This is a genomic window from Pontibacter sp. LHS1 (assembly GCF_058932855.1).
This window is the reverse complement of sequence record NZ_JBZYWF010000004.1, coordinates 1-57462: the sequence shown is the minus strand read 5'-3', so window position 1 is coordinate 57462 and position 57462 is coordinate 1. Positions and strand designations below refer to the sequence as shown.

51 protein-coding genes (1 of these 51 only partly in view) are annotated in these 57462 nt (G+C 51.0%); 25 read left to right on the top strand and 26 right to left on the bottom strand.

Annotation, left to right across the window (positions count from 1 at the left end; translation table 11 throughout):
* The 8 genes from secDF to AC5FXQ_RS09435 all read right to left on the bottom strand — a co-directional run.
* Nucleotides 1-2861, bottom strand: partial view of a protein translocase subunit SecDF gene (gene secDF / locus AC5FXQ_RS09470; RefSeq protein WP_493602227.1) — the 5' portion only. Its footprint begins 160 nt before the window's first position; 2861 of the gene's 3021 nt are visible here — the first part of the coding sequence; its start codon is at nucleotides 2859-2861; its stop codon lies beyond the left edge, outside the window.
* Nucleotides 2862-3030: 169 nt separating this feature from the next.
* A complete protein-coding gene (locus AC5FXQ_RS09465; RefSeq protein WP_493602226.1) occupies nucleotides 3031-3402 on the bottom strand; it encodes an RNA methyltransferase in 372 nt (123 codons plus the stop codon).
* 43 nt (nucleotides 3403-3445) lie between these two features.
* Nucleotides 3446-4138 (bottom strand): potassium channel family protein, encoded by a 693-nt coding sequence (locus AC5FXQ_RS09460; RefSeq protein ID WP_007652125.1) that lies wholly within the window; start codon nucleotides 4136-4138, stop codon nucleotides 3446-3448.
* On the bottom strand, nucleotides 4138-4755 hold the full coding sequence (gene udk, locus AC5FXQ_RS09455; protein WP_493602225.1) for a uridine kinase: 618 nt from the start codon (nucleotides 4753-4755) through the stop codon (nucleotides 4138-4140). Before udk ends, AC5FXQ_RS09460 begins: the two co-directional genes overlap by 1 nt.
* Nucleotides 4756-4840: 85 nt before the next feature.
* Nucleotides 4841-5419, bottom strand: a complete 579-nt coding sequence (locus AC5FXQ_RS09450) for a non-canonical purine NTP diphosphatase (RefSeq protein ID WP_493602224.1) — start codon at nucleotides 5417-5419, stop codon at nucleotides 4841-4843.
* Nucleotides 5420-5528: 109 nt separating this feature from the next.
* A complete protein-coding gene (locus tag AC5FXQ_RS09445) occupies nucleotides 5529-5870 on the bottom strand; it encodes a hypothetical protein (protein ID WP_493602223.1) in 342 nt (113 codons plus the stop codon).
* A gap of 20 nt (nucleotides 5871-5890) precedes the next feature.
* Nucleotides 5891-6544 (bottom strand): DUF6624 domain-containing protein, encoded by a 654-nt coding sequence (locus AC5FXQ_RS09440; protein ID WP_493602222.1) that lies wholly within the window; start codon nucleotides 6542-6544, stop codon nucleotides 5891-5893.
* 11 nt (nucleotides 6545-6555) lie between these two features.
* Complete coding sequence (locus AC5FXQ_RS09435) at nucleotides 6556-7065, bottom strand: phosphoribosyltransferase family protein (protein ID WP_493602221.1); 510 nt, start codon at nucleotides 7063-7065, stop codon at nucleotides 6556-6558.
* Nucleotides 7066-7242: 177 nt separating this feature from the next.
* Here AC5FXQ_RS09435 and AC5FXQ_RS09430 point away from each other — a divergent pair, with 177 nt between their 5' ends.
* From AC5FXQ_RS09430 to hemC, 5 genes are all read left to right on the top strand, one after another.
* Nucleotides 7243-7488, top strand: coding sequence for a type B 50S ribosomal protein L31 (locus tag AC5FXQ_RS09430; RefSeq protein WP_007652115.1), 246 nt, complete (start codon nucleotides 7243-7245; stop codon nucleotides 7486-7488).
* A 146-nt stretch (nucleotides 7489-7634) separates the two neighbouring features.
* Nucleotides 7635-8075 carry a hypothetical protein gene (locus AC5FXQ_RS09425; RefSeq protein WP_493602220.1) on the top strand — a complete coding sequence of 147 codons (441 nt, stop codon included), beginning with the start codon at nucleotides 7635-7637 and terminating at the stop codon, nucleotides 8073-8075.
* 69 nt (nucleotides 8076-8144) lie between these two features.
* Nucleotides 8145-9350: a GlmU family protein gene (locus AC5FXQ_RS09420; RefSeq protein ID WP_493602219.1), complete on the top strand. Its 1206-nt coding sequence runs from the start codon at nucleotides 8145-8147 to the stop codon at nucleotides 9348-9350.
* A 136-nt stretch (nucleotides 9351-9486) separates the two neighbouring features.
* Nucleotides 9487-10614 carry a DNA polymerase III subunit gene (locus AC5FXQ_RS09415; protein WP_493602218.1) on the top strand — a complete coding sequence of 376 codons (1128 nt, stop codon included), beginning with the start codon at nucleotides 9487-9489 and terminating at the stop codon, nucleotides 10612-10614.
* A gap of 9 nt (nucleotides 10615-10623) precedes the next feature.
* The gene (gene hemC / locus AC5FXQ_RS09410) at nucleotides 10624-11577 is read left to right on the top strand and encodes a hydroxymethylbilane synthase (RefSeq protein WP_493602217.1); all 954 of its coding nucleotides are present in this window, start codon (nucleotides 10624-10626) and stop codon (nucleotides 11575-11577) included.
* Between the two features lie 102 nt (nucleotides 11578-11679).
* Here hemC and AC5FXQ_RS09405 read toward each other — a convergent pair whose 3' ends face one another.
* Nucleotides 11680-13245, bottom strand: a complete 1566-nt coding sequence (locus AC5FXQ_RS09405) for an alanine/glycine:cation symporter family protein (protein WP_493602216.1) — start codon at nucleotides 13243-13245, stop codon at nucleotides 11680-11682.
* Between the two features lie 293 nt (nucleotides 13246-13538).
* Between AC5FXQ_RS09405 and AC5FXQ_RS09400 the strand changes: the two genes are divergently transcribed.
* The 6 genes from AC5FXQ_RS09400 to AC5FXQ_RS09375 all read left to right on the top strand — a co-directional run bounded on the left by AC5FXQ_RS09400 (nucleotide 13539) and on the right by AC5FXQ_RS09375 (nucleotide 19211).
* Nucleotides 13539-14180: a peptidylprolyl isomerase gene (locus tag AC5FXQ_RS09400; RefSeq protein ID WP_493602215.1), complete on the top strand. Its 642-nt coding sequence runs from the start codon at nucleotides 13539-13541 to the stop codon at nucleotides 14178-14180.
* Nucleotides 14181-14390: 210 nt separating this feature from the next.
* The gene (locus AC5FXQ_RS09395; protein WP_493602214.1) at nucleotides 14391-15299 is read left to right on the top strand and encodes an SDR family oxidoreductase; all 909 of its coding nucleotides are present in this window, start codon (nucleotides 14391-14393) and stop codon (nucleotides 15297-15299) included.
* Between the two features lie 121 nt (nucleotides 15300-15420).
* Nucleotides 15421-17076, top strand: coding sequence for a sodium-dependent transporter (locus AC5FXQ_RS09390; RefSeq protein ID WP_493602213.1), 1656 nt, complete (start codon nucleotides 15421-15423; stop codon nucleotides 17074-17076).
* Nucleotides 17077-17082: 6 nt separating this feature from the next.
* A complete protein-coding gene (locus AC5FXQ_RS09385; RefSeq protein ID WP_493602212.1) occupies nucleotides 17083-17244 on the top strand; it encodes a hypothetical protein in 162 nt (53 codons plus the stop codon).
* Between the two features lie 7 nt (nucleotides 17245-17251).
* Entirely contained in the window at nucleotides 17252-18211 is a 960-nt protein-coding gene (locus tag AC5FXQ_RS09380; RefSeq protein ID WP_493602211.1) for a ComEA family DNA-binding protein, read from the top strand.
* Nucleotides 18212-18380: 169 nt separating this feature from the next.
* Nucleotides 18381-19211 carry a hypothetical protein gene (locus AC5FXQ_RS09375; RefSeq protein WP_493602210.1) on the top strand — a complete coding sequence of 277 codons (831 nt, stop codon included), beginning with the start codon at nucleotides 18381-18383 and terminating at the stop codon, nucleotides 19209-19211.
* A gap of 63 nt (nucleotides 19212-19274) precedes the next feature.
* Here the strand turns inward: AC5FXQ_RS09375 and AC5FXQ_RS09370 are convergent, their stop codons facing one another.
* The 4 genes from AC5FXQ_RS09370 to AC5FXQ_RS09355 form a co-directional block, all read right to left on the bottom strand.
* Nucleotides 19275-19757 (bottom strand): NUDIX hydrolase, encoded by a 483-nt coding sequence (locus AC5FXQ_RS09370; RefSeq protein WP_493602209.1) that lies wholly within the window; start codon nucleotides 19755-19757, stop codon nucleotides 19275-19277.
* 24 nt (nucleotides 19758-19781) lie between these two features.
* Entirely contained in the window at nucleotides 19782-20873 is a 1092-nt protein-coding gene (locus AC5FXQ_RS09365; protein WP_493602208.1) for an alpha/beta hydrolase family protein, read from the bottom strand.
* A 197-nt stretch (nucleotides 20874-21070) separates the two neighbouring features.
* On the bottom strand, nucleotides 21071-21238 hold the full coding sequence (locus AC5FXQ_RS09360; RefSeq protein WP_493602207.1) for a hypothetical protein: 168 nt from the start codon (nucleotides 21236-21238) through the stop codon (nucleotides 21071-21073).
* 84 nt (nucleotides 21239-21322) lie between these two features.
* Entirely contained in the window at nucleotides 21323-21817 is a 495-nt protein-coding gene (locus AC5FXQ_RS09355; RefSeq protein ID WP_493602206.1) for a hypothetical protein, read from the bottom strand.
* A gap of 218 nt (nucleotides 21818-22035) precedes the next feature.
* Between AC5FXQ_RS09355 and AC5FXQ_RS09350 the strand changes: the two genes are divergently transcribed.
* The 3 genes from AC5FXQ_RS09350 (at nucleotide 22036) to AC5FXQ_RS09340 (ending at nucleotide 27959) form a co-directional block, all read left to right on the top strand.
* Complete coding sequence (locus AC5FXQ_RS09350) at nucleotides 22036-25992, top strand: DEAD/DEAH box helicase (protein ID WP_493602205.1); 3957 nt, start codon at nucleotides 22036-22038, stop codon at nucleotides 25990-25992.
* Between the two features lie 125 nt (nucleotides 25993-26117).
* On the top strand, nucleotides 26118-26975 hold the full coding sequence (locus AC5FXQ_RS09345; protein WP_493602204.1) for a hypothetical protein: 858 nt from the start codon (nucleotides 26118-26120) through the stop codon (nucleotides 26973-26975).
* Between the two features lie 117 nt (nucleotides 26976-27092).
* On the top strand, nucleotides 27093-27959 hold the full coding sequence (locus AC5FXQ_RS09340) for an SDR family oxidoreductase (RefSeq protein ID WP_493602203.1): 867 nt from the start codon (nucleotides 27093-27095) through the stop codon (nucleotides 27957-27959).
* Between the two features lie 115 nt (nucleotides 27960-28074).
* Here the strand turns inward: AC5FXQ_RS09340 and AC5FXQ_RS09335 are convergent, their stop codons facing one another.
* Nucleotides 28075-30309, bottom strand: coding sequence for a hypothetical protein (locus tag AC5FXQ_RS09335; RefSeq protein WP_493602202.1), 2235 nt, complete (start codon nucleotides 30307-30309; stop codon nucleotides 28075-28077).
* Between the two features lie 385 nt (nucleotides 30310-30694).
* On the opposite strand from AC5FXQ_RS09335, the gene AC5FXQ_RS09330 reads away from it, so the two are divergent.
* Nucleotides 30695-30886, top strand: coding sequence for a cold-shock protein (locus AC5FXQ_RS09330; protein ID WP_007654403.1), 192 nt, complete (start codon nucleotides 30695-30697; stop codon nucleotides 30884-30886).
* Between the two features lie 72 nt (nucleotides 30887-30958).
* On the opposite strand, the gene AC5FXQ_RS09325 is transcribed toward AC5FXQ_RS09330, so the two are convergent.
* The 3 genes from AC5FXQ_RS09325 to AC5FXQ_RS09315 all read right to left on the bottom strand — a co-directional run bounded on the left by AC5FXQ_RS09325 (nucleotide 30959) and on the right by AC5FXQ_RS09315 (nucleotide 34238).
* Entirely contained in the window at nucleotides 30959-32059 is a 1101-nt protein-coding gene (locus AC5FXQ_RS09325) for an endonuclease/exonuclease/phosphatase family protein (RefSeq protein WP_493602201.1), read from the bottom strand.
* A gap of 198 nt (nucleotides 32060-32257) precedes the next feature.
* Entirely contained in the window at nucleotides 32258-32734 is a 477-nt protein-coding gene (locus tag AC5FXQ_RS09320; RefSeq protein WP_493602200.1) for a gliding motility lipoprotein GldH, read from the bottom strand.
* Nucleotides 32727-34238, bottom strand: coding sequence for a PSP1 domain-containing protein (locus AC5FXQ_RS09315; protein ID WP_493602199.1), 1512 nt, complete (start codon nucleotides 34236-34238; stop codon nucleotides 32727-32729). The genes AC5FXQ_RS09320 and AC5FXQ_RS09315 overlap by 8 nt, the downstream gene beginning before the upstream one ends.
* A 358-nt stretch (nucleotides 34239-34596) precedes the next feature.
* Here AC5FXQ_RS09315 and AC5FXQ_RS09310 point away from each other — a divergent pair, with 358 nt between their 5' ends.
* Nucleotides 34597-36012: a lipopolysaccharide biosynthesis protein gene (locus tag AC5FXQ_RS09310; RefSeq protein WP_493602198.1), complete on the top strand. Its 1416-nt coding sequence runs from the start codon at nucleotides 34597-34599 to the stop codon at nucleotides 36010-36012.
* Nucleotides 36013-36079: 67 nt separating this feature from the next.
* On the opposite strand, the gene AC5FXQ_RS09305 is transcribed toward AC5FXQ_RS09310, so the two are convergent.
* Nucleotides 36080-37243, bottom strand: coding sequence for a zinc-dependent alcohol dehydrogenase (locus AC5FXQ_RS09305; RefSeq protein ID WP_493602197.1), 1164 nt, complete (start codon nucleotides 37241-37243; stop codon nucleotides 36080-36082).
* Nucleotides 37244-37407: 164 nt separating this feature from the next.
* Between AC5FXQ_RS09305 and AC5FXQ_RS09300 the strand changes: the two genes are divergently transcribed.
* Nucleotides 37408-38286, top strand: coding sequence for a GNAT family N-acetyltransferase (locus AC5FXQ_RS09300; RefSeq protein ID WP_493602196.1), 879 nt, complete (start codon nucleotides 37408-37410; stop codon nucleotides 38284-38286).
* Nucleotides 38287-38369: 83 nt separating this feature from the next.
* A complete protein-coding gene (locus AC5FXQ_RS09295; RefSeq protein WP_493602195.1) occupies nucleotides 38370-38699 on the top strand; it encodes a DMT family transporter in 330 nt (109 codons plus the stop codon).
* On the opposite strand, the gene AC5FXQ_RS09290 is transcribed toward AC5FXQ_RS09295, so the two are convergent.
* From AC5FXQ_RS09290 to rsfS, 5 genes are all read right to left on the bottom strand, one after another.
* Complete coding sequence (locus AC5FXQ_RS09290; protein ID WP_493602194.1) at nucleotides 38696-39535, bottom strand: hypothetical protein; 840 nt, start codon at nucleotides 39533-39535, stop codon at nucleotides 38696-38698. The two genes, AC5FXQ_RS09295 and AC5FXQ_RS09290, sit on opposite strands and share 4 nt — an antisense overlap.
* Nucleotides 39525-40295 carry a UDP-2,3-diacylglucosamine diphosphatase gene (locus AC5FXQ_RS09285; protein ID WP_493602193.1) on the bottom strand — a complete coding sequence of 257 codons (771 nt, stop codon included), beginning with the start codon at nucleotides 40293-40295 and terminating at the stop codon, nucleotides 39525-39527. Before AC5FXQ_RS09285 ends, AC5FXQ_RS09290 begins: the two co-directional genes overlap by 11 nt.
* On the bottom strand, nucleotides 40279-40929 hold the full coding sequence (locus tag AC5FXQ_RS09280) for a LutC/YkgG family protein (protein WP_493602192.1): 651 nt from the start codon (nucleotides 40927-40929) through the stop codon (nucleotides 40279-40281). Before AC5FXQ_RS09280 ends, AC5FXQ_RS09285 begins: the two co-directional genes overlap by 17 nt.
* 11 nt (nucleotides 40930-40940) lie before the next feature.
* Complete coding sequence (gene ftsH / locus AC5FXQ_RS09275; RefSeq protein ID WP_493602191.1) at nucleotides 40941-43076, bottom strand: ATP-dependent zinc metalloprotease FtsH; 2136 nt, start codon at nucleotides 43074-43076, stop codon at nucleotides 40941-40943.
* A gap of 71 nt (nucleotides 43077-43147) precedes the next feature.
* The gene (rsfS, locus tag AC5FXQ_RS09270; protein WP_493602190.1) at nucleotides 43148-43522 is read right to left on the bottom strand and encodes a ribosome silencing factor; all 375 of its coding nucleotides are present in this window, start codon (nucleotides 43520-43522) and stop codon (nucleotides 43148-43150) included.
* 49 nt (nucleotides 43523-43571) lie between these two features.
* On the opposite strand from rsfS, the gene AC5FXQ_RS09265 reads away from it, so the two are divergent.
* Nucleotides 43572-44321: a biotin--[acetyl-CoA-carboxylase] ligase gene (locus tag AC5FXQ_RS09265; RefSeq protein WP_493602189.1), complete on the top strand. Its 750-nt coding sequence runs from the start codon at nucleotides 43572-43574 to the stop codon at nucleotides 44319-44321.
* Here AC5FXQ_RS09265 and AC5FXQ_RS09260 read toward each other — a convergent pair.
* Nucleotides 44314-44907 (bottom strand): YceI family protein, encoded by a 594-nt coding sequence (locus tag AC5FXQ_RS09260; protein ID WP_493602188.1) that lies wholly within the window; start codon nucleotides 44905-44907, stop codon nucleotides 44314-44316. The two genes, AC5FXQ_RS09265 and AC5FXQ_RS09260, sit on opposite strands and share 8 nt — an antisense overlap.
* A gap of 846 nt (nucleotides 44908-45753) precedes the next feature.
* Between AC5FXQ_RS09260 and AC5FXQ_RS09255 the strand changes: the two genes are divergently transcribed.
* From AC5FXQ_RS09255 to rlmB, 4 genes are all read left to right on the top strand, one after another.
* Nucleotides 45754-46281, top strand: a complete 528-nt coding sequence (locus tag AC5FXQ_RS09255) for a T9SS type A sorting domain-containing protein (RefSeq protein WP_493602187.1) — start codon at nucleotides 45754-45756, stop codon at nucleotides 46279-46281.
* A 129-nt stretch (nucleotides 46282-46410) separates the two neighbouring features.
* Nucleotides 46411-49368 (top strand): glycosyltransferase family 117 protein, encoded by a 2958-nt coding sequence (locus AC5FXQ_RS09250; protein WP_493602186.1) that lies wholly within the window; start codon nucleotides 46411-46413, stop codon nucleotides 49366-49368.
* Nucleotides 49369-49458: 90 nt separating this feature from the next.
* A complete protein-coding gene (locus AC5FXQ_RS09245) occupies nucleotides 49459-50721 on the top strand; it encodes a GWxTD domain-containing protein (RefSeq protein WP_493602185.1) in 1263 nt (420 codons plus the stop codon).
* Nucleotides 50694-51539 carry a 23S rRNA (guanosine(2251)-2'-O)-methyltransferase RlmB gene (gene rlmB / locus AC5FXQ_RS09240; RefSeq protein ID WP_493602184.1) on the top strand — a complete coding sequence of 282 codons (846 nt, stop codon included), beginning with the start codon at nucleotides 50694-50696 and terminating at the stop codon, nucleotides 51537-51539. Before AC5FXQ_RS09245 ends, rlmB begins: the two co-directional genes overlap by 28 nt.
* Before the next feature lie 101 nt (nucleotides 51540-51640).
* Here the strand turns inward: rlmB and AC5FXQ_RS09235 are convergent, their stop codons facing one another.
* Nucleotides 51641-52717: a mannose-1-phosphate guanylyltransferase gene (locus AC5FXQ_RS09235; protein ID WP_493602183.1), complete on the bottom strand. Its 1077-nt coding sequence runs from the start codon at nucleotides 52715-52717 to the stop codon at nucleotides 51641-51643.
* A gap of 2 nt (nucleotides 52718-52719) precedes the next feature.
* Nucleotides 52720-53691 (bottom strand): KpsF/GutQ family sugar-phosphate isomerase, encoded by a 972-nt coding sequence (locus tag AC5FXQ_RS09230; RefSeq protein WP_493602182.1) that lies wholly within the window; start codon nucleotides 53689-53691, stop codon nucleotides 52720-52722.
* A gap of 67 nt (nucleotides 53692-53758) precedes the next feature.
* On the opposite strand from AC5FXQ_RS09230, the gene recQ reads away from it, so the two are divergent.
* The gene (gene recQ, locus AC5FXQ_RS09225) at nucleotides 53759-55939 is read left to right on the top strand and encodes a DNA helicase RecQ (protein ID WP_493602181.1); all 2181 of its coding nucleotides are present in this window, start codon (nucleotides 53759-53761) and stop codon (nucleotides 55937-55939) included.
* Nucleotides 55940-56155: 216 nt separating this feature from the next.
* On the top strand, nucleotides 56156-57448 hold the full coding sequence (purD, locus tag AC5FXQ_RS09220) for a phosphoribosylamine--glycine ligase (protein ID WP_493602180.1): 1293 nt from the start codon (nucleotides 56156-56158) through the stop codon (nucleotides 57446-57448).
* Nucleotides 57449-57462 lie beyond the last annotated feature (14 nt).

Below are 57462 nucleotides of genomic sequence, written 5' to 3'. Positions count from 1 at the left end.
ATCACAACCACCACAAACAGGGTAAGTGACGTGATGATCGTACGGCTGAACGTGCTGATCAGGGCTGGGTTCACAATGTCACGCAGCGGCTTGTTCGGGTTATCCTGCATGTACTCACGCACACGGTCAAAGATTACCACAGTATCGTTTATGGAGAAACCGATGATGGTCAATACCGCCGCAATGAACACCTGGTCCATTTCGTAAGATACGCCAAACAGATCGAAGATCGAGAACACCGCGATGATTATCAGGGCGTCGTGCAACAAGGCTACCACACCACCAAGTGAGAACTGCCACTTGCTGAAGCGAACCATCACGTAAATAAAGATACCCACCAGTGCCAGCAATACGGCTACAAGGGCTGTTTTCTGGATGTCGTCGGCCATAGTAGCACCTACCTTAGATGAGCTCAGTATCTCCGGGTTCTGGTTGCTGTATTGCTCCAGACCCTGCATCAAAGCGGCTTTCACACGCTCGTCAGCCTGAATGCTTTCGTCATCTGCCAACCAGCTGGTTGTGATTTTCACACGGTTAGAAGCACCGAATGTCTTTACTTCTGTACCAGCAGACTCAAAGTCGTCCAACAGGGCCGAACGAACATCAGGGGCTGCAATAGCCTGATCGAAGTTCACGACATAAGAACGACCGCCTTTGAAGTCAACACCCAGGTTAGGGCCACCGTTGATGTACATCGCCACAAAGCCAAACACGATCACAGCAAGTGAGAAAGCGTAAGCAGGCTTTCTGAACTTCATCACATCGAATTTCACGTTGCGGAACATGTTAGCTGAAAGGGCAGTACCGAATGATAGTTTGCCGCTCTTCTTGAAAACACGTTCTACCAGTATTCTTGAAATAAATACAGAAGTAAAGAATGATGTAACGATACCGATCATCAGGGTGATCGCAAAGCCTTTCACAGGACCAGAACCGAAGAAGTACAGGATGAAGCCTACGATAAAGGTTGTTACGTTCGCATCCAAGATAGTTGAGAATGCTTTGTCGTAGCCTTTGTTGATCACTTCACGCATGCTCAGGCCTTTAAGCGACTCTTCACGCATACGCTCAAATATCAGTACGTTCGCATCCACGGCCATACCCAGTGTCAATACGATACCGGCGATACCAGGCAAGGTAAGCGCAGCACCAAACTGAGCCAGTACACCCAGGATGAAGAACACGTTGAACAACAGGGCAAGGTCAGCAATGAAACCGCCACGGCTGTAGTAAGCGATCATGAAGATCACAACCATGATCAGACCAGCAATCGTAGAGATCAGACCCTGGTTGATGGCTTCCTGACCCAATGAAGGACCTACGATAGCTTCTTCCACAATACGGGTAGGAGCTGGCATCTTACCGGCTTTCAGGATGTTGGCAAGGTCTTTTGCTTCTTCAATAGTAAAGTTACCTGTGATAGATGAGTTACCACCTGTAATCTCACCCTGCACCACTGGCGCAGAGTAAACATAGTTGTCGAGTACAATCGCCACCTGACGGCCTACGTTGTCGCCTGTCAGTTTAGCCCAGCGCTTCGCACCGGCTGGCGTCATGGTCATGTTGATCTCAGGGCGACCGTTCTGGTCAAAGTCCTGACGGGCATCGTTTACGGCATCACCTGTCATAGGAGCTTTGCCATCACGGCCTTTCTTCACAGCGTAGAACTCTACAAACTCCTGACGGTTGTCACCCACAAGTGGCTTCACGCCCCACAGGAATTTCATGTTAGGAGGGAAGATAGAACGAACATCAGGTCTGTTGAAGATTTCGTTGATTTTGGCAGTGTCGCGCACATTAGCACCGATACCACCCGGCATCATCGTGAACAGACGGCCCATTACACCCATTTGCTCTTCCTGCAGCGACTGAAGTGCATCGGCACTGTCTGTCTGCGCAGCAGAGGCAAGGGCTGTTGTGTCGCCAGCAGCGGCGGCGGCTGTGTCGTTAGAGGTAGCGGCAGCCTGTGCCAGTACGTCATCAGCAGCAGCATCCTGTACTGTGGCAGGCGTAGTAGCCGAAGACTGTGTACGGGCTGTTGAAGAACGGCCTAAGTTCAAACGACCAGCTTTCTCTTCAGCGTTCAGGTGGTCACTCAGCTGTGTGAAATAAGGAGAAACCTCTTCAGGCGTCCATACTTCCCAGAACTCCAGGTTTGCCATACCCTGCAGGAGCTTGCGCACACGGTCAGGGTTGTCGATACCTGGCAATTCGATCTGGATACGACCGCTGTTACCAAGGCGCTGGATGTTTGGCTGGCTCACACCGAATTTGTCAACACGCGTACGCAGGATGTTGAATGAACGCTCAATGGCATCTTCTACTTCCGTATCAATCGCGTTGATTACATCAGCGTTGCTGGACTCGTAGCTGATCTTGCCACGATTGGCTGTGTTAGAGAAGATGCGGCTCAAACGACCGTCTGGCTCAATCTCTCTGAAGGCTTCAGCGAACAGGGAAGTGAACTTCTCCTGGCTGTTGCGCTGCATTTCCTGTGCACGGGCAAGGGCTTTAAGAAAGTTCGGGTCTTTGCTGTTGCCAGACATAGACCTGATGATCTCGATAGGAGACACTTCCAAAACCACGTGCATACCGCCACGAAGGTCAAGGCCAAGGCCCAGTTCGTTTTCTTTTACCTCCTGGTAGGTATACTCAGCACCAAGGAAGTTATAAACTGGCTCTCTCCACACCGAGTCAAGGTATGACTGCTGTTTGGCGTGGTCTACGTTGCCTTGTGCGTCTGTTGCATAAGCCTCAGCGTCTTTCTGCACACTGCGGGCAACGAACGAGAATGACAGGTAGTACAGGCAAAGCGCCGATACTATCAATGTCATAACGATAATAAAATTCTTATTCCGCATGGGTTGGTTGATAAATAAAGTATAGTTGAAATAATGGTAATGCTCTGTAAATCACAGCTTGCTGTTTTATACAAACCAATAAATGCTGTGAAGCTGTTCCGCTATACCTGAGAAAATGGTATGCGCAACGGGTCAGGACCGTAGACGGACCTGTGGGGAAAGGAATCGCTTAGGGAGCGTTGGGCTGAATGGAAATAGGGAAGAAGCGGGCTACGAAGCCAGCTCCGGGCGCTCTGGCCGCATAAGCAGGCAGGGCTTCGTCAGTAGGTATAGCAAAGGCAGGTATAGGAGTAGGCTCCAGCGCGTCCTGCTCCAGGTTGAGCACCACAAAGGAGGTAGTAGCCTCCAGCGTGACCTTTTGCTTGATAACAGTTTTTTCCTGCGGGGCAGTGGCCAGTTGAGAGGCCGACTTTGCAGGAGTGCCTTGCGCCGTGTAGGTATACGCCACCACCTCCTGCCCATTGAGCATGAGCGCCCAAAGCAGGGTTACGGTCATCAAAAGATGACGGAAGTGCGGCAATATGTTGGCTGCGTTTGGCATACAGAAAGCAAATGTAAGGCTTTCTCTGAAAAATTAAAACCTGTTAGCGGTTTATATCAATAAATCGTTTAATGTCGTGCTTCTTTCCGATAAGAATCAGAATGTCAGAAGGATAGATAATGGTGTCGGCCTTCGGAACACCGATGATGTGCTCCACCTGCGTTGGTTTACCATCCTGTATCTCCTCAAAAAAGCGCTTGATCGTGATCATGTTGAGGTTATACTTCTCACGCAGCGATATTTTCGCCAGGCTTTTGTTGGCGATGCCACGCGGGGTATTGATCTCCACGATCTCATAGTTGTCGGGCAGCGGCAGGAAGGTGCGGATGTTCGGCTGCAACAGTCGCTCGGCCACGGTTTTACCAACCTCGCCCTCCGGCGAAAGGATCTCCTGCACGCCCATTTTCTCCAGAATACGGCGCTGCTGCTTGTTGGAGGCACGTGTGATCACACGCTTGATGTTGAGCTCCTGCAGGTTCGCCGTTGTGATCAGCAGGGCCTCGAAGTCCTCCCCGATGGCCACAATGGCTGCGTCCATGTCCTGCACGTTCTGCGCTTCGAGGGCACGGATGTCCGTGGCGTCAAGTGCAACGGCATAAGCCACTTCGTCCTTGATGGCTTCCACGTGGTCTTCGTCGTTGTCGATGGCGAGCACCTCCGCGCCGCGCTCAGCAAGCGTACGGGCTATGGAGTTGCCAAAGATACCGAGGCCGATTACTACGAACTTGTGTCGCATTATTTTATCTTGGAGTTAAGGTATGTGGTCAGCACCTCCAGTCCGCGGTCGAAGTTCTCGTTATTCGGAATGATGATGTCTGCGTCGTTTTTGTAAGGCTTAATGTACTTCTCGTAAGTAGGCGCTACATGATGGGTATAGCGGTACAGTACATCGTCGAGGTCGTAGCCGCGCTCCACTTTGTCGCGCACAATGCGGCGCTGTAGTTTGATGTACTCTTTTGCGTCGATGTATACCTTCAGGTCCAGCAGTTTGGCGATCTCCTCGAAATAGAATACGAAAATACCCTCTACCACCACGATCGGGGCCGGCTTGAACTCCAGCTGTTTTGGCACTACGTTGGGATTGTTGAAGGTATATTCTTTGCGGTAAACGGTTTCGCCCTGGCTCAGCTTCAGGATGTCCTGTGCATAAGCGTCGTCGTCGATGCAGGAAGGAAGGTCGAAGTTGACCACCCCGTTCAGGTCGCGGGTCTGGTGTTCGCGGTCTTTGTAATAATTGTCCTGAGAGATAAGACAAATGTTCTCAGGCGAGAAAGAAGCAAGTAGTCTATTCAAAAAAGTGGTTTTCCCTGAAGCACTACCTCCTGTAATTCCGACGATAAAAGGCTTTTGCATTGGAAGTTATGGTTTCAGGCTACAAAATTAGTATTTTAAGGCCAATGTGGCTACAGCCTGTGCTAATTATTTTACCTCCCCAACGCTATTGTGCCTTCAAAAATTCCACCAGCTTCCGGATGGCCTCCCCGCGGTGACTGATGGCGTTTTTCTCCTCCGGCGTCATCTCTGCGAAGGTGCGGTCGTAGCCCTCCGGTATAAATACCGGATCGTAGCCAAAGCCTTTATCGCCTTTCCACTCGGTGGTAATCTGCCCGTTCACGATTCCTTCGAACTGATGCTCCTGCCCATCCAGGTATAGCGTGATGGAAGTGCGGAAGCGGGCACGGCGGACGTCATGGCCCTCGAGGTTCTTGAGCAAGTGGCGGATATTGTCGGCGTCGTTGCGCTGGGGGCCAGCATAGCGGGCGGAGTATACCCCAGGCTCTCCACAAATGGCGTCTACTTCCAGCCCGGTATCATCGGCAAAACAGTTCAATTTATACTTCTCCCATACATATTGCGCTTTCTGTCGGGAATTGCCTTCCAGTGTGTCCTGGTCCTCGGCCAGTTCTTCGTGACAGCCAATGTCCTCCAGGGTGAGCAGTTTATACTTGCCTTCGAGCATGCGACTCACCTCGGCTACTTTGTTTTTGTTGTTGGTGGCGAAGCAAAGTTCTTTCATCGATCAGGATTCTCAGGATTTAAGGATTGGCAGGATTACAATATGCATCTCCTTAGCCAGGTTGAATAGTACGAACTGAGATGTTGTAGGATTAGCTTGTAGCCTAAAATCAGTCTTTAGCGGAAGCAGCGACTGCTTGTGCGCGGCGTTCTATGTTTTTCAATTGGGTATACCTTTTGGTATTAGCGTTCCAGTGGTAAGCATGTATACCTACACCGATGGCGCTGTAAATAGAAAGCCTGACAAGGAAGTCAGAGGAGGTGAAACCATCAGCCAGTGCGGCTGTGTCCCAGGCTTTGAGCGCGTCCCAAGACTTGAAGAGATATGAAAATACGCTTACGAACATACCCCATAGTAATCCGCGAGTCAGGATGTAGCGCCATTGACCGTTTTCTTTCGCCTTGGCCCATTTGTTAATGAAGTTTGTTTCTTCTTTTTTTAACTGCATCATAGCCTCTTTAAATAATCTAATTAATCCTCTTTAGGAAGTTGCGCCTGTGGGTCGTAGGTTGCACCAAGACGTGCGGCATTTTCCTCTATTGTGAGCGGCATGCCTGCTTCGGCTCTGCGTTTGTTCACAAGTTCGGGCTCTTCAATAGGCCAGATAGCCATAGTGCCGTCTCCACTGGACATATTGCTGGCCTGTGTGCCATAAATTTGTTTTTTGCCCTGCCACATCAATATGCGGTCTTCCATCATGGCGGCGTGTACCTTATTAGCTTCGCCTTCCTGTGCTCTTTGCTGCAAAAGCGGGAAATACTTTTCCATCGCGCTTAGACTGCTGTGCTGCACTACAAAGAAAATACTGGAGGCTGCATCTTCGCCTACCTGGCTCTGCGGAAGCCAGCCATATTTGTCGATTATCTCGAATACGATGATTTGGTTAACCGAATCGATGCGGTGCATTTCGGGCATCAGCGCCATTTGCTCTTCTGGAGAGGTAGATTCCGATAGTTTTAACCGGATGCCCTGATCGGTGGCCAATACCTCCTCTAATACCAGCCTGAGTGAGTCGTAAGGTATAGCAGGTGCTGCCTCAACCTGAGTGGTGGTTGTCTCTTGCTGGTTTGGTTGACAACTGGCGAATGCGAGCAGTGCGAAGAAAGCGAGGTAGAGGTGTTTCATTTCTATGAGTCTTAATGTAAATAAGCCGCTACTTCGTCTTCCTGCAGCACCACATCCACACGCTCACGCAGGGTCGTGGCCAGCGAATACCCGGTGTAGGTAGCTGAAACTGGAAATAAGGTATGGTGGCGGTTCACCAAGGTCGCAATCTCGATCTTGCGCGGGTTGTGCGGCAGCAGGGCGTTTAAGGTATAGGCCAATGTTTTGCCTGTGTTCAGTACATCGTCCACAATGATCACCACAGTGTTTTCAAGCGCCGTTCCCTCTGGACTGATGGCAACGGGCGTTTGCAGCGGAGCTGTTTTGTCGAGCGTGACCTGCAGAAGCGTGACCTTGATAGGCGAAATCTTCTCGAGTTCCTGTGCCAGCATGCCTGCCAGGGTATAGCCGTTGCGGTGTATGCCTGCCAGCACAAGGGTCTGTTCCTCAAAGTTCTGCTCGTATACCTCGTAGGCCATGCGGGTGATCTTTTGCTGTATCTGGCTTTGGTCGAGTATCAGGTTTTGCTGTGGGTGTGTCATGTGGGTATCGGTATAAGGTATGGCGCTGTGCCTGAGACAAATTTATATAATTATCGATAGCAACTGCATACCTGAGTAAATGAGTAAAATAATTTGGTTAGTAGCGTTTTAATTTCAAAAATACTTATTAAATTTGCAGTCCGATTCAGAAATTAAGGTTAATAAACGTTTATAATAATGAAAAAAGGCATTCACCCAGAATACAGAGATGTGGTATTTCAGGATATGACGAGTGATTTCAAATTCATCACGCGTTCTACGATGAACTCTGACGAGAAAATCACGATGGAAGACGGCAAGGAGTATCCAGTGATCAAAGTGGAAGTTTCTTCTGCATCACATCCTTTCTACACTGGTAAAAACATCTTTGTGGATACTGCGGGTCGTGTGGAGCGTTTCAACACACGTTACAAGAAAAAATAAGCAGGCATACCACCTGGTTAAAGCGTTTCAAAAAAGTCTTCCCGAGAAATCAGGAAGACTTTTTTATTTTTACCTCTAGTCGAAGCAATTGGCTCGGTTTCTGTTATAGCAAAAGTTATATATAGACGCATACTAAAGCATTGACTATGAAATTGAAAGCTATCTCTCTTTTTGCCTTCCTGTCGCTCTTTGCCTTCGCCTCCTGCGACAAAATCGAAGAAGTTATACCTGAGCCCGGGCCTGTTGACAAAACAGTAGTGTTCCAGATCTTTGGCAGTCAGGATTTCTCCTACAGCCAGTATGCTGAAGAAGAGATAGTGATTCAACTTTTGATTACCAGAACGAACAGGGATGTGGCAGATGCAATTGAAACGGTGGTTTTCGACAGCACCTTTACGATGGCGCTGAAAGAGATACCTGTGCGGGCTAACAGAATAGTGATCAGGAAAACTGTGCCTGCGGTGCTGATTGCTAAGGAGGATGTGTTTATCGGAACGGGTTATACCTACAGGCAGAACTCCTTTGGCAAGAACCAAACCTTTCCTGCCGACCAGCAAGAAAAGAATGTGGAGCTGACTGTCTACTAACGAAAAGATTATACCTAATTAAGCGAGTCTTCCTGAACTATTTCGGGAAGACTTTCTATTTTTGTAACTATGAATATCATTCTCTTCGATGAACCTGTTATCCGGCAGTCGCTGTTGCCGCTGACTTTCACAAGGCCAGTGGCCGAGATCCGCGTTGGCATTATGACCATTGCGGAGAAGTGGCAGACCTATGCGGGAGCAACCGTGTCGTATCTGACGCAGACATACCTGCAGCATAAGTTTCCGGCGCACTACGGTACGCACAATGTTTTTGTGAATGGTGCGGTATGCCCGGATGAAAAGCTGATAGAACAGGTCAAAGCTCTCAAGGTAGGAGAAGGATTGTACTGCGAAGGTATGCTGGTCGCGCTCAATGCCGATAACCTGGACCTGCACGACGCGGCCGAACTGGTTATGCACTCCTCCTCTAAAAAGATGGAATGCATGCCTGAGAGCATCATCCGGGAAGTATGGGAGATTTTCGTGCAGAATGGAAATCAGATTCGCAGCGACTTCAAAGTGTTGACAGAAGGTCGCATAAGCCAGCCTGTTGGTGACAAGTATACCATGGTGTATGGCGAAGAAAATATCTTCATCGAAGAGGGTGTGAAAATCCGTGCAGCCATACTCAATGCGGAAAACGGCCCTATTTACATCGGCAAGAATGCCCAGATACATGAAGGCGCTGTTGTCAAAGGCCCATTTGCGATCTGTGAAGGCAGCAACGTGAATGTAGGCGGCAAAATGCGGGGCGACGTGACCATCGGCCCTTTCTCAAAGGTGGGCGGTGAAGTAGCGGCTTCGGTGATCTTTGGCTATACCAACAAAGGCCACGAAGGCTACCTGGGCAACTCCGTGCTGGGCGAATGGTGCAACCTGGGTGCCGACACCAACACCTCGAACCTGAAGAACAACTACGCCGAGGTGAAGATCTGGAGTTACGCCAAGGGCGGCTTCAAGAGTACTGGTCAGCAGTTCTGCGGCCTGATCATGGGCGACCACAGCAAGTGCGGTATCAACACCATGTTCAATACGGGTACAGTAGTAGGTGTGAGTGCCAACATCTTTGGGGCTGGCTATCCGCGCAACTTTATACCTTCCTTCGCCTGGGGAGGCGCCGCCGGCTTCGAGACCTTCCAACTCCGCAAAGCAAACGAAGTAGCCGAAAAGGTAATGGAACGCCGCAACCTGGCTTATGACAAAATAGAACAGGATATTATGGCGGATATCTTTGAACAAACCCGCGAATACCGGGTGTGGGATAGGAAAGTATAATTGATGGTTGTTAATTGCTGTTTTTATGAAGCGAAATTGTCGCTAACTGAGTAAAGGGCGGCCGTTTGTGTTTGCAACAATCACATAAATACTAAGCAATTAACAACCGACAATCAACAATTAACAATTTACTGAATTGCATTTCTCTCAAATAATAGGACATCAGGAAACGAAAGCCTTATTGGTTAACTCGGTGCGGCAGAACCATGTGGCGCATGCGCAGCTGTTTCTGGGGCAGGAGGGGAGTGCCAATCTGGCCTTAGCACTGGCCTATGCCGCTTACATTAACTGCGAGGACCGGCAGGCCGATGATTCATGTGGAACGTGCAACAGCTGCGTGAAAATTAACAAGCTGGTGCACCCCGATTTCAACTTCGTGATGCCGGTGACCAGCACCAAGTCGGTAACCAAGGATGTGCTGAGCCAGAAATTTCTGACTGAGTGGCGCGAGTTTGTGCTGTCCAATCCTTATCAGGGGCTGAACGAGTGGATGCAGCACATCGGTGCCGAAAACAAGCAGGGCAATATCTCCAAAGAGGAAAGCCGCCAACTGGTGAAGCTGGTTTCCTTAAAGGCTTTTGAAGGCGATTATAAGATCGTGCTGATCTGGCTGCCGGAGCTGATGCACCCTTTTGCGGCCAATGCCTTGCTCAAGTTGCTGGAAGAACCACCAGCTAAAACGCTTTTCCTGTTGGTGTCTCAGTCAGCCGAGAAGCTCCTGGCGACCATCACGTCCCGTACCCAGATCGTGCAGGTACGTGCCTTCACGGAAGAAGAGGTCATCGCATACTTGCAGGAAAAACATGGTCTTGACGACACAGCCGCTTACCAGGTGGCGCAATTGGCTGAAGGCAGTCTGAATGCCGCCACTAAACTCACCAGCGAGGTCAGCAGCGACTACTTTACCTTCTTCACCGATTGGATGCGCAATTGCTACAGCTATAAATTTGACAAGGTGGTGGACTTCAGTGAGGAGTTTCAGAAGCTGGGCCGCGAGAACCAGAAGAACTTTCTGCTCTATGCGCTCAACTTGTTCCGCAAGGTGATGCTCTACGGTGTGGATCCTTCGCTGATAGCTTATTTGCCCTCAAATGAGCTTGATTTCGTACAAAAGTTCTCGAAGCTGATAACAGAAAACAATGCCGATAAACTGACGCAGGAACTTAACGAGGCACATTATCATATAGAGCGAAACGCCAACCCGAAAATGGTGTTCGTAGACAGCTCTATCCAGATTGCCCAGTACCTGCGCAATGCTAACTAAGAAGATATCATGGAAAATAATACAGCGATAAAAACTATCAACATTGGCACACGCGGCAGCAAGCTGGCTCTCTGGCAGGCAAACGCTGTGGCTGATAAATTACAGGCAGCTGGCCTCGATACCGAGATCGTGATCATCAGCACCAAAGGTGACCAGATACTCGACCGCTCCCTCGACAAGATCGGCTCAAAGGGCGTGTTCACAGAAGAGCTGGAGGTAGGCCTGCGCGACGGCAGCATCGACATTGCCGTGCACAGCGCCAAAGATGTGCAATCATCTATACCTGAGGACCTGGAGCTGGTGGCCTTTATGGAGCGCGAGCAGGTAAACGATGTGATTCTGTCGTTCAACCCGGATTTCAAACTGGAGCGTGACAGCAAAGCGGTAATTGGTACCTCATCGACTCGCCGAAAGGCTTTGCTCAGAAAGTATTACCCGAACGTGACCACTGCCGAGTCGCGCGGCAACCTGCAGACCCGCCTGCAGAAGCTGAAAGACGGGCAGTTTGACGCGCTCATGCTGGCCTATGCCGGTGTATTCCGCATGGGCTACGACGACCTGATCGTGCATACCTTCCCGGAAGACGAGTTTATACCTGCCGCCGGGCAGGGCAGCGTGGCCGTGGAGTGCGCCCGTAACCTCGATCCGGAGCTGAAGCAGCAACTGAAGGACGCGCTTGACCATGCAGAAACTCATGTTTGCCTGGTGGCAGAACGCGCTTTCCTGCGCACCATGGAGGGTGGTTGCAGCATACCTTCTTTCGCACTGGCTACTTTAACCGCTGAAGGCAAAGTGAGTATTCAGGGAGGACTAGTAAGTCTGGATGGACAGCAGCATCTGTATGAAAAGTTTGAAGGTGCTAAAGAGGAAGCTGAGTCGCTGGGTGTGAAGCTGGCTGAGACTATTCTTAACCGTGGCGGAGATAAAATCCTGAAAGATATCAGATCCGAAAGAGGAGAGTAATCTGGAAGATTAACCTCGATCTGGATAAATAAAAACGGGCCGCTTGCTTTATGCAGGCGGCCCGTTTCTGTTGTGGGTACAAGTTATACCTGTTATCTATACCTATGCCTCAGCTTCAGCCTTCAAATGTGCCGCTTCAACCGCCTCCGGCGTGAATGGCTGTTTTTTACTGGAGCGTGCATAGGCTAAAAAAGCCTGCATCTCGTTTTTCACGACTGGGGCCAGGATGAACAAGCCCACCAGGTTCGGGATACTCATCGCAAACAGCATCGCATCAGAGAAGGCGACTACGCTGTTCAGTTGAATCGGTGCACCTAATACTACAAAGGCGCAGAACAATACTTTAAAGGAAATGTCAGCCGACTTGGTGTGGCCAAACAGATATGTCCAGGACTTAAGACCATAGTAGGACCACGTAATCATGGTAGAGAAAGCAAACAGGATAACAGCCGCCGCAAGTATAAGCGGGAACCAGTCGATTACGGTGGCGAAAGCCGAAGAGGTAAGCGCTATGCCATCCCCTGTGTCTTGGGTATAGGCACCTGTCACAACTATTACGAGGGCCGTCATGGTGCAGACAACTACTGTGTCAATGAAAGGCTCCAGTGAAGCGACAAAGCCTTCGGTTACAGGCATGTTAGTTTTCACGGCGGAGTGCGCAATGGAGGCGGAACCTATACCTGCTTCGTTCGAGAAAATACCGCGGCGCAGACCTTGAATCATGACTCCAACCACACCGCCGCCAATGGCAGTCGTGCTGAAGGCACCTTCAAAAATAGCTACAAAAGCTGCCGGAATTAAAGTAAAGTTGACCAACAGCACGATGATGGCGGCCAGAATGTAAACCCCGCACATCAGCGGAACCACTTTCTCGGTTACCCGGGCGATGCTCTTCATACCGCCCAAAATTACCAAACCTACCAGCACGGCCATAATTAAACCGAACATCCAGGCATTGCCGCCTCCAAAGAAGGATGCCTCTGCACCGCCTGTTACGGATATAAACTGCTGCGTTGCCTGGTTGATCTGGAACATATTGCCTGCTCCCAAGGCCCCCCCTATGCACATCACTGCAAAAAAAGCCGCCAGGAACTTTCCAAGGCCCTTCATGCCGCGCTCCTGCAATCCTTTTTTCAAGTAGTGCATCGGTCCGCCCGAAACAGTACCGTCGGCATGCACATCGCGGTACTTCACACCCAGCGTACACGAAACAAACTTAGTGGACATACCGAAAAGGCCTGCCATGATCATCCAAAAGGTAGCGCCAGGTCCGCCGAGCGAGATAGCGATGGCCACACCCGCAATGTTTCCCAAACCTACTGTGCCTGACACGGCTGCTGTCAGCGCCTGAAAGTGCGATACTTCACCGGGCGCACCAGGCTGATTATACTTGCCGCGAACGATGTCCAGTGCATACTTAAAGCCTCTGATGTTGACAAAGCCAAGGTATACGGTAAAGAAAAGTGCGCCTGCCAGCAACCACACCAGTATGAGCGGTATACCTGCGCCAGCCACCTGCACCTCGTAGAAGATGATGTCAGAAATGAACTGCGCAGTAGGAGCTACGGCTGCTTCAATCTTTTCGTCGATAGTGGTGGAGGGTGCCTGTGCCTGCACACTGCCTGAAGCAGCGAAGCCAATACCTGTTATAAGTAGTACTTTTTTCATTAAATAAGGGTAGGTAAGTTTAGTCAGCATGCATGAATATAACTTTATTTGACGGAAGTAGGAAATTAACATTTAAATTGCTTCCGCAGGTACAGTATAAAGTTCTAAAAGTGCAAGCCATACCTTGTATACGAACGGGCCTTCTTCACATAATGCTGTAGCTGTGAATTTTATTCTGAAATAGAAGTATTCGTATGGGTGGCAGAAAAAGAGGCCAAAGCGTGAAAAGGTGCCAAAAAGGCTTAAATTTGAAATCCAGACCTAATTTTAGACTAAAAACTCATACCACGAACATGAATCTGCTTAGAAAGATCGCTACTTTCATGATACTGCTGGCCTTGTTGCCTGTTGCCGTGCTGGCTCAGAAAGCACCAAAAGGAAAAGACCAGCTGGTAACTATCGCTACCCCGCATGGCGAAATGAAACTGCTGCTTTACGACGACACGCCCCTGCACAAAGAAAACTTCCTGAAACTGGCCCGTGATGGCTACTACGACGGCACTACTTTTCACCGTGTAATCGATGGCTTTATGATACAGGGTGGCGACCCAAATACTAGGGACGATGACCCGCGCAACGACGGCATGGGTAACCCGGGCTACACAATTCCTGCTGAAATCAAGCCGAAGTACAAGCATGTGCGGGGCGCTCTGGCCGCTGCCCGCATGGGTGACCAGGTAAATCCCAAAAAAGAGTCAAGCGGTTCGCAGTTCTACATCGTGGAGAACCACCAGGGTACGCCGCAGTTGGATGAAGCCTATACCGTGTTCGGGCAGGTAATCGACGGGTTGGATGTAATCGATAAAATAGCTGAGCAGGCTGTAGACGGCCGTAACCGCCCGCTTTCGGATGTGAAAATGACAGTGAAAGTAGAGGATGTGAAAAAGAAGAAGATCACCCGCAAATACAACTATACCTATCCGCAGGCGGAGTAACATTTGTCGTAAAGGCAGCTACTTCCCTGCTATCGCAAAAGAGAATTTTATAGGAAAGACTCAAGCCAGGAGCCTGATTTCTTTTAACAGGAGAAGATTCTTTAACCTGTTAGAAAGTGATTATGGCCTTCCTGATTTACTGCCGGATGTGAGATGATGCAGCGGGAAACCTGGCTTGGAGCGACTTAACCCCATATCAAAACCAAAAACATGAAGAAAATACTTATAACAGGCTCCAACGGCCTGCTGGGTCAGAAACTGGTTACCCTGCTACTTCCCCGCACCGATGTAGAACTGCTGGCGACAAGCCGTGGCGAGAACAAACTGGCTGAGATTTTTCCGACGTTGGCTTTTGCCTCGATGGATGTGACCAACCGCGAAGAGGTTGAAAAAGTAGTAGCCGAGTTTAAGCCAACGCACCTGGTCCATACCGCCGCCATGACGAACGTGGACCAGTGCGAGTCTGACCAGGAGGGGGCTCTTAGGCTCAACCGCGACGCGGTAGCCTATGTGGTGGAAGCCTGCGAAAAGCACAACGTGCACCTGATCCACCTCTCCACGGATTTTATTTTTGATGGCGAAGACGGTCCTTATGATGAGGAAGCTGAGGGTAATCCGATCAGCTTCTATGGCGAGACCAAACTGATGGCCGAGGAGATCGTCAAGCAGGCCAGGTGCAAGTGGGCGATCCTCCGCACGGTGCTGGTATATGGCGTGGTGCACGACTACGGCCGCACTAACATTGTGCTGTGGGTGCGCGACAGCCTGCGGGCCGGTAAAGTGATCAAGGTGGTGACTGACCAGTTCCGTACCCCAACGCTGGCTGAGGACCTGGCCATGGGTTGCTGGCTGGCCGTACAGCACGATGCTGAGGGCATCTACAATATCTCGGGCAAAGAAATGTACACGCCATACGACATGGCGATGCTCGTGGCTGACTATTTTGAGTTAGACAAGTCTTTGATCGATAAGGCCGATGCCAACACCTTCTCACAAACTGCCAAACGCCCGCCGCGCACCGGTTTTATCATCACCAAGGCTGAGAGAGAGCTGGCCTATAAGCCGCATACTTTTGAGGAGGGTATCGCCATGGTAGCCGAACAGGCTGATATGTATTAAAAATATTGAATTTAATATGGTTCAATCAGAACCATTGTTTAAATTGTAAGCTTTAAATCCCTATTATCCGTGCCTTTACACTAAACCAACTAATCTAAACTAACCAACTTTTACCCTTTTTATGAGTGCTAACAAAGAATCATGGGGCTCCCGGGTGGGTCTCATTCTGGCCATGGCCGGCAACGCGGTGGGTCTGGGAAACTTCCTCCGTTTCCCGGTGCAGGCGGTGCAGAACGGTGGTGGAGCCTTCATTATACCCTACCTGGTCTGCTTCCTGGTGATGGGTATTCCGCTCCTCTGGATTGAATGGTCAATGGGCCGCTTCGGCGGAAAGTTCGGTCACCACTCCACACCGTTTATTGTGGACACCATGCACCGCAACCGCCTCTGGAAGTACATCGGGGTATTTGGTATCTGGACTAACATCGCGGTAGCCTCATATTACTGTTACCTGGAGTCATGGACGCTTTCGTATGTGTTCCATTCCATCGGCGGTACCTTCGCCGGGCTTGATCAGAACGGGGTATCTGCTTTCTTCAACGAGTATGTGAGCCTGGGGGAGTCTACCTTCGGAATACCTTACGAGCCGATTGTTTTCTTTGTGATCTGTTTGCTGCTTAACACCTGGATTCTTTCTCAAGGCCTTGCTAAAGGTGTGGAGCGTGTTGCCAAGATCGGTATGCCGTTGCTGATTCTGTTCGGTATATTCCTGGCATACAAAGGCTTTACGATCACAGCAGGCGAAAACGGTGCAATCAACGACAGCTCTGTTGGTCTCAACTTTCTTTGGACACCGAACTTTGACCAACTGTGGTCACCTAGCGTATGGCTGGCTGCTGCCGGTCAGATCTTCTTCACCCTGTCAGTGGGTATGGGTACTGTGCATTGTTACGCTTCCTATGTGCGCTCTAAAGATGATATTGCCCTCAACGCCATGTCAGCCGGCTGGATGAACGAGTTTGTGGAAGTAGTGCTGGGTGCCGCTATCCTCATTCCAATCTCGATCGGTTATCTGGGTGTGGATGGTGTGACCGAACTGGTAAACAGCCAGGGTGGTCTGGGTCTTGGTTTCCGTACCTTGCCATACCTGTTCTACCAGTGGGGCGACGTACTGGGTGCTGTTGCCGGTGTGATGTGGTTTGGCCTCCTGTTCTTCGCCGGTATTACATCATCACTGGCCATGGGTACGCCTTGGATCGGCTTCCTGCAGGACGAGTTCAACTGGAGACGCAAGCCTGCGGCCTGGTCTTTCGGTTTGATCGTACTGCTGCTGGGTATGCCTACGGTGCTGTTCTTCAAGTATGGCGTGTTCGACGAGTATGACTACTGGGCGGGCACTGTTTCGCTGGTAGTGTTTGCCTTGTTTGAATCTATTCTTTTTGCGTGGGTGTTTGGTATGAACAAAGGCTGGCGTGAGATCACCTCGGGCGCCGACATTGAGGTACCGAACTTCTACAAGTACATCATCAAGTTTGTGACGCCGCTGCTCTTGCTTTGGGTGTTTGTAGGCTCTCTCATTACGCCAAAAGGTGGAGACTGGGTGGGAGCACTATCTAATGGATGGGAACTCGACGACAGCTCGATCATCAATAAGATCAAGAACACGAGCCTGAAGCGCCAGCTTGCCGAGGCAACAGATCCGGAAGTGATACAGCAGCTGCAGGATACGCTGTTCTTTGTGAATGCTTCGCGTACATTGTTAGTAGCTGTATTCCTAAGCATTGCACTGCTGGTATACATTGCTTACAAAAAAAGAGTTAGAGAAGGAAGAATTTAGGAAACTATGAATACATCTGCACTTGTTGTCATGCTCAGTACCATTATTTTGGTAACTAGCTTAATGTTATACTTCTTTTACCGGGTGCTGAGTGCACCTCCGAAACCGGAGCCGGATTCTTATCTCGACAACGACGACGAGATAGAGCGGCAGGCTCCGCGGGCATAAAATAGAAATGAGAAAACTCAAGTACTGGATTCGGCGCAACTTTGGCTTCTCGCAAGGTGAGGTAAACGGGTTTCTGGTACTGCTAGGGGCAATGGTGCTGCTGACGGCAGCACCATTGCTATTTAAATGGGTTACAAAACCTGATGCCGCCGCTGTTGAGAGCAGCCCAGCTGACAAACAGTTGCTCGACAGCCTGGTGGCACAACTGGAGGCCAGGCAGCCGGAGAAGGCGGGCAGGAGAGAGGTATACCAGGTGCCGGTGGCGCTACAACCCTTCAACCCTAACCACCTGACGGAAGCGCAGTGGCAGGAGTTGGGCATACCCAAATATATGGCGCAGCGCATCCTCAATTACCGGAACAAAGTCGGCGATTTCACTTACAAGGCACAACTCGGCACCATTTATGGATTGCCTGATTCCGTTTTTCAGCAGCTATACCCTTACATCCAACTTCCCGAAACCAAACCTGACAGGTATAGCCGCAACCAAGGTATAGCCTCCAACTCAGGGACGGCTCCCAATCCGAACTGGGCTAATAGTCCACGTCCACGGGAGCGGTTTATATTGGCACCTTTCAACATCAACTCTGCCGATACCACGGCGTTGAAACAGATCAGAGGCATCGGCAGCAAACTGTCGGCAAGGATCGTGAAGTACAGAGATGGTTTGGGCGGTTTCCACAGCATGGCGCAGGTACAGGAAGTCTTCGGACTGCCACTGGCTGTGGTGGACAGCCTGCAGAAGTATACCTTCGTGCCGAAGTCCAATTCGTTGCAGCAGCTGTCACTCAACCAGGCCAATGCAGAGCAGTTGAGAGCACATCCTTACATCAGCTCCAATGTAGCGCGGGCCATTGTGGCTTACCGGGAGCAGCATGGTAACTTCAGGCAGGTGGAGGATATCCGGCAGATTAAGATTGTGACGCAGGAGCTGTTTGAGAAGATCAGTCCATACCTGGAGTTGTAGGCTATACATGCCTAAGACTGTGCGAAAACCACGAAATGCATAGTGTGAAATTTGCAGAGGGTATTGTCTTTCTCAATGCAGATATATACTATATTTGCCAACAGCAAAAGCATTTGAAAAACAAACAACAGCCCACCTTGCAGTCCTCTGCCGGCGACCATTTTACTTTATGAAACATCTTTTACTTTCTCTTCTGTTGCTGCTTGCAGCGCAGTACAGCTATGCTCAAACCGACACACTTTTCACGACTAGCGCAACCATACCTTGCATAGTAAAAGAAATAACTCCTGAGACGGTGAAGTATTCCCATGTAGGAGAGGAGTTGATCAATTCAGTGTACAGGAATGCTGTGCAGAAAATAGTGTTCCACAATGGACGTGTGCAGGCATTCACGGAAGCGGCCGCATTCAAAAAAGTAAGCAGTAGAAATGACTTTGACAACGTGACTGTAACACAGCTCGAAGGAGATGTGAAGGGATTGTTTAAAATAGGAGAAATCAGCTCGGCGGCCCAGGGTGCAACGCTATTCTCTGATATGGGGGCAGTAAAGGACCGCGCATTCCGCAAAATCAAGATTGTTGCAGCAATGATGGGAGCGAATGTCATATACCTGACGCAGCACCATACCGTGGCAAACAGTTTTAACATTCATAACCACAGCACCAGCTCAACTGCCGGGACATTTCTTTCAGGAGCAGTATATACAACACAATTACTAAACGTTGAAGAGTTCAAAGCAAGAGTAGCTGGCAAGACAGAATTCAATGTGATAGAAAAAGCAAGCTTCAAGAGCGGCTCAAACGACATGACGGTATATCCTTCCAAGTATAAATTCAAACTACGGGAGGTGAAGAGTGAGAATGGCGTGATAGTGTTGGATGGTGACCTGCAAGGAGCGAGCAGGTATAACAAGTTCAGAATAGCGTCTTTTGACGAAAACTTCTTCTACATTTTCTATGAAGAAAAAGGCGTGTCCTATAACGTAAAGCTTGCGATATAGACTATGCGTGAAGCCGTGCCGGTTAATTTACCTGTAGCTAGCTGACAGGCCCAAAATCAAGCTTTACTGCTGTGTTGCACTGATCAGCCGCTCCGCCTTTTCCAGTGCCTGGCGTTCGCTCTTGAAAGAGAGTAACTCTTTTGCCGCTTGCAGGTCTACCCAGCGGGCTTCATTCACCTCCCAATCGTGCTGGCCGATGTCGCCTGACTGGTAAGCGAGCAGGTAGAAAAGCACACACTTGTGAAAGCGAACCCGCTGCCCAGCCTTGTTGCCCACATACCAGTACTCAATCGTATCGATCTTCTCAACCAGCGTGGCTGTCACGCCAGTTTCCTCCTGCACTTCACGTACGGCAGTCGTTTCAGGAGTCTCGCCGGGGTCTACTATACCTTTGGGTAGCTGCCAACGGGCAGGTTTGCCAACCGAGATCAGAGCCACCTCTATACCTGAAGGCCCACGTTGAAACACCACGCCACCGGAAGATACCTGCTCTAGCGTGGGCAGGCCAGATTTGGCGTGTTCCTCTTTTTTTGAAGCGTCAGACATTACTTTGATCTATCCAATTAATGATCACTGACCAGCCACAGGCTCGGCCGGAGGGGCTGGCATCTTCTTCTGCTGTTCGTTCAGCCAAAGCAGGCCGGGGTTATAGGCCATGTCGTGCACACCTTCAAACAGCGTTAACCTGACATTGGCTGACTCCCGCACGAACACAATTTTGGGGTCTTTCGCTCCGAAATATTTGTCGCGGGTAGTAGCGCCTTCCATTCCTTCGGGCAGGGCCTGCTCTTCCAGGATGTAGTCAATTTCCTTTTGGGAGATGGTATCGGCAGGATTGGCCAGTATATTAAAGGCCCTGATGGAGTGGTCAGGTGGCACGAGAACATCGACTGTGCCATGCGCCAGGAAGATCGGGACCTCTTTGGCATTGTGGATGTAGGTGCTTGGGCTACGGCGCTTGCATTCTTCGGCGGCAGGCGTGCCAGGTATAGGCTCCCCGCCACAGGCTGTTACTACGTGTCGGTTGTAGTCACGGTGCGGGTAGTTCTGGCTGAAAGCATACCAATCCACCAGGTCGAACACAGGGACCCAGGCCACTACACCGGCCCATATCTCAGGATGCCGCCCTGCTGCCACCAAGGCTGTCATGGCACCACCGGAAGACCCCAGTATGTAGATACGCGACTCGTCAATTTCAGCGTTTGCTTTGGCATAATTCACGGCATCCACCAGGTCCTGTATCGCTAGGTCGGATGCCATGGCTTCCGGTTTATCAAACTTGCCCCGGTAGTTGGGGTGTATAAAGGCCCAATCGTACTCTTTGGACCAAAGCGCAAAGGGAATGCTCACTTCCTGCAGGTATTCGCTGCTCCAGCTGTGCAGCATCACCAGCAAGGGGCGGGGTCCAGTGGTTTCGGAGGTATAGAACAGCGCTGGCTGCTCATTGCCATCGATTGTAGACTTGATCTTGATTTCCTGTATTTCAGGTACTTGCTCTTTCCACTTTTGAATACTCTCGTCGGCAAACTTGGAAGGGTATTGTTTGGAGGTGGTGTACTCATCCATACGAGCCACTTCCTTCTCCATCCGCTCTTTGCGGCAGGCAGACAGCAGCGTGAGGATCAGCCCGAGGAACAGGAGCAGATTAATGGGTTTTTTCATAGTAAATGTCAGTGCAAATCGGATGCAAGCTACAGCTTGTGCGTGATACTACAACTGCTGTTCAGGTGAAAATGTTATAAGGAAAGCAGATCACAAAAGCACAAAATAGCTTTACAGGAATTTTTATTCCATACGGGTAAATATGCACTATAGGTTAAGCGGCAGGGCTTACCTATTGGGTTTATGCAGTTTACAGGTTAAGAGCCGTCTTGGCTACGACTCGGGTGAAGATTGGTCCCTTTGCGTGGCATCAGGAAGGCGTAGAAAATGAAGCTGACGAGCAGGAACTCCTGTATCTCCCAACTTTTCCCATCCCTTATAAGCAGCAGGCTGAGAAAGGCCAGCGTATATAGCAGCGTTTGCAAAGGGCTCGGCAATGGGAGCCGGATCTTGTCCGCCAGCTGCCTGAACCACTGCCAGCGCCGGTATAGCAGCGGGAAACCCAGAAATTAAAAGAACACCCCTGCATACAGCATCTTGCCAAATACAAGCTTGTTCAGGTTCACGCCATATAGATGGATGTTGTGGAAGGTGAGCTCACTTTGCGGATTGATCTTCTCCAGCTCATCAGGAACCTCAAAGCCCAGCAGGCGCTGCCCCCAGGATATCTCTTCGCCAAAACCGAAGAAAAACACGGCAGCCGCGGCATAATAAAAAGCCATGGCCCATCTGCCGTCCATCCTGGGTGCCTCATAAAAGCAGTAAAGTGAAGTGGCAAGCAGAAAAAGTGACGTGGAATACTCGATATAGCCGTCTTCGGTGGTATAGTTGTAGAAGAGGCTTTTATCCTGAAAATAAAACACAATGCCAAGTAAAACATGAACCAGTGTGAAGGTATAGAGAAATGGAGTAAGCAAGGCTGTTGCACTGATGGCAGTAGGTTTCATGCTTACTTCAGAAGAAGGAAGCGCATAGAGCGATCTGAATTTTCTGATCGGATTCATTAGTAAGAGAACTGTGCAGTCATTTTAACCTTATATGTGCTGTATCCATTTAATAAACAGGGTCTTATAAATTATTTTACGGACTCGCTGCCGGAATGATGACGATCTTATCGCTTCCAAGTCCACTAAATTCATGTTAACTTGCCGTAATGCTGCCGACTTGCCGTATAGCTACAGACTATTCTGCAAATCCATCCGTTTTCGGAGCAATACACTTTATGAAATCCATTCTCAAAAGCTACCGCCATCGTCTGCTTAATCTGAGCGCCGGCAACAGAGCCCTGTTGCTGCTGCGGCTTTCGCGTGAGCTGCACCTCGATGTAAATGAGCTGGATTTTATCAACAACAAACCCGCTTTCCATGTGCTGGAGAAGGTGATCAGTGGCAAAACCGCTGTGCTGGCTCCCTTTGCCGACAGTCGCTATGCCCCCGTGACGCCAGTGAGCCAGCGACTGCGCTATATCCGTCGCAAAGCCGACCTGATACTGGAGGAGCGCGGTAGCCGGGAGCTATACCTGGGCTGGCCTTTTGTGCATGGCAAGTTCGCCGATGGCACCACCGTGCGCTGCCCGCTGCTGTTCTTTCCGGTGCAGCTGCAGGTAAATGGCAAGCAGGAGTGGGAGCTTATACCTGATCCGTCGCAGCCGGCGCAGTTCAACCAGAGTTTTGTGCTGGCCTACGCGCACTACATGGGCACACCGCTGGCCGAACCCTTGCTTGAGCTCGACCTGGGCACACTGCCCACGCACCCGCTGGAGTTTCGCACGCAGGTATACGAACTGCTGAAAGAGAACCAGCTGTCGGTGCACGCAGGCCGTGAGTTTTTTACGGATAAACTCAAGCCATTCCACGATTTCCGCAAAGCTGATTATGAAGCCGACCTGAAACCCGGCCAGCTATACCTGGAGCAGGAAGCTGTGCTGGGCCTGTATCCGCAAGCTGCCTCTTACTTGCTAAGCGACTACGATGAGCTGCTGCAGCGTGAGGGGCTGCAGGAGATGGAAGAACTGTTCGCGGCACCCGATGCAGGTATAAGCCAGGCAGCCACACAGGCGCAGCATACCTTTACCGCTTTTGCCATGGATGCTTCGCAGGAGGCCGCCTTGCAGCAGGTGAAGCAGGGGCGCTCGCTGGTGGTGCAGGGGCCTCCGGGCACAGGCAAGTCGCAGCTTATCTGTAACCTGGTGTCGGACTTTACGGCCCGGGGCAAACGGGTGCTGGTGGTGAGCCAGAAACGTGCCGCCCTCGACGTGGTGCACCAGCGCCTGTCATCAGCGGGGCTCGGTCCTTTTGCCGCCCTGGTGCACGACATCAACGCCGACCGCAAAAACATCTACCAGCAACTGCTGCTGCAAATAGACCAACTGGAGGAATACAAGAAACAGAACCACGCCCTCAACAGCATTTACACCGACCGCACTTTCCTGGAAGTGAGCCGCGCCATCAACCAGTGCCTGCAAAAGCTGGAGGCTTTCCGTACTGCCCTGTTCGACAGCAGTCGTTGCGGCTGGTCGCCCAAAGAGCTATACCTGCGCTGCAGCCTGCAGCAGCCCCACGTGCGGCTCCCGGAGGTGTTCAGGCAGTTTACAGCGGATACTATCAATGATTTTCTGCCTCGTCTGCGTGCTTGTTTGCAGCAGGGTATTGTGCTGGAGCAGCCTGGCTTCATCTGGAAAGAGCGCCACAGCATGCAGGGCTTTGGCTGGCCGCAGCGGCAGGAACTGGAGCGCACCATTGAGGCGCTGCCTGAGCAGTACCGCGCCTTGCAGCAAGGGATAAGCCAACTCAGCGGTTCGGACTTCGAACTCAGCAGCCTGGAGCGCTACCGCACCGCCTACGATACCCTGGACGAACTGCAGCACATGCTCGAGCAGGAAGGGGTGCCCGAAGTACTGCAACCGCTACTGCGCAAGCAGGCCAAAGCTTCGGAACTGAAAAAACTGGTGCGACAGCTCAAAGGGCTATACCTGGTGTGCCCCACTCCGGACGCAGCCATACCTGTCGAGCAACTGACGCTGGTGAAGTCGGCCATCGCAGCCTATGAGGCGCAGCAGAAAGATTTCCTGAAAGGTATAGGCTGGTTTTTCTCGCAGGATAAAAAAGTGCTGCAGCAGGCATTGGGCAAATACAAGCTTGAACTGACACCCAGGGGAGTAGGCGAACTGCAGCGGCGCATCGAACTACGGGAGCAGGCACAGGAGCTGATCAAAGCCATTAACAAGAGCATTGGTTATACCTTACGACTGGAAGATAACCCAACACCGATGCTGCAAAAGCTGGAGGTAGCAGAGCAGGCCCTGGAGGCGCACCAACTGCTCAAGCAGCTGCATCGGGAGCGTGTGCTGCACGAAAAGATGTGGCTGGAGACGAACTTGTCAGGGCACTTGCAGGCCCTGGCGCAGGCACTGCAAGTGTTTGAGCAGCGCTATGGCCAGTGGGAGCAGTGGCTGCCTAGAACCCAGATAGAAAAGCTGACAGAACAGGAAGGCTACAGCAAGCTGATGTTGGAAAACCTGCAACAGTACTTTGAGCAAATGGTGGCCTACGACGAACTGAACAGCACACTGACTGTAGCCGAACGGGAGGTATGCCGCCAGGTGCTGCACGAAGGTATAGCCACCGCACAAGCCGGAGAAGTGCTGTTCCTGAACAGTCTGTACCTGGCATGGCTGCACGAGCTCGAAAGCCAGAGCCCCGAACTGCGCATGCCCGACAGCGGCGAGCTAGACCGCATAGAACAAGAACTGCAGAGCCTTCTGCAGCAAAAGCAGGACCTGAGTCAGGAAATCGTACTGTCGCGGCTGCGAGAGCAGACTTACCGGCAAATGGAGTACAACCGCTTGGGCAATGCTGTGACCTACCGCCGCCTGCATGCACAGGTCAGCAAAAAGCGCAGCCTGTACCCAATCCGCAAACTGTTCGAACTGTTCAGCGAAGAGATCCTGAACCTGGCACCCTGCTGGCTGGCATCGCCCGAAACGGTATCGGCGGTGTTCCCGCTGGAGCGCTGCTTCGATCTGGTGATCTTTGATGAGGCTAGCCAGTGCTTTGCTGAGACAGGTATACCGGCCATGCTGCGCGGGCAACAGGTGGTAGTGGCCGGCGACGAGCAGCAGCTGCGGCCATCAGACCTGTACCGCTCACGCTGGGGCGGCAACGGTGACGAAGAACCAGAAGAGCTGACGGCGGAGTCGCTTTTGCAGCTTTGTGGGCTATACCTGCCGCAGACCATGCTCACACAGCATTACCGCAGCCGTTTCCCGGAGCTGATCGATTTTTCGAACCGCAACTTCTATCGCAACCGCCTGGAGCTTATACCTGAATTGCAGGATGTGAATGCCCGCCAGCCTGCTATTCAGTTCGTGAAAGTACAGGGCCTATGGCAGCAAAACAGCAATCTGCCAGAGGCTGAAAAAGTGGTAGAGCAGGTGCTTCAGCTGTTGCAGAGTGGTGTACAGGATATAGGTGTGATCACCTTCAACTACAACCAGCAGATGCTGGTGCAGGACCTGCTGGAGCAAAAAACCCAATTGCAAGGTATAGCCTTGCCGCAAACCATAACGGTGAAAAACATCGAGAACATGCAGGGGGATGAGAAGGAGGTGGTAATCTTATCGGTAGGGTATGCGCCTGACGTAAAAGGCCGCATGGTGATGCAGTTTGGTAGCCTGAACCAGGCAGGCGGCGAAAACCGTCTGAATGTGGCGATCACCCGTGCCCGGCAGATGGTCATCGTGGTGAGCAGTATCCGGAGTGAGCAGTTGCTGGTAGACAACTCACAGCACGCGGGCCCTAAGCTGCTTCGCGATTACCTGCACTATGCCCAGCAAGTCAGTCGTCGCTATTTCAAGTACGAGCCGCAGGTACTACCTATGCCGGCGCAGGTGCCGATGCTAAAAGAGCAACTGGTCCAACTGGTGCCTGCTTTGCAAGCCGCTGTGCCTTTTGCTGACCTGACCATAGTGGAGGAAGGCACCTATAGCAGCGTCGTACTGACCGATGATGACCTATACTTCAACAACCTCTCGGTTCGCCATGCCCACGCTGATATTCCCAGGCTACTACAGCAAAGGCAGTGGCCTTTCCAAAGAATCTACAGCCGACAGTTCTGGGCCAACAAAGATGCGCTGGTGAGAAAGTTAAAGGGATTGGGAGTTAGAGAGTTGGGGAGTTGAGGAGTTTGAGAGTTAGAAAGTTATCATGTAGCGACGTTACACCGTAACGTCGTGTTGGGATGGCATAGCGACCTGCCCATACGTGCGCTGGCAACAATCAACAATTAGCTATCAATAATTAAATAATGCTCATCAAACTCTTCACCCTGTATGTTTACCTGCAAACGGCTTTGTGTGGCTGCGGAGCGGACAGGCGCAACAGCGACTTTGAACGACTGCGGAAAGATTACAAGGTGAAGGTGCAGCGAATCGAGCGTTTAGATAGCCATATTAAAGAGAGTTCAGGACTTGCACATGCATCGGACAGCACCTTCTGGACGCACCCTGACAGTAGTTTTCCGGCTGAGTTATACCTGTTTAACCTAAAGGGGGAGCTGTTGCGAACCGTGCCATTGCCGCTGCCCAATCGGGACTGGGAGGAGCTGGCGCAGGACGGGAAGGGAAACTTGTATATAGGCGACTTTGGCAACAACGCCAATGCCCGCCGCGACCTGCGGGTGTTCAAGGTGCAGCAGGAGGGGATGACCGTGCAGGACACTACCTATTTCAACTTCGCTGATCAGCAGGAGTTTCCACCGCAAGCCAGGGAGCGCCACTTCGATCTGGAGGCCTTCTTTTACCGTACTAACAGTCTGCACCTTTTCACCAAGAGCCGCGCCCGCAAGGGTATCACCCGCCGCTATACCTTGCCCGCTTTAGGCGGTGCCTATACCTTGGAGCCGCAGGAAGAACTGCGTGTCAGTTCCGCGATCACTGCTGCTGACAGCGCCCCAAATGGAAAAGATTTTGCCTTGCTTGGGTATGGGCGGCTATACCTGTTTGAGCCCGAAGATGAGCAGGTACAATTTACAGGCAAGCGCTACTGCCTGCCGCTGGGCCGTACAGGCCAGGCCGAGGCTTTGCTATACCTGTCGCCCACAGAGCTGCTCATCAGCAACGAAAATGGAAAGCTATACCTGGTTAGCTTTGAGCCGAAGCGCTAACTTTCATCATCGCCTTTAACCTATCACCAGCATGATCGGTTTATAAGTAAAGCTGTATAATGACACGGTAGAAGGCCCTGGTACGTATAGCTAACATACCTCATAACAGATAAGACTATGCGACAAACGATATTGGTAACTGGCGCTACAGGTACGGTAGGGCGTGAAGTGATAAAACAACTGGCCATGCAGGATGTGAATGTGCGGGCGGGAGTACACTCTGTCATCAAAGGCGAAAACCTAAAGCGATTGCCAGGTGTGGAGATTGTGGAGATCGACTTCCGAGACCCCAACTCGCTGCACGCAGCTTTCACGCATATTGATGTGCTCGTGCTCATCACGCCACTTTCTGAAGACCAGCTGGAGATGGCTCGCAACTTGGTAGAAGAGGCCAGGAAACAGTATGTAAAACATATCGTGAAACTTTCAGCACTGGGTGCCGGAGCTGAGCCAGGTATACAGCTCGGCCGCTGGCACCGTGAAATGGAAACATACGTAGAAGAGAGCGGCATCCCCTATACCATTCTTAGGCCAGCTGGCTTTATGCAAAACCTCGTGAACCACTGTGCTGACTCAATAAAACGTGATGGCAAATTTTACATGCCAGTAGGGGAGGGAAAGGTAAGCTACATCGATACCCGAGATATAGCGGCAGTAGTTGTGGAGGTGCTGCTGTCTAAAGAACACCTGGGAAAGATATATGAGCTAACCGGACCAGAGGCACTTTCACATCATGAAATGGCTACGTTGCTGGGCGAGGCAACAGGCAAGCATGTAGACTTTGTGGATGTGCCCGAAGAGGCAGCCCGTGAAGCCATGAAGTCGCATCGTAAACCTGCGCCAATTGCCGATGCTTTAATGGAACTATACGCAGCGTACAAGGCCGGTAAATCAGCTAAGGTAAGCAATACAGTTCAGGAAATCACAGGTCGCTCCCCTCATAGTTTCCGGCAATTTGCACAGGATTATCAGGAGTGCTTTTGACTGGCCGGGTATAAGATAGTCTGCCAATTCCAGCATATAAAAGAACTGTAGAGCGATAAAAAGAGAGCGCCTTCCCTGAGTCAGGGAAGGCGCTCTTGCTTTAGCTTATTGCTGGTTAGTCCAGATCACGGTAACGGTCGCTTCTTCTTGTTTCGAAGCCGCTGCTGTCGTCGCCGTAGCTGGAACGTCCGCGCTGTGAGTAATCCTGGTCACCCATGCCGCTGCGATAGTTTTCGCGGGAAGATGAGCCCTGGTTATCGCTGTAGTATGACGTGCCGCTGTCCATAGAACCATAACGGCTCTGGTCGCCGCCGCGTCCGCCCTGGCCATAGCCACCTTCACGGTAGCCACTCTGGCCATAGCCACTCATGCCGCCACCTCTGGAAGAGGCGCCGCCCATAGAACCACCGCCCATGGAGCCACTGCCACCAGACGAGCCGCCGTAGCCGCCGCTCATACCTGAGCCCATGCCGCCGCTGGAGCCGTAGCCGCCTTGCGAAGAAGAACCGTAGCCGCCCTGCGAGCCGCTGCGTCCGCTCATAGAACCGTAACCGCCCTGCGAAGATGAGCCGCCGTAGTCGGCACCTTGTGAACCGTAGCGGGAAGAGCCGTAGCCACCCTGTGAACCAGAGTTGTCATCATAAGAACGGCTGCCTCTATTGCGGTCCTGAGATGAACGATACTCGTCATTATAAGAGCCGCCACGGGATCCGTAGCCACCTTGTGAGCCATAACCACCCTGCATCGAGCTCTGGGAGTCATATCCTCTCTGCGAACCATAGTCATCTCTGTCATACTCGCTCATACCTCTGGAAGAGCCATAGCCCATAGAACCATAACGGTCGCGATCGCCGTAGCCACCACCGCTCATGCCGCCGCCTCTGGAAGAGCCGCCGCCCATAGAACCACCGCCCATGGAGCCACTGCCACCAGACGAGCCGCCGTAGCCGCCGCTCATACCTGAGCCCATGCCGCCACTGGAGCCGTAGCCACCTTGCGAGCTGCCGTAACCACCCTGAGAGCCGCCGCGGCTGCTCATAGAACCGTAGTCTCCTTGAGATGACGAGCTGTAGCCGCTGGAATCGCCATAGCCGCGCTGCATGTCACTACCCCCGGAGGAACCACCGTAGCCACCTTGAGAGCCTCGCTGACCATAGTCACCCTGACCGTAACCTTGCTGGTAACTGCCTTGGCTACCATAGCCGCCGTGCATATTTGTTCTGGATGATCCGGAGCCTGTCATGCTGGAGCCATAGCCTTCCTGGCCACTCATGCTACCACCATAGCCGCTCTGAGACGAGCCGCCGTAGCCACTCTGAGAAGGTCCTTGGTTGCTGCTGGTGTAGCCGCCGCCTCGGTTACTGAAATTGCCACTCTGGCCGCTTTCATAACTGCCGTAGTTACCCTGCGATGAGTTACCCTGTGTGCCGAATGCACCAGAAGAGCCTCCGGAGATCATACCTCCCTGTCTGTCGCCTTCTCTATCCTGATAGCCTCCCTGAAGCCCACCGCGTGTCGTGCCGTAGTCCTGGTCCTGGTAGCGTGTGCGGTTGCCTTCCATACCACCCTGGTTGCCATAGTTAAAACCACCTTGTGAGCCCCAGTCAGACTGAGAGGAAGAACCGTAACCGCCCTGGGATGAAGAGCCGCCGTAGCCACCGCTCATGCCGCCGCCAGAGCCACCCCGGTTCATAGAACCATAGCCACTGCTGTCGCCGTAGCCGCGCTGCATGCCACCGCCTTGCTGTGATGAGCCGTAGTCACCCTGATAGCCGTAGCCACTCTGGCCGCCATAGCCGCCACTGTTCTGCGAGCCATAGCCATAGCCACCTTGTGAGCCGTAGCCCTGCTGGTCGCCAGAGTTCTGGCCTCCTCCCTGCTGCGAACCATAACCTCCCATGCCGCCTTGCTGGCCACCCATGTTGCCGGAGCCTTGGTTGCTTTGCTGCGAACCACTCAGGCTGCCATAGTTCTGGTCGCTGCTACCCATAGATGAGCTACCGCCCATTGATGAACTGCTGCTACCTGAGTCGCTGCTCTTGCCGCTTTTAGAAGTAGAAGATTTAGCTGTTTTGGAATCGGAAGACTTGGCAGAAGTCTTGGAGCCTGATTTAGCTTTGGTGCCTGATGATGTCTTGCTTTCAGAAGAAGCCGACTTGCTGCTGCTGCTCTTGGAAGTAGGATTAGAGCCTGAAGAGGATGATGCGCTTGTGCCGGAGTTTCCCTGGCCGGAGCTCCCTTGGTTTGATGAACCCATATTGGAGCCGCTTTGGCTGGAGCTGCCCGATGACATGCCACTGGACATGCTTCCAGACTGGCTGGATGATTGGTTTTTTTCGTTTTCTTTCATAGTTCTGATCTCCTCAGTTTATAGTTATAGATTAATTGGAATGGTAAAGACCCATTAGCACGTCTCATTGCCACAGCCCAACAACAGGTGCCGGGAAAGTGGCAAATCGCTTGTTCAGTTTGCAGCAAAAAAATGGTAATTATACCTTTTTACTTAGTGTAACTGAACGTTTTAGCTATACGAACCTCGTGTGGGAGGGTTATTGGGCAGGATAGCATGGAGTACCCGAAAAGACTTGCCGGATGCACATGCACTAATGGGGCATAAGGGACCGGGAAGATCAGCTATGTTTCTGATTCAGATCGGCTTATTATATTTTTCTGAATTTGGTTATTTATAAGAACTTATTTTTTACCTTTGCTTCCATTATTAACAATTATTTATCATGCAAACAGGTAAAGTAAAATTCTACAACGTATCGAAAGGCTTCGGATTCATCATTGCTGACGATACAAACCAAGACATCTTCGTTCACCAGACTGGTCTTGTTCACGAAATCCGTGAGAACGACCGTGTTTCTTTCGAAGTGAAAGATGGCAAAAAAGGATTGAATGCAATTAACGTAGAGCGTATCTAAGTTAAAGATCATATAGCCCTTTAGGCAGGGCATTCATCTATTTTGACCCGCTCAGTTTACTGAGCGGGTTTTTTATTTTATCCCGTTTTCAGCTTCTTTTTCTTCGCTGCGCTCCTCACCTTTTTCCAGGCCTTCCTGTATCAGTTCGTTTGCCTCTTCATGGTCTTCGGCATCTGCTTTAGGAGGCTGCTGTTCCTCCTCATGCTTCGGCTCATAGTTTAGCGTGATCAGAATGGGGAAGTGATCGGAACCGAACTTTGGCAGGCGCTCCATATGCACAAGCCGGAACGAAGGATCATAAAAGACATGGTCCAGGGGGTAGCGGAATAGTGGTATGTAAGCATTGTACGTGTTATAAAAACCACGGCCAACCCGGGGATCCAGCATGCCACTGATCTGCTTGAACAGCTTGGTGGTGCTTGACCAGGCCACATCGTTCAGATCACCGGCTACAATAGAAGGGCGCGGTGATTTCTTGACAGCCTTGGCGGCAATCAGGAGTTCTGCTTCCCGGGTCTCGGTGTTCTGCATAAGCCGCGGCGGCTGAGGATGCACCGTGTACAAGTCGAACTTCAGACCGCTTGGCAGCTCCACTACTGTATAAAAAGAAGGGATGTCGTCTTCCACCATAAAGCGGATCTCACTATCCAGCAGCTTGAACTTGCTGTAGAGCAGCATGCCGTAGGTATTCTCCAGCGGCTTTTTGATCGCATAAGGGAATCGCTTGTCCAACTCAGGCTGAAGGTGTTCATGCCAGGCATGGTTAGGTTCGTTGATCAGCACAATATCAGGGTCGGTACGCAGTACGAGCTGTAAGAACTGCTCATACTTTTTATTGGTCATGCGCACATTCGAAATCATCAGACTGATAGCGTTGGCGGGCTTCTGCACTTCCGTGCGCAGGGCTTCTCTGGAAGCAAGTGGCGTAAAGTAGTAGACAAAGCGCATTTCGTTGACAATAGCCAGGGCCCAAAGCACGAGCATAGCAATCTCACCGGTGCTACCTGTCACACCATACAGTGCGATGTAGGCCACAAGTACACCTGTCAGCAGTATGGCCACGTGAAAGCGCGGAAAATCCAGCACTCTGATCCACCACAAGGGGGACTTAATGAGCGGCAGAAATGAAAATAGCGTCAGAACAAATCCGGCTATTTGGAGGGTGAGCTTCATATGGGTGCAAGCAAATAGGTATGGTACAGTAAGATATACTGCATACTTTCAACAGTAATTTTTTGTTGTAAGTACCTTCGGTTTCTTACCAGGGTCTAAAGTATTCGCTATAAAGTATAGGAAGCTCAGCGGTACAAAAGAAAAAGGGCCGAAGCTATACACTAGCCCCGGCCCTTTTTACAGGAACTGTACCTGTTTCTAATTGGCAACTTCTTCTACACGCACGCCCACTGCCAGAATGTTAGGTAGCGGGTCACGGCGCATGTATTGCGTCAACTGCAGGCGGTAAGTGCCCGCCTGCGGGAAGGCAACCTCCTTTAGCGCAACTGACTGCATGTCGTAAATGTCGCTTGAACCTTTTCCTTCAGGTTTGCCTGTTTTGGCATCCATCAGATGCAGTTCGTGCAGCGCTGCCGATACCTCACTGCTATCAGGGGCCGTCAGGCGGTGCTGCAGGTATAGGTTATAGTAGTCATAGGCCAGTGAGTAGCGCACATTGAAGTACACGTTATACCTTTTGGTCGTGTCGTCAATGGCAAACTCAAAAACCGGCGCATTGTCCACTGTCCAGTTCTTATCAGGCAGTTCTATGTTCTGCTCATATACCCGCGAGGGGTCGCAAGCCGTCAGTAGTAAGGTGCCTGCTACTGCCAGCATTAGCATCATGTTACGCATCAGGCGAAGGTGTTTTTGGTTGGTTTGGTTTTGGACCACGGTTCGGTCTGCGTGACTTCTGACGTTTGGGCTGCTGTGATGCACCATCGCCCTGAGGCGGCTGTCCATCCGGTCTGCCTTCGCCTCGCGGTTGTCTAGGCTCTCCACCCTCCCGTGCAGGTCTGGGCTCACGCGGCTGCTTTTCGTCTCCTCTCGGCTGTCTTTCCTCCCTGTTTTCACGTCCTTCGCGATTGCCACGGTTGCGTGGCGGGCGCTGCTTTTTAGGTCGCTGCCCCTGCTCGGCTGGCTGTGCTTCGGTGGCTCCTGTTTGAGGAACTATAGTAGCTTTAGCCTGTTGATCAACTGCCTTGGCCTCACGTGGGCCTCTGTCACGGCCACGGCCTTCCCGCTGACCTCTGCCTTCCCGCTGCCCTTTGTCCTCACGCGGAGCTCGCTGCTCTTTGGGTTCGCGTGCTTCACCTTGATTACGTGGCTGGCTTTGTTTGGCCTCTGCACCTTCAGCGGCAGGTTTTTTCTTCTTTTTCTTCTTTTTCTTATTCTTAAACTTGTCGTCGAGTCGCTCGAGACTACCCTCTACCTGGGCCACAAACTCATTCTGCTTCGGCTCATTTACGGGCTCTTCTACCAGCATTTCAGGCACTATACCCTGGCTGTTCATCTTCAGGATTTCCTGCACTCGCTCCACCGGCACCGGGTACCAGTTGTTGTCGCCTCTGTAGCCAAACCACATCATCTTTTTGAAGATATCGGTTTTCTGCAACATGGCATCCCCCTGCTTGGTCTGCAACGGACGCGACACGGTAGGTATATCCTTAAGCGCCTCCATATAAGTTTCCAGCTCGTAGTTGAGGCAGCACTTCAGGCGCCCGCACTGGCCAGAAAGCTTGCTTGGGTTGAGCGAAAGGTTCTGGTAACGGGCCGCCGTGGTAGACACGCTCTTGAAATCAGTGAGCCAGGTTGAGCAGCACAGTTCGCGTCCGCATGAGCCTATACCTCCCAGGCGTCCCGCCTCGTGGCGAAGACTGATCTGGCGCATCTCGATGCGTACCTTAAACTCCTCCGCCAGCTTCTTGATCAGGTCACGGAAGTCAACGCGGTCGTCGGCAGAGTAGTAAAACGTCGCCTTGGAACGATCGGCCTGGTACTCCACATCCGAAAGCTTCATTTTGAGGCCCGTCTGCTGGATAATCTCACGGGAGCGATACATGGTGGCAGCTTCCTGCTCCTGCACTTCGCGCAGTTTCTCCAGATCGCGCTCATTGGCGATGCGGTAGATGGTGCGGATCTCCTCGTTGTTATCCACTTTCTTTTTGAGCATCTGCAGGCGCACGAGTTCGCCTTTCAGCGACACAGTACCTATGTGGTGCCCATTTGGCACGTCTACTACCACCGGGTCACCGGTTGTCAGGTCGAGTCTGTTTATGTTGCGGAAGAAATCTTTCCGTCCTCCCTTGAATCTTATTTCTACGATGTCGAACTCCTCAAACGCGGTTGGTATCTCCATATCGCTGAGCCAGTCGAACACATTTAAACGGTTGCAGCCACCAGTGCTACAGCCGCCGTTGCTTTTGCAGCCACCCGGTTTTTCGCTGGTGCCGCATCCGCCACTAGAACATGAACTACATCCCACTATTTATATCTCCTATATAGCCGTGAGGCTTCTTGTTTTCTTATTGTCTGAATTAACAAATATACTAATTTTTTGAGCTTATGCTCAATTAGCGGCAATTGTACCTGCGGAATGAAACAGTACAGAGCACAAATTAGTGCTTTTACCGCGAAATTTTAATCTGTAGTTGCCTATTTCTGAAAATGCGAATACGCATAGCGGCTGTGTACATTTTATACCCTAATTTTAGGGAATGCTACGCAAACTCCTGTCACACGCTGCTATCTACGGCCTGTCTGCCCAACTGCCCCGATTGGCAGGCGTGCTGGCCCTACCGCTGATCACGCAGTACCTGACACCTACCGATTATGGCGTGGCGGGGGTGATAACAGCTTACTACAGTGCCCTTCTGGTGTTAATGTCACTGGGGTTTACCGTGGTCATGGATAATAGTTTTGCACGGCACCCCACTCGATTTCAATGGATCTGGCGCCAGCTCTATGGTTTTCTGACATACTGGTCACTCTTGTATGGGTTGCTGTGTATGGGGATAATCTATTTGGTGGTGCCTGCCGATGCGCAGGATAACCGGTTGCTGATCACCCTGCTTACCGGAGCACCCATGCTCTTTTTTGTTATCACAGATTTGTTTGGAGGCATGTATTGCCTGCACTCGCAGCGTCCGCTGCCAATTGCGCTGCGCTCTTTCCTGATGGGAGGAGTGAACGTTATCCTGACTATTTACTTTATTGCAGGCCTCAAAATGGGGTACATGGGCTGGTTTTATGCCAGTTTGCTGTCTTCTGTAGTTGGTTTTGTGGTGAGTGTTTATGTTATCGCGAAGCAAAGCCTTTGGCCTATCTTCAACTTTAAGTGGTACCGCATCAGGCACAGTCTCAAAATTTCGCTGCCGGCAGTGCCGCATGGCTTTTCTTTTTTTATGCTCGACACATCTGATCGCTTGGTGCTGGATGTGTTAAACGTACCTGTCGGTCGGATCGGTCTTTACAATGTAGCCTCAAATTTCGGCATCTATTTCTCGTCGGCCAGTTTTGCAGTGGTACAGGCAGCAACACCCCTGTACATGAAGCTCTATGCGCAGACTAAAAGCATGGAGGCTGCGCTGCAGGCCCGTTACATCACCTATACCTTGCAGTTAATCTTTTTCGCAGCCACATTTGTCGGGAGCCTTTGGATGAAAGAGTTCTTTAGTTTCCTAATCCGCAACGAAGAACTGCAACATGCTTATCCTTTGGCTATCGTGATTCTGATGGGGTATAACTTCCGCCCGATGTATATGGCCGCGATTAATCTGCTTACTTTCCACGAAAAAACGACCAAACTCTGGCGCATTTCCACAGTGGCAGGTATAGGCAACATCGTACTCAACCTGATCCTGGTGCCGCTGTACGGATTTCAGATGGCAGCCTACACGACCTTTGCAGCACTGATGTACATGGGTTACTCAGGGTATTACCTGAAAGCATACAGGCAACTGGCCTTAGTGAAGTTTTACCCGATCTGGTGGCTGGTGGCTACCGTTGTGCTGCTGGTGTTGGCCTATCAACTCCGTGAAGCAGATCTGATTGTGAAGGCTATTGTTTCATCTGTAGTTGTAGTGGCAGGTATAGCGGCGGCTTTCAGGTATAGGAAGCTGGCTCAGGTATAGGCCGCAAGAAAAAACAGGAAGCCAGCCTTGCGCTAACTTCCTGTTCCTGCATTTATTCTGGTCCCTGTTACGGCTTCAGCACCACCTTCACGCAGTTGTCTTCTTTTTTGTTGAAGATGTCGTACATGCGGGAGGCTTCTGCCAGTGGAACGGTATGTGTAATGATATCGTCGAGCACTACTTTGCCATCCTGTACCATCGAGATGAGCTGGTCTATGTAACGGTGCACCCAGGCCTGACCGCCACGTAGGGTAAGTCCCTTGTCGAACCACTTGTAGAGCGGAAAATTATTGTAAGGTGATCCATATACCCCTACAACGGATACCACGCCGCCACGTCGCACAGAATCCATGCATCTTTCGAGTACCTTCATTGTGCCTTTTTCCATTTGCACCACGTTCAGCGCTTTCTCGAGTGCATTTCGATCTGCCTCCATACCTACGGCATCCACGCACACATCGGCACCATAGCCACCTGTCATATCGCGGATCACCGCCACGGCGTCTACCTCAGAGGCATTGATTACTTCAGCATTGGCTGATTTGCGGGCCATTTCGAGGCGGTAGGGCTGTATGTCGATGCCTATTACCCGCTTGGCTCCGTTTAGCCAGGCTGATTTCATGGCCATGATGCCCACGGGGCCACAGCCCCAAACGGCTACAGTCTCACCACCTTTCAGCTGTGCCCAGTCAATGGCAGCCCAGCCGGTCGGGAAGATGTCGGTGAGGAAAAGCGCCTGTTCATCGGTCAGGTTGTCTGCTATTTTGCGTGGGCCGTAGTCGGCGTAAGGCACCCGCACGTACTCAGCTTGTCCGCCGTTGTAGCCGCCATAGATGTCGGTATACCCGAATATGCCTGCACCTGCGCCTTTGCCCATCACGATCTCGCCCTCCGGACCGTAGTGGTCGGGGTTGGAGTTTTCGCAGTGAGTAGGCAACTGCATGTTGCAGAAGTGGCAGGTGCCGCAAGAGATAGGGAAAGGCACCACCACCCGGTCTCCTTTCTTGAGGTTTTTCACGCCCGAGCCTACTTCTTCTACAATGCCCATAAACTCGTGACCCATCACCATGTCGCGGGCTTGCGGGATCATCCCGTTGTAGATGTGCAGGTCGGAGCCGCATATGGCTGTGGATGTTACACGAAGGATACAGTCACGGGCATCTTCAATCCGCGGATCGTCGATGGTCTCTACCTGTATGTCCTTCATTTTGTGGAATACTGCTGCTTTCATAGTTTATTTAGTAAATGTGTTATAAGTGTTAAGTAGCCGTTTGTACTTTACAGTACTCAAGTTTAACGGTTAGCTGTTGCAGTGGGTTTTTAAAGGGATAGGTCTGCTATCTGTCTGGTGCGTGTGCCGTATAGCCTTGCAAGTTGTATCTTGGCAAAAAAATAATGGAGATGTCTGAACGCTATACCTTCTCGTTTCTGCGTGAGCAGGATATTCCGGTGCTGTACGACACGTTTGTGGCGGCCTTTGCCGATTACATCGTGCCGATTAATATAACACTCAAGGAGTTTGTCATGAAGTTTAAGCGGGAAGGTATAGAAGCAACCTTCTGCGTAGGGGCTTTTTGCGATGAGCAACTGGTGGGTTTCATACTGACGGGGCTGGGAGAGTGGCAGGGCAAACCCACCGCCTACAATGCGGGCACGGGCGTTATACCTGCGCACCGGGGGCATCAGCTAACGAAACAGCTTTATGGTTTTCTATTGCCCAAGTTGCGCGAGAGTGGCGTAGAGCAATGTCTGCTGGAAGTGATTGACGGGAATGCGGCTGCTTTTAAAGTCTATCGAACCATCGGTTTTGAAGTAACCCGTGCGTTGGACTGTTTTCGAAGCCCTGTAGGTGAGTTGTTGCTTTCAAGCGAAGAACCAATGCCTGCTGTCGAGATAATGCAGGCTGCGAAACCTAACTGGAGAGCCTACACTGCCCTGTGTGATAGCAGCCCGAGCTGGCAAAATACCCTAGAGGCTTTCCGCAGAAGCCCCGACGAGAAACTGGTGATGGAGGCTTACTCAGAAGAGCAGCTGGTGGGTTATGTGGCTTTCTTTCCCCGCACAGGTGCTGTAGCCCAGCTGGCGGTGCAGCAGGGCAGCCGTAACCAGGGTATAGCGAAGGCTCTGTTGAGAGAAGCGATAAAGCATACCAAAGCGCCAGCCCTTTTGTTCTTAAACGTAGACAGTACCTGCTCCACCTTGGCTGCTTTTTTGGAACGGATTCATCTCAAGCGCTTCCTTACGCAGCACGAAATGCTGTTGCCTTTGCAATAAGTATGGCTATCCCCTTTAATCTGGCTAATTTGCATCTGATTTTTCACTGATAGGGGCTTCGGAGCCTTTCAAAACAAAACGATATGAGTACTGCTTGGTTTTACCTGATTCTGGCAGGTATTTGCGAAATTGGATGGGCCTTTGGGCTAAAGTATAGCGAGGGTTTCACAAAACCTGTGGTGAGCATTGTGACGGTCATCGTCATGATCCTGAGCTTTGTGCTACTGGCGCAGGCCATGAAGACGCTGCCGCTTGGCACGGCTTATGCCATCTGGACAGGTATAGGTGCCGCAGGTACAGCTATTCTGGGGATGTTTTTCCTGAACGAACCCAAAGACCTGATGCGTATCCTGTGCCTGTTGATGATTGTGGCGGGTGTAGTTGGGCTGAAATACTTTGCTGAGAGCAATTAGCGGCCCATGCGGTACACGTCAGCCTGCTCTTTGGTGAACAGGTATAGCGTATTGTCGCTGATCAGGGCGGAGAGATAGTTTTTATCGGTTGGGAGGGGGAGCACACGCTCCTGCAGCTTGTAGAGATCAAAGAAATGCAAGGCATTGTCTTTCGCAAAGTATAGCTCGTTCCCCTTGAAAGCGATGTAGGAAACCCCCGTAAAAGGCAGCTTCTTTTTGTAATTGCCCAGGTTGTCGAACACATACACACCGCCGTTGTAGTCGAGCAGGTATACCATGTTCTGGTATTCACGGATAAAGCGCACATCAAACCGAGCCTTGTCCAGGATCAGGTCGAGTGGGGTCTCGATGATAGGCTTCTGGTAGCGCAGGTCCAGTTTGCTGAGCGTAAAGTCCGATTCGTTGAAGAGCCAGAAACTATCGTCGGAGGTAAGGGTGGCTGCCTGCACATTTCCCATATAGCCTAAGTCTGTCAGGCGGGTGTTAGCAATAGGACGCATAAAACGGTCGAGCAGCGTGAACTCCTGACGGTCTTCATAAAAGAGGAAAACCTTCATCGGGTTCCAGGCCTCCACCGCGGTGATGCGTCCGCGGCTCGGCGGCGAAAAAGTATTGACCGGCTTGCCGGTTGAGTCGAGCATGAACAGGCTGCGACCTGTGTCCATCAGGTATACGCTGCCGTTGCGGTCAATTGACACCGTGGCAGGAGAGGAGATAGGCAGGCTGTGGCTAAAGGCGAGCACAACCGACGAGTCAGGCTGCTGCGCTGTGGCAGGTATAGCCAGGGCTATCAGCAGCAGGTATAAGGCTGCGCTCAGATATAGCCTATTTTTCAAAATACTCCAGTTTAAGGTTTTTGCCGTCATATACGCCGTAAGAGCAAAAATTGACCCATTCTCCGAGGTTCACATACCTGCTGTCGCCGTTGATGGGCATGTCGAGTGGCAGGTGGCGGTGACCGAATACGTAGAAATCGTGATGCTGCTTGTTTTCCACTTCTTTACAGTACTGCACCAGCCACTCCTCTTCACCAAAAAACTTTTCATCGTCCTTGGTATTGCTGATGCGGCTCCTGCGCGACCACATGTTGGCGATGCCTATACCTGCGTTGGGGTGCAGACGGGCAAACATCCACTGACAGGCTTTGTTATTGAACACCTTCTTGAGCACTTTGTAAGTATGGTCGCCCGGTCCAAGGCCATCGCCATGCCCGATGTAAAATTTGTGCCCGCCAAGGTTAGTTGAAATAGGCTCCCGAATGATGGGAATATTGAGCTCTTCCGGGAAGTAATCGAACATCCACATGTCATGGTTCCCCGTGAAAAAAAGCACGGGTATACCTGCATCGGTCAGTTCGGCCAGTTTGCCTTGTAGTCTGATAAAGCCTTTCGGTATAGCATGCCGGTACTCAAACCAGAAGTCGAATATGTCGCCTAGCAGCAGGATAGCCGCGGCGTCGTGCTTGACAGAATCGAGCCAGCGCACGATCTTTTTCTCTCGGGCACGGCTACGCTCGGCATCAGGCACACCCAGGTGAAAGTCAGAGGCGAAATACACTTTCTGGCCGGGAGCCAGCTCGTCAATGCGGAAGGTCATCTATCAGGAAAAGTACTAGCTGTTTTGGGCCGTGGGCGCCCATTACCAATGTTTTTTCGATATCGGCCGTACGACTTGGGCCACTCACCAGCGATACCATAGAAGGAAAATTCTCCTTATACTTATCGCGCACCCGCTGCAGGCCGTCTTTGATGTCAGGCACCAGTTGGCTGGCTTTGGCCACGACCATGTGCGTTTCCGGGTATATGCTCAGGCGTCTGCCGCCGGCATTACCTGAACTTACCAATACACTGCCGGTGCGGGTAATCAATGCCTCGCAGGTAGTGAGGCTTGCCTGGGCTTTTTGTATAAAATCCTCTTCGGTAGAAGTGAAATCTATGCCTGCCTGGTAGAGGATGTTCTGCAGATTAGGCTCCCATACGTGCAGGTACTCGATCTGCTGTTCCCTCTTTAAATTGAAAAGCTGATCGAAAAAGTCCTCCTCGTCTTCGCAGTACACAAAAAGGCCACTATTGGCAATGAAAGCCTGCGCAAAGGCGATAGAATGGTCTTCTGCCAGTGGTTGGTGCAGCGGTGAGCTCAAATCTGGGGTAGGAGGCAGAAAAGGCGCCGACTTAGCCAGCGCCTCTCTTACTCTTCTCAATACAATTTCTTTCGATTTTGCTTCGTACATGCCTGGTGTTATCAAGCTGTTCTGGAATTGATGTTGTCGTTCGGATCAGAAGAAGCATCGTTCTGGATCGGCGTTCCGGGAACACTGCCTTGTCCGTTCTGCTCCGGATGCTCAGTCTGTCCTACTTCGATCGGATGCTGTTCCTGGTTTACTTCGCTCTTTGTTTTGCTGCGGTCCGTACCGGCAGTGTGTGCCTGGTAGGTAGTCAGCGCATCAAAAGGACGCTTGCCAACCAGTCGCTCCAGATCGCTCTGGAACAGGATCTCTTTCTGCAACAGTTCCTGCGCTACTATCTCCAGCTCTCGTGCCTTATCCGTCAGCAGTTGCTTGGTGCGGATATAAGCCGTCTCGATGATGTTGCGTACCTCGTTGTCAATGGTTTCGGCAGTCGCCTCAGAGTATGGTTTGTTGAAGGCCATATCCGTCTGCTTCGAATCGTAGAACGACACATTGCCTATTTTAGAGTTCATGCCATACATCGTCACGATGCTATAAGCCATTTTGGTGATACGCTCCAGGTCACTCAAAGCTCCTGTAGAGATCTTGCCAAATACCAGCTCTTCAGCCGCACGTCCACCCAGGGCCATGCACATTTCGTCGATGAGCTGCTCTGTCGTGTACAGGAACTGCTCTTTTGGTAAGTACTGCGCATAACCCAACGCGGCAACGCCACGTGGAACAATACTTACTTTCACCAACGGATCGGCGTGCTCCAGGAACCAGCCGGCAATAGCGTGACCAGCTTCGTGGTAAGCCACGATCTTTTTCTCTTCAGGAGAGATGATCTTGTTTTTCTTCTCCAGACCACCAATCACACGGTCGATGGCATCGTTGAAATCTTGTTGGTCTACTGCCTTCTTATTGCGACGAGCGGCGATCAGGGCAGCTTCGTTACACACGTTGGCAATCTCGGCACCGGCAAAACCAGGTGTCTGAGCAGCCAGCTTACGGGCATCTACATCAGCAGACAGGGTAAGCGGCTTCAAGTGCACGTCGAAAATCTCGGTACGGCCGTTGATGTCTGGTTTGTCAATGCTGATCTGGCGATCAAAACGTCCCGGACGCAGCAGGGCCGAGTCCAAGGTGTCAGGGCGGTTGGTCGCTGCCAGGATAATCACACCTGAGTCAGTCGCGAAACCATCCATCTCAACCAGCAGGGAGTTCAATGTATTCTCACGTTCGTCGTTGCCACCTGGCGTAGCGCCACGGCTACGGTGACGACCAATCGCGTCAATCTCGTCAATAAAGATGATACAAGGTGCTTTCGCTTTCGCCTGCTTAAACAGGTCACGCACACGGGCAGCTCCCACACCTACGAACATCTCCACGAAGTCAGAACCTGAGAGCGAGAAGAACGGCACATCGGCTTCACCAGCCACCGCCTTCGCGAGCAAAGTCTTACCTGTACCTGGAGGGCCTACAAGTAGAGCACCTTTCGGTATCTTACCACCCAGAATCGTGAACTTGCTTGGGTTCTTGAGGAACTCCACGATCTCCTGGATCTCTTCTTTCGCTTCTTCCAGGCCAGCCACGTCCTTGAACGTAATCTTTACCTTGTTTTCAGCGTCAAACAGGGCGGCTTTGGACTTGCCAATGTTGAAGATCTGACCACCTGCGCCACCCGCTGTTACGCGGCGCATCAGGAACCAGAAACCAAACAGCAACAGGATCAGGAAGCCCCACTGGAAGAAGAAGTCGGCAAAGCCGGTACGTGTTTCAATGGTATAAGGCACACGGTTCTCGCGCGGGATCTCTGCCTGCAGCTTTTCGTAATCTTCTTTAAAAGACTCTGCTGTGATGATGGTGAAGTGGTAATGCGGACCCTGGTCCATACTGCCTAAGGTGCCACGATTGGACAGCTCACGGCTGTACTTTTCGTTCTGCAGGGCATCTTCCTTCAGGTATACCTCTACGATCTTGCCGTTCACGATGGTCAGTTTCTGCACATCGTTGCTCAGCAGCATCTCTTCGAAGTTCTGTTGGGTAGTTTCTACAGAGGCGTTACTCTTGTTGAGCCAGGTAAGTCCGAAAATAAGCAGGATAAGTACCGCCAGCATCCACAGCTGCATTGTAGGCCGTGGAGGGGTTGGAGGTATCATCGGCTTTTTCTTCTTATTGTTATTTCCTTTATTATTCTTTTCAGCCATGAATATGTTGTTTCAGGATACATGAAATACAGAGAGCTGTCCCGTTTTGTTTTAGGGAGCCCCTGCTAAGCTTAGGCATCTTCAATACGGCGGATGCCTGCGTCGCCCCACAGCTCTTCTAAAGCGTAGAACTCACGTTTGTCTTTCAGAAATACATGCACTACCACGTCCACGTAGTCAAGCAGGACCCACTCTTTGTTGGTGCGTCCCTCACTTTGCCACGGGTTCTGGCGTGTTGCCTTGTATATTTCTTCTTCGATAGACGATGCAATAGCGTCCAGCTGTGTGTCTGATGAAGCAGATGCGATTACAAAGTAATCAGATACGGCATTTTTGAGTGACTTCAGGTTAAGAACGACGATATTGCTCGCTTTCTTTTCCTGCATGCCTTTTACTACAAGCTCTGCCAATATGTCTGAATTGGCCTCAGCCTTGGTTTCTTTCATTTGTACTACTTAAATTTGATTTACAAAAGTACTAAATTCTGTTTAATCTATGTTGCCTAATACGCTGTTTATGGGCCAGCAGCTGTTTTTTCTGCCGGTTTGTAAATCCACCAACTCAGAGGCCCAGCAGCTACTCCTCAAAAATGAAGCCACAGAGGGCTGTGTGGTGCTTACTGACGAGCAGACGCATGGTCGCGGTCAGCGGGGCAATACCTGGGAGGCAGCTCCCGGTAAAAATATCACACTTTCTGTAATTCTGTCACCTGTTTTTCTGGCTGTCAGGCACCAGTTTTACCTCAACATGGCGGTATCGCTGGCAGTACTTGACCTGTTGCGCGAACAGGGACTGGGGCATGCCCGGGTCAAGTGGCCTAACGATCTTTACTTTGAGGACAGGAAGCTTGGCGGGATTCTGATTGAAAATACAGTTACCAGTCAATCCATACAACACAGTATTGTTGGGATTGGTTTAAACGTAAACCAGCTTCACTTCGGAATCAGCACGGCCACTTCGCTGGCAGCCGAGGTAGGTACGCAACTTGATGTGAAAAGATTGGTGAACAGGCTGCTCGAGTTGCTCGAAAAACGTTACCTGGAGCTTCGCAGTGGAAGAATAGACAAGTTGAAGTATGAATACCTGCAGGCTTTGTACCGCTACCAGGAGGAGCATGGCTACCAGATTGGTACTGAGCAGGTACAGGGGCGGATCATGGGCGTGGATGAGGATGGTCGTCTGGCCTTGCAGATTGACGGTGAACTCCGCTACTTCGGCTTCAAAGAAGTCGCTTACATTATTTGATGCTGAGTTTTTTTGCAGTTGCGATCTGCTGCGGAACAGGGGCAGTGGGTGAGAGTGGCATCTTGAGCGAAACGTTCATGGTGCTGGCGCCATAGCCCGAGCTTAGTTTGGGCGCCTGTATGTGGTGGTCAGCTAGTTTGACCGGGAAGTCGGTGAGCAGTTGCCAAGTATTCCCGCTCTGAACGAGTGTGCCGGTGATGGTTCTTTTCTTTGCCACACCGTGTATGGTCAGAGTGCCTGTGGCAGTCACTTTGGCTTCTCCCTTGGCTGAAATGGGGCCTTTCTCTGTGATTCTGCCTACAAATGTAGCTTTCTGAAAGCGACTGCTTTGCATGTATTTGTCATTGAAGCGCTCCTGCATGAGGGAGTTCAGAAACTTAAAGGAGGTGATGGGGACATCAAATCTGAATTTACCAGTCTCAAGATCAATCAGGCCATTAGCGGCTTCGGACGTGCCTTTGATCAGGCTAAGCGGTGCACCAGCCTCAAACACGATAGTGCCGATGCCTTTATAAGAGCCTGTCTGGGCTTGTGCCGGCGGGAGTATCCCATACAGGATGCATACAAGTAGGAGTAGCTTTTTCATACATGTCTTGTCTTCTCTTCGGTTAAGCTTTCCTTATATTTATTTAACTAATCTGAGCAGAGATAGTTGGGGTCGTTCACTAAAAATAGTGGTCCATTTCTTAATATTTTTTCTGTTTAATCTTCCATATTTCTCGCCGACTTTATTTTTAAATCAGTGCCATTAGGTACAGTTGTCCAACCAGGTCCAAGGCGCATGTGGCGTCTTCACAAACTATTTTTGTTAAAAATATAGGGCTAGTTAATACCATGCTAGACATAGGAATTAGTCCAAAATATTGTTTGTTTTTAATGTAACGGGGTGATGGTTTGTGAGTTGCACATTTTATATGTATAACCCTATAGTTCAATTAGATTCTTTTTATCGTTATAAACCTGCTTTAAGGCTGTTCAAGTTTGTGTAGCTTGGTTTTAAGCGTGAATGACTAATAGACTTATTGTTGGAGAGGCTTTATGAATATAATATAATTGTAATATCTCTATTGCTGTATGTTATGAGGCTGTATAATACTTATGTTCAATTTGTGCCTTCGTAATATAAGGCATTTGGAAGGTAAATAGCAGGAAGTGATGCAACCCTTGGCTGAGATGTGGGGTCATGGTTGTGCAAACAATGTGGTAAGGCATGGTTCTTGATATTGCTTGTGTAGAGCCAAAACAGAAAAAAAAGGAGGTATAGCTTTTTCTATAGTATGCTGTATTTTTAATTAGATTTTTTCTATTTACTATATTTTGGTATATCTTTGACATCCTGCCAGCTAGTGGCCAGGACCTTTAGAAAAGCGAGGTGTGATATATGAGAACTTTTACAAGATTGATAATAATAGCTGTATTTGCGGTTTCGCATTTGGCAGCATACAGTGTAATGGCCGATGGCCGCTTAAAGGAGGCTGGGGTATTGCCCGTGAATACTGGGGGTGGTTCAGCATGGAAAGCCATACCTGAGAAGAAAGCTGAGGCGAACGTGCGGGCTGAGAATGCCAGGACTGCTTCGTGGGTTAAGAACTATACTGCAAACAAGAACAGAGGCTTATACCTGACCGAGACGGCTTATGCCGGTTCTTCACAGTTTGTGATCAGTTCTTACATGGCTTTTATGCCAGTGCCGGAGCGTCAGACGCCTTCGATCAGTGCCTACCCGAACCCTTCGCGTGGCATCACCCGTGTGTCGCTGTCGCAGGTTGGTATGACCGAAAACTATAAGCTGAAGATCTCGAATACGATCGGTAAGGTGATGGAAACGCACGAGCTGCCGGTAACGCACTCCAATGTGTTCATTCTCGATATGACGGGATACCCGGCCGGGGTGTATTTTTACAGCCTGCTCGTAAACGATAAGACGGTGGAAACAAAGCGTTTGATCCTTCAGAAATAAAAGGGAGCTATACCCGTTATAATAGCAAAAGCCAGTTGAGAGACTGGCTTTTTTTTATTGCTGACTCGCCAAAGGTGCGCAGGCACCAATTTATTTAGTATTTTCGACGCTGAATATTTTAGAATTGCTATGACGGATTATCGCAAGATAAACAACCTCGTAGGCTGGCTCGTGTTTTTGATCGCGACGGCCGTTTATGTATTGACGCTGGAACCTACCGCCAGTTTCTGGGATGCGGGCGAATTCATCGCCTGTTCTTACAAACTTTTAGTGCCGCACCCTCCGGGGGCACCTTTCTACCTGCTGGTAGGCCGCATCTTCTCCATGTTTGCCAGCGACCCAACCCAGGTGGCCTGGTGGGTTAACCTGCTATCCGCTCTGAGTAGCTCATTCACAGTTCTGTTCCTGTTCTGGTCCATCACTATCCTGTCACGCCGGTTGCTGGTAAAACAGGAGGGCGTAGCGCCTACCAAAGGCCAGACTGTGCTGATTATGGGTGCTGGTGCCGTTGGCGCACTCGCCTATACTTTCACTGATTCAGCCTGGTTCTCAGCAGTTGAGGCAGAAGTATACGCCATGTCGTCATTTTTCACGGCCATTGTGTTCTGGGCTATGCTGCGTTGGGAATCAAAGGTAGGAGAAACGCTGTCAGACAAGTGGTTGATCCTGATCGCCTACCTGATAGGCCTTTCGATTGGTGCTCACTTGCTGAACCTGGTAGCTATACCTGCGTTGGCCTTCATCTACTACTTCCGTCTGTACAGACCAAGCTGGAAAGGTGGCGTGATCGCCTTCCTGATCAGTGCCGTGATTGTGGTCGCCATCCTGTGGGGTATCATACCTGGTTTGCCATCACTTGCCGGCAATGTGGAGGTGTTCTTCGTAAACTCACTGGGCCTGCCTTTCGGTTCAGGCATCATTTTCTTTGTGATCCTGCTGGTAGCAGCCATCATCTATGGTGTACGCTATTCTATTAAGCATAACATTCGGGTGCTGAACACGGCTATTCTGTGCTTCACTTTCATCCTGATCGGGTACTCTTCTTACATGATCATCCCGATCCGCTCTTCTTATAACCCAACCATTGACGAAAATGACCCGCAGGATATCCTGAGCTTTGTGTCATACCTGAAGCGTGAGCAGTACGGTGATCGTCCGCTGCTTTATGGGCCGCAGTACAATGCGCAGCCGGTCGCACAGGAAGAGGGAGCGCCACGTTATGTGAAGGGTAAGGATAAATATGTGGTGACAGGCCGCAAGCTGGAGACTGTATACGATAGCAAAGACAAAACCCTCCTGCCGCGTATCTACAGTGATAATCCGCAGCACCTGCAGGAGTATAAAAAGTGGGTAGACCTCCGGGAGGGGCAGGCGCCAACATTTGGCCAAAACCTGAGCTTCCTGCTGCGCTACCAACTGGGCCATATGTACTGGCGTTATTTCCTCTGGAACTTTGTGGGGCGCGAAAGTGACGTGCAGCAGGCGGGCGTACTGTGGTTTGGTAAACCAACCGATGGCGTACCTGACCGGGTGGCCAACAGTATGGCACGTAACTGCTTCTTCCTGCTACCACTTATTTTCGGTATCATCGGTCTCATCTATCAGATTCGCAAGAACGAGCGCGATGCCTTTATTGTCGGCCTGCTCTTCTTCTTTACAGGTATAGCCATTGCCTTATACCTAAACCAGCCGCCAATAGAGCCGCGAGAGCGTGATTATACCTTTGCAGGCTCCTTCTATGCCTTCTCTATCTGGATCGGACTGGGGGTGCTGGGTATAGCCGAGCTGCTTAACCGCGCCCTACGCAATGTAACAACCAGTGGCGCTATTGCTACTGTCATCGGTCTGGCGGTGCCAGGCATATTGGCAGCAGAGGGATGGGACGATCACGACCGCTCCAATCGCTATCACTCTGTAGACTCTGCCAAAAACCTGCTGGATTCAGTGGCGCCTAATGGCATCCTGTTCACCAACGGCGACAACGATACCTTCCCGCTGTGGTATGCACAGGAAGTAGAGGGTTACCGTACGGATGTGCGTGTAGCCGTACTCAGCTACCTGAACACTGATTGGTACATCGACCAGATGAAGCGCCAGGCTTACGAGTCTGATCCGTGGCCGCTGTCGCTGGAGAACGAAAACTACCGTCAGGGAACGAACGACTACCTGCCATACGTAGAGCGACAGCAGGTAGCGGCAGGTATAGACCTGAAGCAGTTTGTAAGCCTGATCCGTCAGAACCACCCGGCGCTGCAGGTGCAGGCGGGCAGTGGTAGCACGCTGCTGAGCTTCCCTACCAAAAACTTCTTCCTGAACGTTGATACCGACAAGGTAGCACAGGCTGGCTTTGTGGCCGACGATTACCAGGATCAGATCTCAGACCGTATGCAGTGGACCATTAACAAGTCGCTGCTCGAGAAGAAGCACATGATCATACTGGACCTGCTGGCCACAAACGAGTGGGAACGCCCTGTGTACTTCTCCACTACTGTGAACAGCGCTGACTTTATGGGGCTTTCCGAATACTTCCAGCTGGAGGGTCTCGCTTACCGTGTGGTGCCTGTTAAAGTGAGCAGTGAAGACATGCCGGGCTTCCTGAACAAAGAGGTGATGTATGAGAACATGATGAAGAAGTTCCGCTTCCGTAACTTCAATGACCCAAGCATCTTCTACGACGAGAACTACTTCCGCTTCGCAGCCAATGCCCGCGATAAGTTCGGTAAACTGGCCGCGGAATACCTGATGAGCGGTGACAACGCCCGTGCCAAGGAGATCGTGGACTACGCTTTTGAGCAGTTGCCGCCAAGCACGATCCCTTACGACTACTATACGCCGCAGTTTATCTCAATTTTGGCAGACCTGGGCGAAGAAGAGCGAGCAAGAAGTTTGTGGGAGGATATGGCCAGAAACTCACGCGAGGCAGTGGACTATTACCTGGAAAAAGGCGCCCTGTTCGACATGGAGATACAGACGAACCTGTTTATCATGCAGCAGCTTATAGGCGAGGCGCAGGCCATCGGCGAAGAGCAGAAGGCAAAAGAGCTGCAGGATGTGTTTGTACAATATTTGCAACGCATGCGCCGTTAAACAAAATAGAGAGTTAAACAGTACAAAAGCCGAACCCGTTTCTGTGTTCGGCTTTTGCTATTTTCGGGTGCCTGCTTTATCTTCAAGCTAATGAAACAGATAAGTCTTCTTGCCTGCCTGTCAGTCCTGCTGCTCCTCTCATCATGCGGCAGCTCCGACATTGCCTATGCGCCAATGTACCGTGATACCGCACCTGTTGCCCCAAGAGCTGAGCAGCCTGAGGTGGTATTGCAGCACGGCTACTACAGCACTCCTGATAGTTTGCACCTGATCCTGCGGTTTGAAGAGCTTCGGCAACTGCTCGACCTGACGCAGGCAGCTGACCGGGTGGACTTCACTATCCGCTCAGGCAGTACCGAGCGAGACATGCTCCTGCTGCGCGACACCGTGCAGGTGCTACCGCAGTATATGGTGGCGTCAAGCGGAACATTAGAGGTGCCGGTGACAGTACCAGCTAGCTATGTGGCGGCAGGCAATACGATGCAGGTGCGGCTTTGGATGAAGCTGGCTGGGCAGGAGCGCCTCGGTGTGTCCCACCGACTGGCACTGCGACCCGACATGCTGCAAAAAGATTTTATGCTGCTGCACGTGCGCACGAACGCACCGGTGCTGAGAGGCTTTGCCACTGCCTCCGACAGCCTATACCTGTGGCAGCAAAGCGATACCAGCGGCACGGCCACGTTCACGGTGCAACAGGCTAATTACACGCTGCAGCCAGCCTTGCCTCCGATGTCAACGCGCCAGGAAAGCTTGCCTGATGTGCCGCAGGCCACAGGAGGTACACAACCATTGGCTGTATTGGATACCTTTCGTTTAGAACAGGAAGGGCTATACCTGTTGCGCACTGCGTCAGGTGCTACACAGGGGCTGGTGGTGCAGGGAGGGAATTACCCGCTGGTCACCCGGGTGCAGGATATGATCACCCCCTTAATCTACCTCACCACTTCAGCTGAGCGGGAAGCGCTTTACAATACTCAGGATCAAAAAGCCGCTGTGGATGGTTTCTGGCTGAAAATAGCCAAGGACAAGAAGCTGGCCCGTGAGTTGATCCGGGCCTACTATACCCGCGTCGAGACAGCGAACAAGCTCTATACCTCATTTAAGCCTGGCTGGGCCACTGATCGGGGTATGATCTACATCATTTATGGCAAGCCCCATAACGTGAGCACTAGCCCCGATGCAGAAACCTGGATCTACCGCGAATCAGAGGCGACACCATATGTCAAGTTCGTATTTACGAAAAAAGAGAATAACTTTACCGAAAATCACTTTGAGCTGGTACGAAATCGTGAATACGAGGAGAACTGGTACAGCACTGTAGCAAGATGGAGAGCAGGAATAATAAATTTGTAGGAGGAAACCGCTATAGCGGCCCCAGAACTCCTAAGGAGGATAAAATGGAAATGATCTTTGGCCTCAGACCTATCATCGAGGCCATGCTGGCCGGAAAGGTGCTGGAGAAGGTCTTTGTGCAGAAGGGTGCCCGCAACCCCAACGTGGATGAACTGCTTGACCTGGCCAAAAAGCATGACATACCTGTCGCCAGCGTACCGATTGAGAAGCTGAACAACCTGACCCGCAAAAATCACCAGGGAGCAGTTGCCTTGATCTCAGCGATCACCTACATGCCGCTGGATGAGATCGTGACTTCACTTTTCGAGAAAGGCAAAAGCCCGCTGCTGCTTATACTTGACCGCATCACGGACGTCCGTAACTTCGGTTCAATAGCCCGTAACGCGGAGTGTATGGGTGTGGATGCGATCGTTATACCTAGCAGGGGAGGCGCCCAGATCAATGCCGATGCGATCAAAACCTCGGCCGGAGCCCTGCACCTGGTCCCTGTCTGCCGTGAGCAGAATCTGAAAAATACGATCGATTACCTGAAAGACTATGGGGTGCAGATCGTAGCCTGCACAGAAAAGACAGAGCATAACCTGAACGATAATACAGTTGATTTTGTAGGCCCGACCGCCATTATCATGGGCAGCGAGGAAGACGGCATATCGCCTGAGTACCTCAAGCGTGCTGATGCCAAGCTGCGCATTCCATTACTGGGGCAGATCGGTTCGCTGAACGTATCCGTGGCAACAGGCATTATTCTGTACGAAGCCATGAGCCACCGACTGCGCGAAAGCGGTTACTCCAGTCTGAATACATTTGAGCCGAGATAAGCTATCATTTAGCAGAAGTCAATAAAGAAGGGGAACACTACTATAGCGTTCCCCTTCTTGTTATTATATCTATACCTTAGCAGGTATAAAAGTTTAGTCTGTTAGATATACTCAGCGCCTTTTTTTGATTTGGCATCCGACATAAACTCCTTTACTTTTTGCTCTTCGTCCAGGCGGCAGATCATCAGCACATTGTCGTGCTCGGCCACAATGTACCCTTCCAGCCCCTGTAGTACTACCAGGCGTTCCTTCGGCGTTTTGATGATGCAGTTTTTAGTGTCGTACAGCATCACATCGCCATCCACTACGTTACCGGTCTCATCTTTCTCGTTTATGGTATAGAGCGAGTTCCAGGTGCCCAGGTCTGACCAGCCAATATCGGCCAGTACCACATACACATTGTCCACTTTCTCCATGATGCCATAGTCGATCGAGATGTTACGGCAATGGGAGTAAGCTTTCACGATGAAGTTAGGTTCTTCCGGCGTATGCATATAAGAAGCGCCTTCTTCAAACACTTCGCTTATTTCAGGCAGGTATTGTTTGAAGGCTCTCATGATACTCTGCACATTCCAGATAAAAATACCGGAGTTCCATACAAAGTCGCCGCTGTTGAGGAACATCTGTGCCAGCTCCAGGTTCGGCTTTTCTGTGAAGGTTTTTACCTTTTTAATAGTCTGTGACTCACCGTCGATGTACTGGATATAGCCGTAACCTGTGTCAGGGCGGCTTGGGGTGATGCCGAGTGTGATGAGCACGTCATCGCTGTCGGCGGCTTCCACGGCCTCTTTAATGACCTTGGTAAAGGCGTCCTGCTTCAGTACCACGTGGTCCGAAGGCGTCACGATGAGGTTGGCGTTCGGGTTGATCTGCGCTATTTTGTACGAAGCGTAAGCGATACAGGGAGCCGTGTTACGCCCGATCGGCTCGAGCAGGATCTGGTTGTCGCTCAGCTGCGGCAATTGCTCTTTTACCAGGTTTTCGTAGTCGCGGTTGGTGACCACGTATACGTTTTCGGGTGGGCAGATGTCCTTGAAACGGTTCATGGTCATCTGGAGCATGCTTTCGCCCACGCCCAGTACATCATGAAACTGCTTTGGGAAATCGGTACGGCTGAATGGCCAGAAGCGGCTTCCGATGCCGCCTGCCATGATAACCACGTAAGTGTTTTCGTTCATGTCTATATGAGTCCTTCTTTCAGCAAATCGTGGAGGTGCACAAAGCCCTCGAATTTGCCTGATTTAGTGACAATAAGTTGCGTGATGTTTTTTTGCTGCATGATAGCAAGCGCTTCAGCCGCATAGGTTTCGGGCTCTATGGAGAGGGGGGATGCCGTCATGATATCTGAAGCGCGTATACCGTCTATTGAATCATATTTGTTCAGCATACGGCGTAAATCGCCATCAGTTATAATTCCCACCAATTCTTCTGTTCCTTCTTTTACCACAGCAGTGGCACCCAGCCTTTTAGAGGAAATTTCGATGATGATATCCTTCAGCGCGGCGTTTTCTAAAACCTGTGGCGCCATGTTCTGGCGGAAGATATCATCTACCTTCAGGTAGAGGCGCTTGCCCAGCGAACCGCCCGGATGCAGCGTGGCAAAGTCGGCACTGCTGAAGCCACGTGCCTCCAGCAGGCTCACCGCCAGGGCATCGCCAAGTGCCAGCGCAGCCGTGGTGCTGGTAGTGGGAGCCAGGTTGTGCGGGCAGGCCTCGCGCTCTACGGAGGCGTTCAGCACGAAGTCAGCACTCTGGGCCAGGTATGAGTCGGTGCTCGAAACAAGGGCCGCCAGTTGGGCACCTTTGCGTTTGAGCAACGGAACAAGTACCTTTATCTCAGGTGTGTTGCCGCTCTTGGAGATACAGATCACAAAATCATCGGGCTGGATCATGCCAAGGTCGCCGTGAATGGCATCGGCCGCGTGCATAAAAAGCGCAGGGGTTCCGGTCGAGTTAAGGGTGGCCACAATTTTGGTGGCGATGTTGGCACTCTTGCCTATACCTGTCACTACGACACGCCCTTTGATGTTCAGGATAGCTTTGACGCAATTTTCAAAGCCTTCGTCGATAAAATCCGCCAGTCTGGCGATAGCTTCAGCCTCATCGGCCAATACTTTTTTTGCTGTAAGGGCTATATTATTAAGAAGATTCAATTTAAATTTGTGTTAAAGGTATCCTAAGGGGATACGTTGCTTTACAGTTAAATTTCTGATTTATTACATGTCTACCAAACAGGAGATCAATCTCAAAAACAAATTAAAGGAAGTTTTTGGGTATAATCAATTTAGGGGGAATCAGGAGTTGATAATAAACAATATTATCAACGGAAAGAACACCTTTGTGATTATGCCGACCGGTGCTGGCAAGTCGTTGTGCTACCAACTGCCTGCCCTATCATTGCCGGGAACTGCCATCGTTATTTCGCCGCTGATCGCCCTGATGAAAAATCAGGTGGATCAACTGAACGCTTTCGGGGTGAATGCCCATTTCCTGAACTCCACACTTTCAAAGTCGGAGATCAACAGAGTGAAGAAGGAAACCCTGGCCGGCGAAGTGAAGCTGCTCTATGTAGCGCCGGAATCACTGACCAAAGAAGAAACGGTTGAGTTTCTGCGAGCTTCCAATATCTCCTTTGTAGCCATCGACGAGGCACACTGTATTTCGGAGTGGGGACATGATTTCCGTCCGGAGTACCGCCGCATCCGGGGTATCATCGACCAGATCGGTAACCTGCCGATCATCGCCCTGACCGCAACGGCTACGCCTAAGGTACAGCTCGACATCCAGCGCAACCTGCAGATGGACGAGGCCTCAGTGTTCAAATCGTCATTTAACCGTACGAACCTGTACTACGAGGTGCGCCCGAAGCACAACACCAAGAAGCAGGTAATTCAGTATGTAAAGAAGCACAAAGGCAAGAGCGGTGTGATTTACTGCCTGAGCCGCAAGAAAGTAGAAGAGATCGCGGAACTGCTTCGCGTGAACGATATCAAAGCACTGCCATACCACGCCGGTCTGGACTCCAACATACGCATGGCTAACCAGGATGCTTTCCTGAACGAGGAGGCCGACGTGATCGTGGCGACTATTGCCTTCGGTATGGGCATCGACAAACCGGATGTGCGTTTTGTGATCCACTACGATACACCGAAGTCCATTGAGGGTTACTACCAGGAAACGGGCCGCGCCGGCCGTGATGGCCTGGAAGGTAACTGCATCATGTTCTACAGTTACGATGACATCATCAAGCTGGAGAAATTCAACAAAGACAAGCCGGTAACTGAGCGCGACAACTCTAAGCTGCTGCTACAGGAGATGGCCGCTTACGCTGACTCAGCCGTGTGCCGTCGTAAGCAACTGCTGCACTACTTTGGCGAGGCTTACGAAAAAGACTGCGGCTTCTGCGACAACTGTCTGCACCCGAAAGAACGCTTTGAGGCGCAGAACGAGGTGCTGCTGGCCCTTAAAACGATACAGCAGACAGGAGAGCGCTTCAGCATCGATCACAATACAGCGGTGCTGACAGGCCTGCGCAACCAGCACGTTACAAGCTACGAGCACGATCAACTGGAAGTGTTTGGCGCCGGCAAAGCGCATGACGCCCAGTTCTGGAGCTCTGTGCTGCGCCAGGTGTTGTTGTCAGAGTATCTGGAGAAGGACATCGAGCAGTTTGGCATCGTAAAGCTCACCCAAAAGGGCCGTGACTTTATTGCTAATCCGCACCCGATCCAACTAACCAAAGACCACGATTATGAGCAGGAAGTAAAAGCAGACGAAGAGAAAGAGGAGACACAGGCTTCTGCTGGCCACGACGAAGTACTGTTTGACCTGCTCAAGAACCTGCGCAAGAAACTGGCTAAGGAAAAGAATCTGCCGCCATACGTGCTGTTCCAGGATCCGTCACTGAAAGAGATGGCCACTGTATACCCGACTACCCGCGAGGAGCTGGCGCATATTGCCGGCGTAGGTATGGGTAAGGTGCAGAAGTTCGGTAAGCCCTTCCTGGACCTGATCAGCAAGTATGTTGAGGAGAATGATATCGTAACGGCTGCTGACGTGGTGGTGAAAACTACCGTGAACAAGTCAAAGATCAAGATCTACATCATCCAGCAGATAGACAAGAAGGTAGATTTGGAGGAGATCGCTTCTTCTAAAGACCTAACCATGCAGGAATTGATTGAAGAGATAGAGCACATCTGCTACTCAGGCACAAAACTGAACCTGAACTACTACATCGACAACATCCTGGACGATGAGCGCCAGGATGAGATATACGATTACTTTATGAGCGCCAGCACCGACAACATAGCGGTAGCCCTTAAGGAGCTCGGCACAGATGACTATTCCGAAGAGGACGTGCGCCTGATGCGAATCAAGTTCCTGTCGGAGTACGCGAACTAACTTGTTGATTGTTTGATCAGATACAATTGCAAGAATACATGTAAAGAGACCGTTGTAAAGAAGCAACGGTCTCTTCTTATTTTAGAGCAGCAGACAGCAGGAAAAGTAAAAACCGTGAATTGTGCTGCACTGCGCATTATAAATTTATAACTTCGCAACGATGCTTTTAGTAACGCTGAAAGCAGCAATTAATAACGAGCAACTAGCAATTAGACTATGAACGTATTGATTATAGGATCTGGCGCAAGAGAGCATGCACTTGCCTGGAAACTGAGCCAGAGCCCATACGCTGAGCAGATATTTGTTGCACCCGGAAACGCGGGCACGGACGAGTTTCACACCAGCTGCGCTATCGATATTCACAACTTTGACGAGGTAGCCAAGTTTGTGACTGACTTCAATATCATGATGGTAGTAGTCGGTCCGGAAAACACCCTGGTAGAAGGTATACATGACTATTTTCAGGAGAAAGATTTTCTGCGCGATGTGCTGGTGGTAGGCCCTAAGAAGCTGGGTGCCATGCTGGAGGGCAGCAAAGATTTCTGCAAGGCCTTTCTGCAGAAGAACAACATCCCGACAGCACGTTACGAGACCTTTACTGAGACGAACTACCGCGATGCTGTGGAGTACCTGCGCACGCACAGCTACCCTGTTGTGCTCAAAGCCGACGGACTGGCGGCTGGCAAAGGTGTGATTATCGCGCAGAACTTTGAGGATGCCATCGATAGCCTGGAGGCCATGCTACGTAACCACAAGTTTGGCAAGGCAGGCAGCAAAGTAGTGATCGAAGAGTACCTGCAAGGTATAGAGGTGTCGGTGTTTATTTTGACGGACGGCAAGGAGTATGTGCTGCTTCCGGAGGCAAAAGACTACAAGCGCATAGGCGAAGGCGATGCTGGTCTGAACACAGGAGGTATGGGTGCTGTTTCACCGGTTCCGTTTGCTGATGAAGCGTTCATGCAGAAGGTGCGTGACCGTGTGATTGAGCCAACTATACGCGGTATGCAGGCCGATAACCTGGACTATACCGGCTTCCTGTTCATCGGCCTGATGAACGTGAACGGCGACCCTTACGTGATCGAGTACAACGTGCGACTGGGCGACCCGGAAACAGAGGCTATCCTGCCACGCATCAAGTCAGATCTGTTTGAGCTGTTCCTGGCTTTGCATGACCACAAACTCGGTGACTTTAAACTGGAAATAGATCCGCGTACTGCCGCTACAGTATTCCTGGTATCCGGCGGCTACCCGGAAGGCTTTGACAAGGGCAAGGAGATCTCAGGTCTGGGGCAGGTGGATGCCGACACCCTGGTGTTCCATGCCGGTACGAAGCGTGTAGATGACAAGATTGTGAACAACGGCGGCCGAGTGATTGCAGTAACCGGCCTGGGCAACACCATGGAAGAAGCGCTGACAAAAGCCAACAAGGCAGCTGAAGCGATCAGCTGGACTGACCGCTATTATCGCCGCGACATAGGCTTCGATTTAGCAAAGCAGCCTATGCACTAGGCAGGCTATACCTG

What these genes read in the sequence shown, in the direction of transcription:
- AC5FXQ_RS09425 (WP_493602220.1), top strand. Translation starts at nt 7,635, where the DNA reads ATGAAATTGAAAGCTATCTCTCTTTTTGCCTTCCTGTCGCTCTTTGCC.
- AC5FXQ_RS09285 (WP_493602193.1), bottom strand. Translation starts at nt 40,295, where the DNA reads ATGACCTTCCGCATTGACGAGCTGGCTCCCGGCCAGAAAGTGTATTTC.
- AC5FXQ_RS09460 (WP_007652125.1), bottom strand. Translation starts at nt 4,138, where the DNA reads ATGCGACACAAGTTCGTAGTAATCGGCCTCGGTATCTTTGGCAACTCC.
- AC5FXQ_RS09265 (WP_493602189.1), top strand. Translation starts at nt 43,572, where the DNA reads ATGTTGCCTAATACGCTGTTTATGGGCCAGCAGCTGTTTTTTCTGCCG.
- AC5FXQ_RS09350 (WP_493602205.1), top strand. Translation starts at nt 22,036, where the DNA reads ATGAAATCCATTCTCAAAAGCTACCGCCATCGTCTGCTTAATCTGAGC.
- AC5FXQ_RS09345 (WP_493602204.1), top strand. Translation starts at nt 26,118, where the DNA reads ATGCTCATCAAACTCTTCACCCTGTATGTTTACCTGCAAACGGCTTTG.
- AC5FXQ_RS09430 (WP_007652115.1), top strand. Translation starts at nt 7,243, where the DNA reads ATGAAAAAAGGCATTCACCCAGAATACAGAGATGTGGTATTTCAGGAT.
- AC5FXQ_RS09420 (WP_493602219.1), top strand. Translation starts at nt 8,145, where the DNA reads ATGAATATCATTCTCTTCGATGAACCTGTTATCCGGCAGTCGCTGTTG.
- AC5FXQ_RS09395 (WP_493602214.1), top strand. Translation starts at nt 14,391, where the DNA reads ATGAAGAAAATACTTATAACAGGCTCCAACGGCCTGCTGGGTCAGAAA.
- AC5FXQ_RS09435 (WP_493602221.1), bottom strand. Translation starts at nt 7,065, where the DNA reads ATGACACACCCACAGCAAAACCTGATACTCGACCAAAGCCAGATACAG.
- AC5FXQ_RS09390 (WP_493602213.1), top strand. Translation starts at nt 15,421, where the DNA reads ATGAGTGCTAACAAAGAATCATGGGGCTCCCGGGTGGGTCTCATTCTG.
- AC5FXQ_RS09440 (WP_493602222.1), bottom strand. Translation starts at nt 6,544, where the DNA reads ATGAAACACCTCTACCTCGCTTTCTTCGCACTGCTCGCATTCGCCAGT.
- AC5FXQ_RS09235 (WP_493602183.1), bottom strand. Translation starts at nt 52,717, where the DNA reads ATGAACGAAAACACTTACGTGGTTATCATGGCAGGCGGCATCGGAAGC.
- AC5FXQ_RS09280 (WP_493602192.1), bottom strand. Translation starts at nt 40,929, where the DNA reads ATGTACGAAGCAAAATCGAAAGAAATTGTATTGAGAAGAGTAAGAGAG.
- AC5FXQ_RS09250 (WP_493602186.1), top strand. Translation starts at nt 46,411, where the DNA reads ATGACGGATTATCGCAAGATAAACAACCTCGTAGGCTGGCTCGTGTTT.
- AC5FXQ_RS09375 (WP_493602210.1), top strand. Translation starts at nt 18,381, where the DNA reads ATGAAACATCTTTTACTTTCTCTTCTGTTGCTGCTTGCAGCGCAGTAC.
- AC5FXQ_RS09450 (WP_493602224.1), bottom strand. Translation starts at nt 5,419, where the DNA reads ATGAAAGAACTTTGCTTCGCCACCAACAACAAAAACAAAGTAGCCGAG.
- AC5FXQ_RS09355 (WP_493602206.1), bottom strand. Translation starts at nt 21,817, where the DNA reads ATGAATCCGATCAGAAAATTCAGATCGCTCTATGCGCTTCCTTCTTCT.
- ftsH (WP_493602191.1), bottom strand. Translation starts at nt 43,076, where the DNA reads ATGGCTGAAAAGAATAATAAAGGAAATAACAATAAGAAGAAAAAGCCG.
- purD (WP_493602180.1), top strand. Translation starts at nt 56,156, where the DNA reads ATGAACGTATTGATTATAGGATCTGGCGCAAGAGAGCATGCACTTGCC.
- AC5FXQ_RS09260 (WP_493602188.1), bottom strand. Translation starts at nt 44,907, where the DNA reads ATGAAAAAGCTACTCCTACTTGTATGCATCCTGTATGGGATACTCCCG.
- udk (WP_493602225.1), bottom strand. Translation starts at nt 4,755, where the DNA reads ATGCAAAAGCCTTTTATCGTCGGAATTACAGGAGGTAGTGCTTCAGGG.
- AC5FXQ_RS09385 (WP_493602212.1), top strand. Translation starts at nt 17,083, where the DNA reads ATGAATACATCTGCACTTGTTGTCATGCTCAGTACCATTATTTTGGTA.
- AC5FXQ_RS09330 (WP_007654403.1), top strand. Translation starts at nt 30,695, where the DNA reads ATGCAAACAGGTAAAGTAAAATTCTACAACGTATCGAAAGGCTTCGGA.
- recQ (WP_493602181.1), top strand. Translation starts at nt 53,759, where the DNA reads ATGTCTACCAAACAGGAGATCAATCTCAAAAACAAATTAAAGGAAGTT.
- AC5FXQ_RS09305 (WP_493602197.1), bottom strand. Translation starts at nt 37,243, where the DNA reads ATGAAAGCAGCAGTATTCCACAAAATGAAGGACATACAGGTAGAGACC.
- AC5FXQ_RS09315 (WP_493602199.1), bottom strand. Translation starts at nt 34,238, where the DNA reads ATGGAGATACCAACCGCGTTTGAGGAGTTCGACATCGTAGAAATAAGA.
- AC5FXQ_RS09340 (WP_493602203.1), top strand. Translation starts at nt 27,093, where the DNA reads ATGCGACAAACGATATTGGTAACTGGCGCTACAGGTACGGTAGGGCGT.
- AC5FXQ_RS09365 (WP_493602208.1), bottom strand. Translation starts at nt 20,873, where the DNA reads ATGAAAAAACCCATTAATCTGCTCCTGTTCCTCGGGCTGATCCTCACG.
- AC5FXQ_RS09325 (WP_493602201.1), bottom strand. Translation starts at nt 32,059, where the DNA reads ATGAAGCTCACCCTCCAAATAGCCGGATTTGTTCTGACGCTATTTTCA.
- AC5FXQ_RS09370 (WP_493602209.1), bottom strand. Translation starts at nt 19,757, where the DNA reads ATGTCTGACGCTTCAAAAAAAGAGGAACACGCCAAATCTGGCCTGCCC.
- AC5FXQ_RS09300 (WP_493602196.1), top strand. Translation starts at nt 37,408, where the DNA reads ATGGAGATGTCTGAACGCTATACCTTCTCGTTTCTGCGTGAGCAGGAT.
- AC5FXQ_RS09295 (WP_493602195.1), top strand. Translation starts at nt 38,370, where the DNA reads ATGAGTACTGCTTGGTTTTACCTGATTCTGGCAGGTATTTGCGAAATT.
- AC5FXQ_RS09320 (WP_493602200.1), bottom strand. Translation starts at nt 32,734, where the DNA reads ATGCGTAACATGATGCTAATGCTGGCAGTAGCAGGCACCTTACTACTG.
- hemC (WP_493602217.1), top strand. Translation starts at nt 10,624, where the DNA reads ATGGAAAATAATACAGCGATAAAAACTATCAACATTGGCACACGCGGC.
- AC5FXQ_RS09405 (WP_493602216.1), bottom strand. Translation starts at nt 13,245, where the DNA reads ATGAAAAAAGTACTACTTATAACAGGTATTGGCTTCGCTGCTTCAGGC.
- AC5FXQ_RS09445 (WP_493602223.1), bottom strand. Translation starts at nt 5,870, where the DNA reads ATGATGCAGTTAAAAAAAGAAGAAACAAACTTCATTAACAAATGGGCC.
- AC5FXQ_RS09465 (WP_493602226.1), bottom strand. Translation starts at nt 3,402, where the DNA reads ATGCCAAACGCAGCCAACATATTGCCGCACTTCCGTCATCTTTTGATG.
- AC5FXQ_RS09335 (WP_493602202.1), bottom strand. Translation starts at nt 30,309, where the DNA reads ATGAAAGAAAACGAAAAAAACCAATCATCCAGCCAGTCTGGAAGCATG.
- AC5FXQ_RS09400 (WP_493602215.1), top strand. Translation starts at nt 13,539, where the DNA reads ATGAATCTGCTTAGAAAGATCGCTACTTTCATGATACTGCTGGCCTTG.
- AC5FXQ_RS09310 (WP_493602198.1), top strand. Translation starts at nt 34,597, where the DNA reads ATGCTACGCAAACTCCTGTCACACGCTGCTATCTACGGCCTGTCTGCC.
- rlmB (WP_493602184.1), top strand. Translation starts at nt 50,694, where the DNA reads ATGGAGAGCAGGAATAATAAATTTGTAGGAGGAAACCGCTATAGCGGC.
- AC5FXQ_RS09245 (WP_493602185.1), top strand. Translation starts at nt 49,459, where the DNA reads ATGAAACAGATAAGTCTTCTTGCCTGCCTGTCAGTCCTGCTGCTCCTC.
- AC5FXQ_RS09380 (WP_493602211.1), top strand. Translation starts at nt 17,252, where the DNA reads ATGAGAAAACTCAAGTACTGGATTCGGCGCAACTTTGGCTTCTCGCAA.
- rsfS (WP_493602190.1), bottom strand. Translation starts at nt 43,522, where the DNA reads ATGAAAGAAACCAAGGCTGAGGCCAATTCAGACATATTGGCAGAGCTT.